This window comes from Bremerella cremea (genome assembly GCF_039541315.1).
GTDB classification, from domain to species: domain Bacteria; phylum Planctomycetota; class Planctomycetia; order Pirellulales; family Pirellulaceae; genus Bremerella; species Bremerella cremea.
On record NZ_BAABFZ010000003.1, the window covers coordinates 2,937,868 to 2,995,538 of the forward strand.

Below are 57,671 nucleotides of genomic sequence, written 5' to 3' on the forward strand. Positions count from 1 at the left end.
GGTATAAATTCCATAGCCTCCTTCGTGATCGGACGTGTAGGTGAACGCCGCAATTTCTGCGAAGGCCAGTGGATGCCCATTCACCACGACCCCACGCTCGCCCAGATACAGCGAGCGACGCGATGTCGCGACGAGATAGAGCGAATAGATGGTCAGCAAGGCGATCCCCAGGTACAAGGCAATCCGCTGATCGAATTTCAGCGCCGGCTGTGTCCCAAGGTGATAGCCTGCAAACAGAAGCATGCCAAGCGACGCGACCAGTGAAAAGAAGGAAACAACTTCCCAGCCGCCCCGTTGTGCTATGGTCCGGCCGATGATCGATTGGTTTTTCGTATTGCCCTGCGGTGCAGAAGAATCGAGAGGCATCCGGCATTTGCCTTTCGCGTGAGATACTCGAAGCTACTGCGGTAACTCGAAGACCTGGCCGTCTGCTTTGTTTCCCAACAGCTCGAAGAGTTGCTGCTGGATGGTGTAAGGAATGAACCGCACGCTACCGTCGACCAGCAGCGCGTTCAGCCCGCCATCGTGCGAGCTGCCGAAACGCATTTCACCATCGCCTGACCCGTGGGTGTCGGCCAGCGGGGCCAGGTCGGTCCGGCGGATCGTTTCGTGCGTCACCATCGAGTTGCTTTCCCAGCCCGACGTATAGCCGTAGATATCGCCAGGCTGACTGCCATTGCCGAGTCGGGCAACATTGATCCGCTTCTCACCGACCATCAATGTGTTGCTGGTGCCGTCGGTCACGTCGGCAAAGTCGTACAGCTTGCGTTTGGGATAGACGCTGCCGGACGAGGTGTTGCCACAAGTCCCGCTTAAATTGCGAGCCAGGACACCGGTATCTTCCTGCGTGCCGCCGGCGTAGTCGATCTGTGCCAATGGAACCCGATTGAGCTGCGTCCCGTTCTGGCCATCGTAGCTCCAGCAGAAGGGGGCATACGATCCAGGTTCGACGGTCGGCGAGCGACGGCTTGGGCAGAAGTATTGATCGATGGCGGTTCCCATGGCGAACTCGGCCGATTCTTTGTCGGTCCCACCAGGCTTTCCGGCGTGGACGTTGCCTTGCTCCAGGTAGGGCAGAATTTGAAAAGCCCAGCCAGCGGCTTGCTTGTCGAGCATCCCGGGGCGGCCATCTTTAAACGAGACGTAAACCTGCTGGGCATAGCCACCGGTCGGAAAGGCGTTGTAGGTATCGGTATGGTTGTGCCAGGCCAGCCCGACCTGCTTCAGCTGATTGACGCACTGCATGCGGCGAGCCGCTTCCCGGGCACGCTGCACCGCCGGTAGAAGCAGCCCAATCAGAATCCCGATGATCGCAATGACCACAAGCAGCTCGACCAGGGTGAACCCGGACGGCAAAGCGTTTCGCGATCGAGAGGGGCGGAGGGGCATTACAGGGGTACGGCTGTATCAGTAATAGCGATCTTGTTGCGGTGTAAACACATTTGAAGGTACCCCGCAGGGTGGTTTTAGGCAAACGATTTGTGCCTTACATGGAAGGAATTTACGTCGCTTGGCGAGGATGGGAAATCTGGGTCCAAGGGGAATTAGGTGACCTATATTTTCAGGATGCAGAATGAATCGAGGCGGATTCTGGATACCGAGACGAGACAAAGGACGAAATCTGTGGCAGGAGTACCTTCAGAAACAACCGGCGATCAAGAGACACTTGATCAGGGGACGGAGCTGCCGCACGACACCAGCCCAGTCGCCCAGATGGTGGCCCGGGCCCAGCAGCTCTATTCCTTGCCAACTGTTGCCATGGAAGTCTTGAAGCTGACCGCCAACGAGCATGCCACGGTCGTTCAGATCAAGGAATGCATCCAGCGCGACCCGGCAATGACCGTCAAGATTCTGAAGGTGGTCAACAGTCCGCTGTTCGGTCTTTCCGGCGAAGTCTCGGACCTCAATCAGGCCCTGGCATTGCTAGGCATCAAGCCTCTGAAATTGCTGGTGCTTGGCTTCAGTTTGCCGAAAGAGATGCTGCAAGGGATCGAAGCGGAAGTGCTCGCCCAGTATTGGCAGTTCGCGTTGACCAAAGCAGTCGCCGCGCGCGAGATCGCCAACATGCAGGGAAAGAACTATGGCGACGAAGCCTTCATCGCCGGGCTGCTTTCCGAGATCGGTGCCCTGGTCATGCTGCAAGACCTGGGTGATGCGTATGCCAACTTCGCCAACAAGGTCCTGCAGGAAGAAGCGGATCTGTCGGAGATGGAATGGGAAACGCTCGGTTTCGATCACAACATTCTCGGCTGTCGGCTGCTACAAAGCTGGAACCTGCCCGAGGCACTCGTGCAGGTCATTCGCGAAGGGCATCCTTCGTCCGGAATCGAGTTCGGTCGGCTCCGCGGCCAATCGGCCACGCTGCGTCTGGCTCATAACCTGGCAGAAGTGTTGTCGCATCATCGTTTGTACCTGATGCCGAAATTTCTGCAGCAACTAAAAGCGACGATTGACGACGCGGACGAGCAAGTCGAAACCTTGGTGGTCGACATTCAAGACAAACTCTATCAATTGGCCAACGTGCTTTCGGTCTCGCTTCCCGACGGGATGAATTACTGCGAGATCGTGAGTCAGGCTTATCTGCAGATCACGCAGTTGGCCGAGTCGGTCGCGGCTCCATTGGCGATTTCGGCGAATCCGAATCGAGACCTGGTGATCCGTGCTCCGGAAGCCCAAAGCCTGATCGATTCGGTGAAACGCCTGACCGAGAACGGTGGCATTCCGCCGGTGTTACCAAAGAAGAAAACAAAAGAAGAAGAGGCCGCCGAGGAAGGGCCAACCGAAGCGATCTTCGCCGATGCTCGCTTGCTCCGCGAGATTTCAATCGCGATGCAACATAGTCGCAGTCAACGCTGCGAGTTCTCGCTGGCCCTGGTGCAGATCAATCGCTTCGATCATTTTTTGGTGACCGCCGGCATCGACGAAGTCGAAGTGTGGCGTCAGTTGGTGGCGGCGATTGTGGATCGTTTGAGTGACGGTCTCGGACGCGTGATGCCCTGTGGTGACTCGAGCGTGGCGATCATGCTGGAAGATCACGATCGGCATCAAGCCGTGACGCTGGCCCGACAGGCGATTGACCTGGTGACCAACTGGTCGCAGCGTCGCGAGAGTCATCTCGGGGTCGACCTCACCCTGAGCGGTGGGGTCGCGTGTGCCTGTGTGCCACCGAAGAGTCTTCCGGCGGACGAAATCTATCAAGCGGCCAAACGCTGTATATTGGCCGCCGCCAAAGGGGGCGGCAACGCGATCAAGAGCATCGAAGTCCTCTAATAACCAAGGATTTACGCCGCTTTCGATTGGTCGCGGCGAGTTGATCCCGCCGTCTTTTAACGGTGCTTATCGGGACGGAACATGTGCCAGGCTGCAGTTACCTTTACCATTCGAGTCGACCGTTATAGGCTTTAGGGACTGACCACTCCAGCCTGGCCACCCGCTTGTCCGGCCTCCGCCACGTTGCGGACTCGTGTTACCTTTGCCGAAATGAACGAATCGATGGAATCTCGTGCCGACGAGCAAACGTCTCCGCCCGAAACGTCCTTGCAGGAAGGACGGCAGACGTCATGGGATTCGGATTCGGTCGAATTCTCTTCCGAAGCGACCCGCATGATCCAGCAGCAAACGCGGAAACGTCGCGTGCGATTGCCGATCATCTTGTTCATCGCCACCTGCCTTTCCTGTTTCTTCGCCGGAATGACCCACTGGGAGCCCGGAGAAGCGGCAATCAACCTCATGGCCTGGTCGAACCCGCAGTCGCTGGGCATTCCGCGTGAGTACGATCTCTATCTCTCGAATCCCGCAGCCGAGCTTCGCCGCGATCTGTTGAATTACGCTTCCGCGTGGCGGATCGGTTTTGTCTACATGGCTGCGATGCTGGGGATTTTGTTCGCCCACGAGATGGGGCACTTCCTGATGGCGGTACGTTACCGCGTGCATGCCAGCCTCCCCTACTTCATTCCCGTACCGATCTCGCCGATCGGAACCTTCGGGGCGGTGATCGGGATGGATGGGATGCGGGCGAATCGAAAGCAACTGTTCGATATCGGTCTCGCAGGGCCACTGGCAGGACTGGTCGTTGCCGTGCCGATCCTGTGGTATGGCATCACCCAAATGGACCTGACGACGCCGGGCGAAGGTTCGTTCAAGCTCGATCTGCCACTCGCCATGCAGTGGATGATGCAGTGGCTGCAGGTCCCTGGTTACAAGTCGGGACTCTATATTTACCAAAGCCAACTGAACCCCTACTTCATGGCGGGCTGGGTGGGCTTGCTGGTGACCGGGCTGAACATGATTCCGGTCAGCCAGTTAGATGGCGGCCATGTGACGTATACGCTGTTCGGCAAGAAGGCTCACTTGATTGCCCGAGCTTTCCTGGTATTCGCCGTGATTTTCATCATCACCATGGGGGCTTACAACTGGTTGTTGATGCTGTTTTTGGTGATCTTGATGCGGCCAGACCATCCGCCGACGAGTGACGACAGTGTGCCTATCGGCGCGTTTCGTTACGTGCTGGGAACGCTCTCGCTGAGCATTCCAATTCTATGCTTTCCACCGATGGCTTTTGTCACGACGTAAGACTCAGGCCGCCAATCGCTGGAGCACTTCAGTCGTGATTGGTCGCTTGGCATCCCAGAAGATCCAGGCGGAAAGAAACTCTTGTACTTCGTCACTTTGCAGGCGAGCCGCGGCTGCCTTTGCCTCTTTTCGCGAAGGAAACGAGAGGAAGTAGGTCGTGTCGTCGAGCATGACCGGGCGGCCATCCTGCGGGCCAATCACGCGGAACCGAAGATCTTTGTGCAAAGCCGAGATCGCGACCTTCCACGGCGCGAACGAATACTCGCCGATTCCAAAGATCGAAAACGGAGGCCGGCCGCGATAGATCGAACTCTTGCGAGCCGCTAAGCGTTCGGCATGCTTCTGCAAGTAAGCCCATGTCCGTGGGGCGATGGTGGCGATCTTCGAGGTGTCTTCACCAGTATGCGTTTGGGGAACCAGCACAAACTGCTCGGTGCTCTTGGTTTCGCCCCGATGGATCGCTCCGGCGGGCATCAAGGGAAAGAGGAAGTCGTCCTCCAGTTCAACTGCTTCACCGAGACCGTTGATCAGCGTCCAACCTTCTCGGCGCAGTTGCATCACGTCACGGCAGTCATGCTTCAGGCCGCTTCGCCAGCGTCGGGTTGGTTTGTCCGCCATTAGTTCGCGATGACGTTCGAAGGCTTCCCGGTCGGCCAGCAAGCTTCCCTCGTAGTAGCCAAGAATCGACGCCGGCCGGGGATCTTCGATTTCATGGAAGATCGCACATTGACGCGACGCGGCACCTGGTTGAACGTGGCAAATGAACAGGCACGCATCGACCGCGGCTTGAAAGTGGCGGCGCGAATCGATGCAGCGGATCGAGCAGTCTTTCAGCGAAAGACCCTGTTTCCAGGCATGCTGCAGCACCTTCCGGGCGACGGCCGTCTTGCAGAGCATGGCCAGCACGCCTCCCTGCTCGGGCATCGACTCCAGCAGGTGGGTGATCATCCACTGCGAGATATCGAAGTTCGCTTTGCCGGTCTTGGCGGCGATGCCCCGCTCGTTCTGAAAGTTCGATTTGGCCGGTAGGTTCGCGCTGTCAAGTGTTCCGAGTTGCGAGTTCGTGACCCACGGCGGATTGCCAAGAACGAGGAGGGGCCCTGGATGCTGCTCGAGCGTCGCTTTCCAGTCTTGCTGAAAGAAGTCGGCCTGGGCGATGTCGATCGACAGGTCGCAGGCTTCAAGTCGCGAGCGAGCCGTGTCGACGTAGGTGTCGTTCCACTCACGCCCCACCAACTGCTTCACTTGAGGAAATACGTCGGCGGCTGCCTTCAAGAAAAAGCCTTCGCCACAAGTCGGTTCCACAATGGAGGCAGGCGTAATCCCCTCCTGCCGCAGCAAGCGACAGACGGCGTCGGCAAGTTCCGGGGGTGTTTGAAAGTCGCCAAACTCAGTCTTTTGGCGACTCTTGGCACGAATCATGGCTCGGCAACAATCTGGAAACATCGTGGTTGGAATTTCACGTCAGTTTAGAACTTTCGCGAAATTCGAACCACGTCAGTTTTCCCAGGTTGCCATGATGCTTACGCGACGCGTGGCTTGCCGCTGGTCATCTGCGGCTCGATCAGGTCTTCTTTGGCGATCACCACCAGGCCGGAAGGTGTCACGGTGAAGCCTCGTTTGCGGTCGAGTTCCAGGTCGAAACCGATTTGCGTATCGGCAGGAATCGAGACCCCTTTGTCGATGATCGCTCGGTTGATCTGGCAATGTCGCCCGACCGTGACTCCCTCGAACAAGATCGAGTCATGCACCGACGAGAAGCTATTCACACGAACGCGTGGGCCGATGATGCTGCGTTCAACTTCGCCGCCAGAAATGATCGAGCCACCACAAACAACGCTGTCCATGGCATACCCGCGACGATCCGATACGCTTTCGCTGCCGAAGACGAACTTCGGTGGCGGGACATTCGGTTGGTAGGTTCGCAGCGGCCAGGCCTCGTCGTAGATGTTGAGCAGAGGATCGACCGAAACGAGATCCATGTTCGCTTCGTAATAGGCATCCAGCGTACCTACGTCTCGCCAGTAAGCATCCCGCTTGCGATTCTCGTCCCGGAATGGGAACGCATAGACGCGATGCGTGTCGATGATCGACGGAATGATGTTTCGGCCGAAGTCGTGGGCGCTCGTCCGATTGGTTGCGTCTTTGCAAAGCTGCTCGAAGAGGAACTTGGCGTTGAAGACATAGATACCCATCGAAGCGAGGCAGTGTTCTTCGTCGCCAGGAATGGTCTTCGGATTGGCTGGCTTCTCGTCGAACCCGAGGATCCGCTGCTCGCGGTCGATCTGCATCACGCCGAACGAACGTGCTTCTTCGATCGTGGTCTTTAGCGCCCCAATCGTCAGATCGGCTCCGTTTTCGATGTGGAAGTCGAGCATCGAAGCGTAGTTCATCTTGTAGATGTGATCGCCCGCCAGGACGACGACATACTCAGGACGATGCTTCTCGATCGCGTAGATGTTTTGATAAACCGCGTCCGCCGTGCCTTGATACCACTGCTCGTCGATACGTTGTTGCGGTGGCACGACATCGATGCATTCGCCCAGTTCGCGGCAGAAGAAACGCTGCCAGCCGACATTGATATGTCGGTCGAGGCTTTGTGCCTTGTATTGGGTCAGCAGTTGGATGTTGCGAAATCCACTGTTGAGACAGTTCGAGAGGGCGAAGTCGATGATGCGATAGACGCCGCCAAAGGGGACCGCCGGCTTGGCCCGGTCACGTGTTAACGGTTCCAGACGTGAACCCTTGCCGCCAGCAAGGATCACGGTGAGTACGTTCTCCATCCGATGCGTACCTCAGCTATGATTGGGTGTGGGAAGAGGCTGGGAAGCTGGGGGCGGGCCTCCGGGGTGACTGTCGCATTTTATCGGCTTTGCGCAATCGTCAAAAGAAAAAAAGAACAAGCAACGCTAGCGGAATTGCGCGGATGCGAAACTTGTCATGCCGAAGGTAGCGATTAGTTCGTCCGCGAACCGAACCCGCAATCAGGTTGTCTGATGAAACTGGATAATCCCATTGATCTTTGTAGGAGACTTCATGAGTTCAGCGAACAAGTCGACCGTCGAAGAAATTCGAGCCCGGTTCGACAACGATGTCGAGCGTTTTTCTAATCTCGAAACGGGGCAATCGGCCACGATGGATGCCCCGGTGGTGCTAGAGCTGATTACGCGTGTCGCCGCGGCGCAATGTCCCGACGCGACCGGCGTGCTCGACATCGGCTGCGGAGCCGGCAACTACACGCTGAAACTACTGGAACGTCTTCCCAAGCTCGATTGCACCTTGATCGATCTCAGCCAGCCGATGCTCGATCGCGCCCGGCAGCGGTTAGAAGCCAGTTCGGCCGGTAGTGTAACGACGCTTTGCGGCGATGTTCGCGACCTTGAGTTGCCCAAGGAAGCGTTTGATGTCGCAATGGCCGCCGCCGTGCTGCATCACCTTCGCGACGATGCCGACTGGAAGCAGGTCTTCACCAAGGTCTTTCAATCGCTGAAACCAGGCGGAATCTTTCTGGTCAGCGATCTGGTCGCTCAGGATGTGACGGCGGCCACCCAGGTGCAGTGGGAGCGTTATGGCGAGTATCTCCGCAATTTGAAGGACGACGCCTATCGGCAAACCGTGTTCGACTATATCGAAAAAGAGGACACCCCTCGGAGTGTCCTCTATCAAGTCGATCTCTGCCGCGAAGTTGGCTTTCAGCAGGCAGAAGTGCTGCATCTGAATGCCTGCTTCGGTTCGTTTGCAGCGGTGAAGGCGCGTTAGCTGCACCAGTTGGCTTGAGGCGAGGTATGAACTTTTGCCTCGGTTCCCTTCGTCAGACCGGCGATCTTCTCTTCGATCGCCGCGACACTGGCAGCATCGGGATGGAATTGCAGACCGAGGTCGATCTCGTAGGTCTGGCCTGGGGCAAGCTGCAGAACGCGACCATGCTTCTCTTCGAACGAACGTGGGTTCGGGAAGTTAGTCGCTGGTTCCAGGCCGGTGACGTAGCCATCGGCTTCGGCGGCCGTGTTCTTCCAGACGATGAAGTAGGGCAACTGCTGAATATTGAAATGAACTGAGACGCCTTGGTCGCCGGCGGCATTCTTCAGCAAGGCACAGGTCTGGCCTGCTTCGTCCGCGGCAAGTTGGAAGAAGAAGACTTGCTCTTGATAACCAGTCGTCGGTGCGTCGTAGGTCGACCAGTTCTCGATGCCAGCGGCCGCGACATCGGTGCGGGGGCAGATCTCGGTGGCAGGGCAAACGACCGAGGCACCTTCGCCCAGGATCGGAGCGCCCATATTGATGTGGTACAGCATCTGAGCCATGCTCGGCTGAGCCGAACGATTGACGATCTGATCGCGAATTCGGAATCCGTTCTCGCCTGCCTTGGTGCGGATCTCGGTCTTGAGGGCAACGTTGTAGCAAAGGAAGCGTGACTCACGGACTTCGCCCGAGATGCACATCTCGCCTGCGTCCGAAACGTCGACGACAACGTCTTCGGTCGGCTGATTCGCGATACGACCATGCAGGCCATATTTCAAGCGACCCGTCTCGGCGTCGAACTCTGGGGCACCGTTGCTTTCCAATCCGCAGCGCACGATCAGCTCGTCCATGCCATCGAGCCAACCGAGCCCGCTCGGATCGGACAGGGGAACAAACTGCGGATGAACCGGGCCTTCAATCGGCGAGTTCCAACCGATGCGTGTTTCGCCATACTTGGCCTGATGGATCCCCATGCCGCGTGTCGGAATGGTGGTGAACGAAAAGTCGCCGTTCTGCACCGTCAGCAGTTCCACGCCATCACGTCGCCCGCCGAACATCCGCGTGTGGGTGACGCTCAAGCCATGCTCTTTGGCAGTCTTTAGGAACTGCGCTGGCTGCTGAAATGGGGACTCGACATCGTATTCGCTCAGGATCCAGCGATTGCTCATCAGGGGCATTTCCGTATTAGGCGTTTCTGGACAGGATTTAGGCGCTAACGGACAAGAGTCCGCTAACATACGGTTGCTAGGTGTGAAATTCCAGCACAGAAGGGGTGAAAACGAAAGGCATTTACTTGTCAGGGCAACAAAAATTGTTAAAACAATCGCTTTCCCTTGACCGTCTTGAGGCTGCCTTGCGAGGCAGTAACTCGGCAGTCTGGTGCCCGATGGGGCACCGTCCACCGCATTATGCTACCACACCGAAGTGACGACCGAGATGATCGAGATCATCGTCCAACGGGATGGCATCGCCGAAGTCGTGGATGGTGTTTCCAACGCCAGCGACTCCCGCAACTAGTTATTCCTTCCGCTTCGTTGCTTCGTGCTCTGATTGCAATCTTCGATTGCCCAGGACAGCTTGGACTTCGAGCGAGACCACCACGCTCGCCGCTGCTTTCGATTCCGCAGCGGCATCTACTTATCCGCCATTCATCTCCCTTGGAGCCTCTTCATGAGCGAACATCCCAATGCAGCCCCCAAACTTCACAATGCCATGTGGCCTGGCCTGGTCGGTAAAGAGGAAGGCACCGACCATCCACCGATCAGCCTGGAACGGATGCTGGAGCTGACGGCGAACGCGGAAGTCGATGGAATCAAGTTCGACGGGATCGACTACTTCCTGTTTCACCCCCACACCGATCCCGATGCGTCTGACGACGAATTAAAGCGGATCGCCGACCTGGTGGCCTCGAAGAACCTGGCGATCGGTTCGCTGGTGGCTCCTGTTTGGCCAGGCACCGTCGGTGGCCCTGCGATGGGTACCGACGAAGAGCGAGCCAACTTCGTGCTGGCCGTGAAGAAAGCTTGCCGCATCGCGAAGATCTTCAACGAACATGGCGTTCGTCAATATGGCGTCATCCGAATTGACTCGGCTAGCGGTGTCGAACCTTGGTCGGCCGATCCCGCCGGCAACACCAAGCTGATTGCCGAAACGTTCAAAGAAGCGGGCAAAGTCGCTGCCGACCATGGCGAACGCTTGGCGGCGGAAGGCGAAATCTGCTGGGGCGGCATGCACTCGTGGAAGGACATGCTGAATCTGCTCGAAGCGGTCGGCATGCCAGAAACGGTTGGCTTCCAGGCCGACCTGGCACACACCTATCTGTACCTGATGGGTTACAACGCTCCGGAACATGCCTTGCTGAAGGATGGCTATTCGGACGAACAATTCTGGGCTGCTTATGCCGAAATGACCGGAGCCCTGAAGAAGTGGACCATCGACTTCCATGTTGCCCAGAACGATGGTTCGGTGCATGGAACTGGCTCGCACGATAAGACCGGCCGTCACTGCCCAGCCGACGATCCAAACGGCAAGCTCGACATCGTGAAGTGCAGCAAGTACTGGCTCGACGGAGCCCAGGATCGCGGAATCAAGCATATCTGCTGGGACGGCTGCATGTTCCCGAACGAGATGCTGGAGACGCAGGAAACGTGGAATACGATCCTCGACGTGATGATCAAAGTCCGCGATCAGTGCGGTTGGAACTAGTCCACCCTCGAACCTATCCCCTATCACCACCAACGCGGCATCTGGCCGCGTTTTCACTCTGGGAGACAATACATCATGGCAAAGAAACCTCTGCGCATTGGTTTGGTTGGATATGGCTTCATGGGCCGCACGCACACGAACGGCTATAAGCGTGTACCGGACTTCTTTCCGGAACTCGAATACCAACCGGTTTTGAAAGCCGTTTGTGGTCGAAGCGAAGAAAAGACCAAGGCCTTCGCCGAGCAATGGGGCTACGAGTCGTACGAAACCGACTGGGAAAAGATGATCGCTCGCGACGATATCGACGCCATCGATATCTGCACCCCGAACGATACGCACGCTCCGATCTCGATCGCGGCTGCCAAGGCCGGCAAGATGGTCCTCTGCGAAAAGCCCATCGGTCGTACGGCCGCCGAAGGCGAAGAGATGGTCAAAGCGGTCGAAGAAGCGGGCGTTGCCAACACCATCTGGTACAACTATCGCCGTCTGCCGGCCGTGACGCTGGCGAAGAAGATCATCGACAGCGGCAAGCTGGGACGCATCTTCCATTACCGTGCGAACTTCCTGCAAGACTGGACTATCAGTGCCGATCTGCCACAAGGTGGTGCAGGCCTGTGGCGTCTGGACGCGGCGGCTGCCGGTAGCGGCGTGACCGGCGACTTGCTGGCTCACTGCATCGATACGGCCCTGTGGCTGAACGGTTCGATCAAAGACGTCAACGCGATGACCGAGACGTTCATCAAAGAACGTACGCACACCGCGACCGGCGAAAAGCAGGCCGTCACGATCGACGACGCTTGTACCTTCTTCTGCCACTTCGAGAACGGTTCGCTCGGCTTGTTCGAGTCGACGCGTTACGCTCGTGGTCACAAGGCGCTGTACACCTTCGAGATCAACGGCGAAAACGCTTCGATCCGCTGGGACCTGCACGATTTGAACAAGCTGGAATACTTCGATCACAACGACGTGGGCGAAGTACGTGGCTGGCGAACGATCCACATCACCGATGGCGATCATCCCTACATGGATCATTGGTGGGTGCCAGGGCTCTGCATCGGTTACGAACACAGCTTCGTGCACCAGGTGGCGGACTTCCTGAAGTCGATCGAAGAAGGCAAGCCGTGCGAACCAACGTTCCGCAGCGCCCTTGAGACCGCCAAAGTCTGCGACGCCGTCCTGTCTAGTGCCGCCGAGAAGTGCTGGAAAGACGTCTAAGTCTCGACTGCCATCGTTCCGCAATGAGATTGTTTGCATGGCCCCTGTTCGAGTGGTATAACGAGCGGGGCCAAGGGGGAGCGAATCGCGTCGGCGAGAGGCCTCCTGGTGAGCACCCTTGCTTTGCCTTTCGGTAGGCAAGCCGGTCAGAATCTCACACTCAGGGAACGATCCATGATTTCCGTTCAGGTCTTGCGCGGTCGGTGGGCAGTTGGCGGTTGGGCTGCAATTCTCTTTCTTTGTCCCAGTCTCGCGTCGGCGCAGCTACTCGCGCCGGCTGAGGCATGGCTACGACCGGATGAAGTCGAGTTCTTTCAGGCCCTCGGGGTCGACGCAACTGTCGCTGGAAGACCACTGCAACGTTCGGCCAAAGTCGAATCGTTTGGCGAGATCGCGGAACGATCCGAGCCGCCACTTAAAGAGCATGTGCAAGGGATCGCGGATGCTTACCAGAAGATGACGGTAACACCAGAGGAGAAGCAGCAGTACGAATCGCTGATGAAAGACGTTCAAGAGGCGTCGAAAGCAGCAGTCGGCACTGCTGTGTTGAATGCCGTTTTGGGTGGCAATGATTTGGATGGAGCTGTCGAAGCAACCAATCAAATGATGAACACTCGCAATCGGGCCGTTCAAGAAGTCTGGAATCTCCAGACGAAATGGCAAACCCGAGGGCTCGCTGCGCGGCAAGAGGCTGATCAGCACTTGGCTGCGATCCTCGGAAATTTAGAAACCCGTGCCGGCGAGAAACGGGACGCCGAAGAACTGCCACTGAAGCTGATCTCTACCAAGGGGATGATTCAGCTGAGCGGAACGATTCCTGAATCGGCCGCGGATTTCGATTCTCCGGTAGTGCAGGTAACAATGCACAAGAAGCAATCGGGCGGGCAACTCCTCGGGGCGACATTAACCGGCAATGCGATTGTGCGTGGGCTAGGCGTGACCGGTATGGATGCTCAGTCGCAGACGGAAGCAGCGATGCTGGCGAGTGCTACGGAGGAATCGGCCAAGCTTCCTTACGTGACAACTTTTGTCTTGGATACCGCGTCCGCAGGCGACTCGCTGCGGGTGAACTTGCTCGTACCGACGATCGCTGCATCGCAGTTGGAAAAGATCGAAGTGAAAGCGTGGACTCCCGGCGGCGTCGTGCATATCGAAGAGGTACCGGGGCTCGACAATTGTGAAAAAGCCGCAGAAGCCGAGGCCAAGCGTCAACAGAAAGAAGAGCAGCTCAAGCAAATGCGATCTCAGCGCGCGCGACGTCGATAGTCGCGAGCACTTAGGGCTTGCCGAGGTCCTGAATTGCAGGAAACACCGAGGGAAAGGGTGCCGATGGCCCCCTTTCCCTTTTTCGTTGGTTGGCAATGATGAAGGCATGAACTATTTAGCCCACGGTCGCAGATTTTTGGACGAGCCTTACTTCCTGGCTGGCACGGCAGTGCCAGATTGGTTGAACGTGGTCGATCGCAAATGTCGGGCACGCTCCAAGAAAGCACTTCCATATTGTGAATCGGAAGATCCCTGCGAAGCCCTGATTGCGGCTGGTATCGTGCAGCATCATGCGGACGATGATTGGTTTCATCGAACCGAAGAATTTAACCGGCTGCAGTGGGATTTCACGAAGCGGATTCGCGATTTCCTGGGCAAAGACAGCGGCATGCGTCCCAGTTTTCTCGGGCACATCCTGGTCGAGTTGCTCCTCGATTCGGTCCTGATTGAAGACGATCCGGCCGAGCTAAACGCCTATTATGCAGCGATGAATGAGGTCGACGGCATGCTCGTGCAGCAAACTGTCGAACGCATTGCCGGGCGTCCGGCGGACCGCCTCGACTGGTTCATCGGTCGGTTTGTGGAGGTCCGTTTTCTCGAGGATTATCCCGATGACGAAAAACTTCTCTACCGGTTGAATCAGGTGATGCAACGAGTCAAACTACCAGCGTTGCCTGACACGTTTACTACCCTTCTGCCAGAGCTAAGGCAGGACGTTCGGACATCGTCGGCTCAATTGCTGCCGGCACACTCCAGCTAGAATCCCATCTGTTCTCTCTCGAAACCAACTCCAGGAGACCCCGTCGATGAAATTTGGCATGAACTTGTTGCTTTGGTCCGGCGATCCCGATGACAGCTTGCTGCCGGTGATCGAAGAATTGAAGAACATGGGTTACGACGGGGTCGAAGTTCCACTGTTCAACTTGGACGTCGACAAGTGGGCCAAGTATGGCGAGAAGATCAAGGCGCTGGATCTGAAGTGCACCGCCGTTACGGTTCGTAATCTGGAAGATAACCCGATCAGCGCCGACGCTGCCGTGCGTGCCAAAGGTGTCGAACTGAACAAGAAGACGCTCGACTGCTGTGCTGCCCTGGGGGCGGAAACTTTGGTTGGTCCATATCACTCGGCCATCGGTCACTTCAGTGGTGCTGGCCCAACCGCAGACGAATGGAAGTGGGGTGTCGATTCGATGCGTCAAGTTGCCGAGTACGCCGGCGACGTGAACGTCATGCTCGGCGTCGAAGCGCTCAACCGCTTTGAATGTTACCTGTTGAACGTGCACAAAGACTCGGCCCGGTTCGTGCGTGAAGTCGATCATCCCAACTGCAAGATGATGTACGACACGTTCCACTCGAACATCGAAGAAGGGGACATCGCTCAGGCCATTCGCGATTGCTCGGACGTACTGCACCACGTGCACATCTCTGAAAACAATCGTGCCACTCCAGGCACCGGGCATGTCGATTTCGACACGAACTTCGACACGCTGAAAGAAGTGGGCTACGACGGCTGGATGGTGGTCGAAGCATTTGGTCTCGCTTTGCCGGAAATCGCTGCCGCCACCAAGATCTGGCGCAAGATGTTCGATACCGAACTGCAACTGGCGAAGGATGGTCTAGAACTGATGAAGCGCGAAGTCGCCAAACGCTGGTAAGCGATTGGCCTGAATTTCAGGCGATAAGTAGTACATCGAAGGCCGCTCGTTCATCGGGCGGCCTTTTTGCTGCGTGGTAGGGGAAACAGCGACTTCGCCTTGAGCTTTGGGGGGCGGCATCGCTATAGTTCCGATATGACCGACGACGAGGACCAATTCGATCTCGCAGCGATGTTCGCGGAAGATGCCGACGACGGCGGGCTTTCGTTGGATGCGTTATCGGCCACCTATGCCGAAGCCCTCGGCAACCGCCCTGCTCCGTTTCAGGAGGAAAAAGAGGCGGAAGCGGAAGAGCCGCAAGAAGACGAATCGACAGCCGAAGCCCTTTCTCGCCTGGCCGATGAAGCGGAAGCGGACGATCCGTGCGAGCTTTCGCCGACGACGATTCTGGAAGCGATCTTGTTTGTCGGGAATCCGGCAAACGATAAGCTGACCGCCGAAAAAGCGGCATCGGTGATGCGTGGCGTGAAGCCAGACGAGATCGACGACCTGGTCGATCAGCTCAATCGAAAGTATCTGGCCGAAGGGTGCCCTTACGAAATCACGTCGGTTGGTGGCACGTATCGAATGGCCCTGCGAGACGAGTTCCGCCCGCTACGCGAGAAGTTCTATGGCAAGGTTCGCGAAGCCAAGTTGTCGCAGCCGGCAATCGATGTGCTGACGCTGGTTGCCTACAACCAAGGGGCGACACGCGAAGAAGTCGACGACATGCGGTCCAAGCCGAGCGGCCCAATTTTGAACCAACTCGTTCGCCGGCGTTTACTACGCGTGCAGCCCGATCCTGAAGACAAACGAACCAAACGCTATACGACGACCGAACGTTTTCTGCAGCTGTTCGGCCTGACGACGCTCGACGATTTACCGCAGCCACAGTCGTGGGACGACTAGCCAGCCGCGGTTGGTCCCAATAGCTCGCGGATCGTGCCAACTACCAATTTTAAGGGTTGTGAGGTGTCCTGCGGTAAAATGCACTGCGTCTAAGTGATGACCTGTAAGCAGGTTACCTCGATCTTAAACGTTAGCAGCTGACGAGCCCGATTCCGCGTGATACAATGCGACCCAATCGAATTTGAGGGGCTCTTGATGCCCCTAAATCCACTTCCGCAGCCTCTAGTGTTGGCTGCCTTGGCTCAAGCGATGTTGCTTGCTGCCGCCGAAGTGTTCATCCCCCCGACTCAAGGTCTGGCATGTCCCGTCGTTCGCATCTTGCACGACTTCGCCAACAAGCCCCAGTCATCTTGCCATCAGTGCTGTCGTCTGACTTTAGCGATATGCGCGGTGAGGTAGAGAAGCTGGAAGCTGCTGGCGTGCAAGCACTTCATTTGGACGTGATGGACGGAAATTTCGTCCCCAATTTGACTTACGGAATGCCCATTGTTGCTGCGTTTCGCAAGTTGACAGAACTTCCGCTCGATGTCCATTTGATGATCGAGAATCCGGAACGATATATCCGACAGTTCTACGAGGCGGGCGCGGATATTATTACGATTCATGAGGAAGCTGCTGGCAGCGATACCGGCAAGATTCTCGAAGAGATCAAAAGCCTGGGATGTGGTGCTGGGGTGACCATCAACCCCGATATCCCGGTCGAGAGAGTTCTGCCTTTCGTTGACAAGGCAGACTTGATACTAATCATGAGTGTGAACGCAGGGTTCGGCGGGCAGGCGTTTAACCCTGTGGCCTTAGAGAAGCTTAAAACCTTGCGAGAAGTGGCCCCACCGGAACTCCTGTTGGAGGTAGATGGCGGCGTGAACCTGGAAACCGTTCAGGCTTGTACCGAAGCAGGGGCCGATCTTCTAGTAATAGGATCAGCGATTTTCAATCAATCGGATTATGGTGCTGCGATCGACGAGCTCTATCGCACTGCCCAAGTTTCGAACTAATTGAGAACAGCTTGCCATGTTGCGTATAGTGCTCGTTCGTCCTGGCCAAACTGAATACGACTTCCAAGGTCGTATTCGTAGTCGTTTGGCGGTTCCTTTGACCGAAGAAGGAACCCGTCAGGCTTCGGAGATGGTAGAGCAGCTCCAGGCCATTCAAATCGAAGCGATCTATTGTGGGCCCTGTCAGGCCTGCATGCAGACGGCGGAAGCGTTTGCCAAGACGCTGGGTAAGAAAGTACGCCAGATGGACTCTCTGGCGAATCTGAATGCCGGTCTCTGGCAGGGAAAGCTGATCACCGAGGTCAAGCAAAACCAGCCGACGGTCTATCGACTGTGGCAGGAAAACCCAGAGGCGGTCTGTCCCCCCCAAGGGGAGACTTTGGGCGAGGTGCGCTTGCGTGTCCAGAACGCCTTAGACAAGATATGGAAAAAGCATCAAAAAGGCCACGGCACCGTGATCGTCGTTGCCCCAGAACCTCTGGCATCCATCATTCGCAGCGAGATCCTGCAAACCGACTTCGGTGATTTGTGGCAGGCCGAACGTCGATGTGGATGGTGGGAATTGATCCAGTATGAAAAAAACGCAGTCGTCTCCAAAGTCTAAGCAGGGCAAGAACGCAGCGAAGACCGAGGAAGCAACCTCTCCGACTACTCCCCTCGTCGAGGACCCGAATATGGCATCCGTATCACCGGATCTCGTTTCTCAAGCCGATGAATCTGGTAAGCCAAAGAAACGTGGTGTGCCCGAAGGCCTATGGCAACGATGCCCCGGCTGTCAGGCCGTGATCTTCCGCAAGCAGGCCGAGCAAATGCTCAGCGTCTGCCCTGAATGCGATTATCACTGGACCATCTCGGCCCAGCAGCGTCTGGAGCAGGTCCTCGATACCGGCACCTTCGAAGAATGGGATGCCAATCTCACTTCGCTCGATCCGCTCGGCTTTAAAGACAAAAAAGCTTACGCCGAACGCATTGTCTCGGAACAGCGCCGGACCGGGCTTCGCGATGCCGCCATCACCGGCTGCGGCATGATTCGTGCCCGCCGCGTGGCAATCGGTGTGACCGACAGTGCCTTCATCATGGGTAGCATGGGAAGCGTTGTCGGCGAGAAGCTAACTCGACTGATCGAACGAGCCACGGCCCAGGATCTGCCACTGATCATCATCAGTGGTTCCGGCGGTGGTGCTCGTATGCACGAAGGGATTTACTCCCTGATGCAGATGGCCAAGACGACCGCGGCTCTGGCAAAGTTCCACGAAGCAGGCGGCTTGTTCATCTCCGTGCTCACCAATCCAACCATGGGTGGCGTTGCGGCCAGCTTTGCTTCCCTGGGTGACTTGATCTTCGCCGAACCGCAGGCCCTGGTTGGCTTTGCCGGTCCTCGTACAATCAAGGCGACCATCCGCATCGACTTGCCAGACGGCTTCCAGACCAGCGAGTTCCTGCAGGAACATGGTTTCGTGGATCGCATTGTTCCACGTAACAAGCTGAAGCTCGAAATCGCCCGCTCGATCGACTATTGCGGTAAATAGTTGCTGTTTCTTCTGCCTCCGCCAGCGGCTCTTCCAGCGAGAGCCGCTTGTCTCGACTTGCATGCCAGCTTAAAGTGGGGGGTAGAGGCACCGGAACAGACAACCTAAAAATCATCCCTTCGGCAACGAAATCGGCTCCCCGTGCGCTGATTTCGCAGGCGGGATCCGTTCAGGGGCCTAAATTTGAAATACCTGTTCAAGTTTGCCCCTCACGCGTGAGTCCCCCTCTCTCATGAACCTGCTTAAGAAGTTCACCTCTCTCTTCGCCAGCCAGGCCAAGCTGGATATTGCTTCTCGTTTCGAGATCCTGAAAGAGGCGGTCTCCGGCACGATGAGCGAGTTCTACAAGGTTCGCGAGCACTCGACCGGTCGCACGCTTGGTTTGAAGCTGCTCGATCTCGAGAAGCAGCAGTTCTTTGATTCCCGTTTTGCTGGGCTAACTCGCCCGAAAGAAGGGGAAATCGCGATGTCACTCACCCATCCCTGTATCGTCCGAACGATCGAGCATGGGCTGGTAACCACCGGGCAGCAGTACGTTCTGATGGAGTACCTGGATGGCAAAGGGCTCAATTCGCTGATCGTCGACCGCGATCCGATGCTGGAAGGGAAGCAACTCGTTCTTTTGCGGCAAATGGCGGATGCCCTGGCATGTGTGCACGAAGCGGGTTATATCCACCGCGATATTTGCCCTCGCAACTTCATCGCAGCCCCCGACTGTCGCTCGTGCAAGCTGATCGACTTCGGTTTAACGCTGCCTGCCAAGCCCGAGTTCATGGCCCCTGGCAATCGCACCGGGACCCCTAACTACATGGCCCCCGAGATCGTCCGGCGTCGCCCGACCGATCAACGGGTCGATATCTTCTCGTTGGGCGTAACTGGTTATCGTTTAATTGCTTACGAGCTTCCCTGGGCCATGGTGGAAGGGACCGGCCGCGATGCCTTGTCGCATGATACGGTCCCACCCACCGACATCTTCCAACTTCGCCCGAAGCTAAATCCCGACTTGGGGGCTCTGATCATGCAGTGCATCGATCGCGAGCCTCGCAACCGTCCGCAGAACGCGCGAGAGCTCGTCGACGCTCTGCAGCGAATCAAGCGTCTAGACGCTTAGAAACGGCCCATTGGGCGGGATTGTTACGGCTTGACGCTTGTGGGGGCTCTGGTATCATGGTGCGTTTCCCCTCGGTAGAAAACGATCGTTAAAGCGATTTACCACTCGGCGGAGTCCATGTTGGCCGCCAGATACGCATAAATCAGGAGAGTTTCCGTGACCATCGATAAGAGCCTGAAAGTGAAGCGGGGCGGTATCTCGACCCGCAGTGTGTTGAAGCGGTCGGAACGTATCGCCCAGATGAAGGCTAAGGGAACCTTCGACGAAGAATCGACTTCGCCGATCGGTCTGCCGAAGACCCGCGTCATCAAGATCTCGATGAAGAAGAAGAAGAAGGTCAAAGAAGAAGACGGCAAGAAGTAGTCGTCTCTCACGAGCCTTCGCTCACGTACAAGAAAAAAGCCCTGGCCAACCGGTCAGGGCTTTTTTTGTGGCCTGGCTCGATCTACAGCAGTTTCTTTTGCTGCTGCAGGACCATCATCAGTCGCGATCGGGTCAACACGCCGATCACATCGCTGGCGGTTGAAGCGGTCGGGTTTCGCGAGACCAATGCAATGTCGGAGTCGGCGGTATCCATCGCGTGCAGGACGGTCGGCAGGTCATCTCGCTCGCAGATCGTGATGTAACGCGTCGTCTCTGGCGACTGTCCTGGCTCCACCTGCGAGGCTGGTTGATAGATATCGACGACCTGGCCATCTTTCTCGACCAGGATCGTTTGCGTGATTCCCTTGGGCACCGTGGCGCCTTCGCCTTGAACTGTAAAGTTCCAAGCCATGACATCGCCCGCCCAACGCATTCCCAGGAATGGCGATTGAAGGCCTTCGGTCACGATGTGCCCGCGGTGAATCAGTTTCATCGTGTAGACGCTTTCGCGCATCACCCCCCGCCGAACGGCACTGGCAACCGAGACCGCCAAAATCAGCGGCAGCACGACGGTCGAGTCCTGAGTCATCTCCGAGATCATGATGATTCCGGTCAGCATCGCCCCGGTCGATCCAGCAATCGACGCCGCCATACCAGCGATCGCGAACGTGGCCAGGTCGATTTCCAAACCAGGAAACATCGCCATGCAGAGGTGACCGAAGGCAGCCCCGCCGGTGGCACCCACAAACAAGGCAGGCGAGAACACACCGCCCGATGCCCCAGATCCAAGGCTGAGGCTCGTCGCCAACAGCTTCAGCACGAGCAGCAAAAGGAGCAGCGAAGGATTGGTGAGCACGCCTTGCAGCACATCCATAATCGACGCGTAGCCGACCCCTTGGATGTAATAGTGCCCGGTCGTTCGCAGCAGGATGTACATCATCACACCGACGCAGATCATGCCGAGGGCATGTCGCGTGTAGTAGTTGCCAGGGATGCGTTCAAAGATGTCTTCCATCCCGTAGATCCCTCGGATGAACACCACCGACAAGAAGCCGACGATCACACCCAGCGGAATGAACAGCAGCAAGACTTCCGGTCGATCGAGCTGAAAGACCGGTTGTTCAAGTGCAGGAATATTGAAGCTCGGATCGACGCCAATCAGCCGCTGCGAGATATACGTGGCGGTCACCGTCGCGGCGGAAACAACCATCAGCGTTCGCGCGGAAATGGCGGTCAGCAAAAGTTCGATCGCGAACACCACGCCACCAAGCGGAGCGTTAAAGGTAGCCGCGATGCCAGCGCCAGAGCCTGCGGCGATCAACGTGATGCGGTCGTGCGACGACATGCGGATCAATTGACCCACGGTCGAGCCGAATGCCGAGCCGATTTGAATGATCGGTCCTTCGCGACCCACTGCGGCACCACTGCCGATCGAAAAGGCCGATGCCAACGCTTTCACGGCGGCGACTCGCGGACGAATGATGCCGTCGTGATAGTAGATCGCGTCCATCACTTCTGGCACACCATGCCCCTTCGCTTCGGGAGCGAAGTTTCCGACGAGCCACGCAACGATCAGCGCCCCGATGACCGGGACGAAAATGATCGCCCAGCCCCAAGGGCTGGGGGCTGTATGAAGGTTTGCGTCGTATTCAAAGGCGAACTGTCCCAAGAACAGAACGTTGTGAACGAGGCCGATCACCATACGGAAGCCCCAGGCACCCACGCCGGCGATCACGCCCGTGAAGACACCCAGCACAGCCAGAAGCCAAAGGTTCAGCGGCTTTTCATCGGTCGTGCTTGGCTGGGCATCGGCTGCCATCAGTTCCATTCCTTTACTTGGGGGACGTTCAACATGCGATTTCGCTGGGAGGCTTCTCGAGCTTCGCCGCGAGAATCGGCCCGAAAACGTAGCTCATACAGCGTTGATCGGAAGCGAGGAGGCTGGGCATCGAGTCGGATCGCCAAAAAGAGAGCGAACCAAAGTGGGATGTCCGCGAACCAGTGAATCCGAATGCTTCGATTGTGCGGGAATTAACGGCAAATCCCCCCTTTCAGAAGACATCCTTCGCAGGAGGTAGGGCGTCGATCGGGTTTGCGTTGGGCAGTACGATCCGCCTTCGTTCTGAAGTTCAAGCGAACCGGCGAGCGTTTCTGCAAACGGGGCAAACTCGTGAATGATCCCCCCTGCTCTAGGATTGGGATCGATTCGTGGCGGGCTTATGATGGGTATACACTAGGTTGCGGTCACCATGCGTTGCCGTTGTCGACCGCCCCTCCCCTTCCCGCCTCACTCAACCTTACTGACCCTGGTAGATGCCTGCGATGCGATTTGCTTTCTGTAGTGCGTTGACTGGTATGTTCGTCTGGAGCTGTCTGGCGATGGCCGAGCAGCCGAATGCAGAGCCTTTCCCGGTTACGCCCAATAAGAAGGGGCTTCAGGTGCAGATGATCGAAGACGCAGTCGCGCTCGGCGTTCAACACGCGGCGCTCAATGTCGACCTGACGCGGTTGATCGATCCGACTGGCAAAGAAGGTGGTCCGACCTGGGAAGTAAACGGCCAACGGTATGCTTTCTCGCCAGGCCAGGTCGCCGGGATCGATGCTCGAGTCAAGCCGCTCAGCGATCGTAACATTGTCGTCACGCTGATCCTGCTGACATACGCCTCAGGCGATGTCGAGCGTGATCGTTTGATGCTGCATCCCGATTACGCCGCAAGCCAGCCGACCACAGGGCCGATCGGCATGTTCCAGATGACGACCGACGAAGGGAAAGAAGCCCTTCAGGCCTGCATCGAGTTCTTGGCGAACCGCTACAGTAGTGACTCAGGCCACGGGCGAGTCTGGGGGTATATCTGCGGTAACGAAGTGAACAGCCACTGGTTCTGGGCTAACATGGGTAAGGCCGAACCAGAAGCGGTGATCGATCAGTATCAGCAAGCGGTACGCATCATCCATGAAGCAGTCCGGAAGTTTTCGGAGCATGCTCGCGTTTACATTTCGATGGATCATTGCTGGAACCTTCGATATGCGGCGGGTAGTCCGCAGCAGTGCATGGCAGGCCGAGAGTTCCTCGATCGCTTCGCTGCCGCCGCACGACAGCAAGGTGACTTCGACTGGCATGTCGCCTATCATCCGTACCCGGAACCGCTGCCCAATCCTCGGTTCTGGTTGGATACCCGGCATTCCCTGCACCACGCCGAAACTCCGGTGATTACCTTTCGCAATCTGCAGGTCCTGACCGACTACTTGCAGCGAGAGCCACTGCAGTGGGAAGGCCAGCCGCGCCGCGTGATCTTGTCGGAGCAGGGTTTTCACTGCGATCTTTCGCGCCCCGAGGGCGAACTGGAGCAAGCGGCGGCTTATGCCTTGGCGTATAAAAAGGTGGATGGCTTGCCCGGGATCGACGCCTTCATGCTGCATCGCCATACCGACCATGCCGAAGAAGGTGGATTGAACCTCGGGCTGTGGACCAACAAGCCGGGTCACATTTGCACGCCTGATCGGAAGCGCAAGATGTACGAAGTGTTTCAGGCGGCTGGCACAGCAGGCGAAGACGAAGCGTTTCAGTTCGCCTTGCCGGTGATCGGTGCGGAGAACTGGGAAGAGGCCCTCGGGAATCTCATGCAACCACAGAATTAGCGATGGCCAGGTCGGCCGAAGATCCTTTCACCAAGGCGAAAAGGTAGAGACATGATTCGCAGGCCGCATCGAGAACTGCATCGCTCCGAACATATCGGTTGGCTGCGAGCCGCCGTCTTGGGGGCCAACGACGGTATCCTCTCGGTCGGAAGCCTGATCGTGGGCGTTGCCGCGGCCGACGCAGGCTACTCGCAGATTGTCTTGGCCGGGCTGGCCGGTCTGACTTCAGGGGCCATGTCGATGGCGGCGGGCGAATACGTTTCGGTCAGTTCCCAGGCCGACACCGAAGAGGCCGATACCGAACTCGAAACGGCCGAGTTGGCCAGCGATCCAGAAGGGGAGCTCGACGAACTGACGGGAATCTATGTGGAACGAGGCCTCGAACCGGAACTTGCCCGTCAGGTCGCTTCGCAGTTGATGGAGAAAGACGCGTTGAAGGCTCATCTGCGTGATGAACTGGGGATCACCGAGCAGTTCGTCGCCCGACCGCTTCAGGCTGCCTGGGCTTCGGCCTTGTCGTTTAGTATCGGGGCAGCTTTGCCCGTGGCCGTTGCCGCGCTGGCTCCCCGATCGCTGAGTGTGATCCTGGTTTCCATCACCACGGTGCTCAGTCTGACCGGTCTCGGGGCGATGTCGGCCGCGGTGGGCGGGGCTTCGATGCTGAAGGGATCTGTCCGCGTCGCGTTCTGGGGAATCGTCGCCTTGGTAGCGACTTCGCTTATCGGTTGGGTATTTGGTGTGTCGGTCAGTTAGCTGGCTGGCACAAACAACCATTCCATCCGACACCAGTCGTTCATCTCAATTAGCAGATCGTCGGTGTCTTCGTAGTCGCGATCAGGCACCAGATAGCCGCCGACAGCGACGTGCAGATGGTCGGTGTTCCATGGCCATGGATCGACCTGCATGGTATCTTCCGGCTGCGGTGTGACGGTCAGCGGTAGGTGCGCCGGTGTTTCCTCGAAGGTATGCGGCTCCGTGCGTTCATCCAGACAAAGCCACAAGCTGAACCAGTCGAAGAACCGAAGCTGCTCGATCGCTAGTTTCACTTCCTGATCGTTACACAGCGGGTGCCGCGATTCCCAGTTGTCGCGCCAAGTATCGCACAGCTCTTCGTACTTGTGGACGAATCTCTGGCCGGCCGGTGTATCGGCGGCGTGGCTATGCTCTCGCAGCGACATAAAGTGTTCGGCAATCAAGTACTGCGCGAACGGACTGATGCGTGCCGCTCCTTCGATCGATTTCGTCCAGATCTCGTGGGCAAGTTCGGTCGGCGTATCGAGGAACGAAAGCGGTCGCTTCGTTTCGGGATCGATCGGTGGCGAGCGGTCGGTCACAATCCAGCCATTGTCATGATGAAAAATGGCTGGCCAGACAACTTCTGGGTGAATCAGAGAAGGCACCGAGCCGTTACCCCAATGCGATGCCAGGTCGCCCGAGAGGGCGGCATGGATCGACTGGGGAATCAGAAACAGCATCGATTCCCCGGTGGGTGACCGATAGGGGCGTACAATCACAGCTAGGCCTTTATCATCGATGAGCAGTCAAAGCAGGGCTGCTCCAATTGTACGCAATTGAGCCGCAGGTCAACGCTGCTCGGCAGGGCTCGCGTCGGCTTGGATCAACTGCGGTGCGTCATCTTCGTCCGCATCTTCCGTAGCGGCAACCGTTGGCTGCTTGGTTTCAATCAGGTCGAAGCCGCTCATGAACGAGCGATCGGCCTGACCAAACTTCTCGGCCAGTTGGGTCTCGAAGGTGAAGACGGTCGAGTAGCGATTGCCAGCGTCGTCCGAAACGAGGTAGTAGATCCAAGTGATCGGCATTGCGTTGGCTGTGCCGACGGCGGTGACTCGCAGTTCGCGAAGGCCTTGCGAGTTGACGGTCTGCGAAGCATCGACGACCTGGCCAAGACGTTCCTTCAGGGCCTTCTTCACTTCCGCTTCAAAGCCTTCCAGCGTCATCTGCTCGCCTGCCTTCAGGTTCGTCAGACGGTTGACGTTCGCCTGGGCGATCAGCTCGCCATCACCCACCATGCGGAAGACGGTTTGTTTGGCGGTTTCGGCCATGGCGAACCAGTCGCGAGGATGCAGCACGCGGAAGCCCGCTTCTTCGCCATCGAACGAAAGCATCTCGTTGCCATCGTTGGCGGCAAGTTGTAGCTTGCCAATCGATGCTTCGTTCAGCTGCGACACGGGTTCGGCGTTTTCGATCTGGGTGCGGATAACCGCAGTGGTCTCGAAACCCGGGATTGCGTGACCGATGCTGCGGTCTTCCTGGATCGACGCCGCGAACCAGGTGATGGCCTTGTGGCGGGTATCGAGGTTCAGCCGGCCCTTCAGTTCGATTTCCGTCGCGACGCCTTGGATCGCACCGGAGACTTTGCCGGACAGCGAGATCTTAGCCAGGCCGTTTCCATCAACTTCGGTGAGGGTTGCCGCGACTTCGTGGCTATTCACAGCATCGATACCCAGGACTTGGGCTAAAGTCTGGTTGTCAGGCGACCACGATTGGTTGATTTTGACCGGCAATGCTGGCAGCAGCTTGGACAGCACGGCAGGATTGCCTGGAACGTTGATCAAGTCGAGTTCCGTCCGGCTGAGGGTATATTCCGGATTGAACAGAATCGGCTGATCTCCCGTCGTATCGACAGCGATCAGGCGTTTGACGGTTGGCAACGTGTCGGTAATCGGCTTTTTGTTAGCGGTCGATTCGGCAGTGGCCTCTTCGTAGTAACGAACCGCCGTAGTGGGGCTGAGTACCCGCTCGACGGCGACATACTTTCCATTGAGTGACATAGGGTATTGGCGGACCTTTTTTCCGTCGGGATTGATCCGCATCGTGCCTTCGACCTTCAACTCAGTCTTGATTCGCCGAGTTTTTCCCTCCATCTGCTCGGTCAACTGCCAGCTATCGGCAGCCCAGCTCGGTGAAGTAGCCCACAGCGACAAAAGCATCGTTCCGACTACGATCCAGCTGCGGGAAGTCAAGTTTTCGCCGTTCTTCGTAACGAAGAATGCCCGGGTAGCATCGAAAAACATGTGTCGGCCTGGGTATTGAGGTCTCTCGTAACAAAGCGAAATCGCTATATACGGAAGAATCGTCAATCCCGGAAAGCATGTTGAACGAAACTTGCCCCTGCGGTTTTGGTTGGGCCAGAAAGGAATTTGACATTCCTGGAAGAAGTGCCTACGAGATCGTGGTTATCCTCTTTCTTTGGCACGCTATTCGCAATCAGTTCTAGGGTAATAACTTACGACGACCTAGAACCCGCCTTTAGGGCCCCCACTACGGTGGATTTTTAAAAAAGCATGAACAAATGAGCAACCAACGGGGTCATTTCCACGTATAAGGTCTATAGAGAAGGTTGGTTCGCAAGCTAATAGTTGATCTTTCATCCGATTGGATTTGCGACCGCTAGACTTTTCAAGCATCTGACAGAAAGAGGCGCTTGTCTTCGGACAGGTAGCTGTCCCGTTGCTTGAGTGAAGGTTTCCCGGGACGGGATACCCTCTCCAAGTTAGACATCGTCTGGGCGATCGGAACTCGCAGGGAAAACCGGACGGATGTTGTTGATCACTGAGTGAGGGACAACATGAACAAGGGATATCAAAACGTTGCGCTGCGACAGTTGCGCGACCAGCAAATTAAATATGCTCCACGGGACCGTAAACTGGACCAGGCGAATCGTGCGGAGAAACTGATCTCCGAGATTGAACCTGGGAAGCAGTACCCGGTGGACTACATTTACTACCGGTTGACTGATTTTCGACCCGAACAGCCGAACGTTGGCTCGCTTTTGCCAGGCAAGTCGGCAGCGGAAGATCTCCGCTTGATGGTCGAAGATCTTTCCGACGCGGCCGATGTCTCGGTCGACTCGGTGCCGGAAGAAGTGTTAACCGTCGAGCAGTTGAGCGATCGCTTCAATGTCTCGACTAAAACGATTTCGCGTTGGCGTAAGCAGGGGCTCGTTAGCCGCAAGTTCCTGTTCGACGGCCGTAAACGCGTTGGTTTCCTTCGCAGCAGCGTCGAACGCTTCGTGAAGGACAACCCAGATCGTATCGAACGAGGCCGACACTTCAGCCAGCTTACCGAAGCCGAAAAGCTGGAAATCATCGACCGGGCTCGCCGACTGGCAAACGCCGGCGGTACACCTTCGGAAGTTGCCAAGCGTGTGGCTGCCAAGATGGGACGAAGCGTGGAAACGATTCGTTACACCTTGAAGCATCACGATGACGAGCAACCGAAGGAAGCTGTCTTCCCTCGTGGTACCGGCCCGCTGACCGAATCGGCCAAGCAGATCATCTACGGCGAATACCGTCACGGTGTCTCGGTCGACCGATTGGCTGAAAAGCATGGTCGTACCCGAGCTTCGATCTACCGTGTGATTAACGAAATCCGTTATCGGCACATCGAAGAACTGCCGCTGGATTGCATCTACAACGACGACTTTGAAAAGCCGGAGTTGGAAGAAGAGATCCTCGGCTCGATGCCAGAGCACGAAAAGCCAGCCCGAAAGGTTCGCGTTCCATCTGGTCTGCCGACCTACTTGGCTTCGCTGTACGAAATGCCTCTGTTGACTCGCGAGCAGGAATATCACCTGTTCCGTAAGTTCAACTTCCTGAAGTTCAAGGCATTGAAAATTCGTGAAGTGCTCGATCCGCAGCGTCCAAAGTCGAGTGATATGGATGCGATCGAACAGCTTTATGATCAAGCCAGCGATGTGAAGAACTTGATCGTTCAATCGAATTTGCGACTGGTCGTTTCGATCGCGAAACGTCACGTCGGGGCCACTGAAGACTTCTTCGAGTTGGTTTCGGACGGGAACATGTCGCTGATTCGTGCCGCCGAGAAGTTCGACTACTCGCGTGGTAACAAGTTCAGCACTTACTGTAGCTGGGCGATCATGAAGAACTTTGCCCGAACCATTCCGGTCGAATTCCGTCATCGCGATCGTTATCGTACGAGTTTGGATGAATACTTCACCACGCGAGTCGACGAACGTAGCGATCAGTACGAACAGGAAATGGCTCAGCAGCAGCGTGAACGCCAGATCGATAAGATCTTGCATCGCCTGGACGAACGCGAGCAGAAGATCATCATTCGTCGCTTCGGCCTGGATCACTCGCGTGAGCCACAGACCTTAAAAGAAGTTGGTGAAGAACTGGGTGTGACCAAGGAACGCATCCGCCAGATCGAAGCCCGAGCCCTCAACAAGTTGAAGACGGCCGCTCGAGACTACAACTTTGATCTGCCTGAGACCAATTGAGCCAAGCCTCACTCCTGGGGATAGCCCCCGTCATGCAGAAAGCCAGAGACCTCGGTCTCTGGCTTTTTTTGTATCAATTCGGATTGTAGACCAGGATAATTTCTCGCCAACACTTCTCGCATTTCGTAGGTAAAGTGATTTTCGTCAGCCGTCACGTTTGCTGCCAATGGGCTGGTTTGTGGTGAGAGAAATTGGCGGGCAAGCGTGCTTCGCGGTCGAGCTTCTTTGTTCCTCCCTTCTGGGGCAGGATCGCCTGGCGCTGGTTGCAGCGTGATCGTGTAGTTTCCGACTGCTACTCCTTTCAGGTCCAGGCAGCCCTCGGGATCAAGCGTGCCTCCATATGCCTCACCAGTCTGGCGATCGATGAAGTCAATTAAGACGCCACTCAGCGGTTGGTCATCCTGGGTAACCTTAGCGGTCACATTGACCCGCTGCAAATGTCCGCGTGGTTGTTGGCTGCAGCCGATGACGATGCTTAGAAGTATTGAAAGCATCGGAAAAAGTGCAAGTTTTCGCAAAGATGGCAGATCGATTGGCATCGAAGCCCCTCGGCATTAGAGCACTAGTAGTGGGCGAAGAATCACAAGGGAACGCTAGTTCGTCAGGCCGGCAATCACCAGGCCATCGTCAACGGTGAATGCCCGCCGAAGCGGCTCCATCTCGGCTGTTTCTGGGACAAAGCGGACCGAGCCATCGCCCACCAACATCTCGATTCCCCCCCGGGTGATAAGAATTGAGAATTGTGTTGACGTCAGACCAGGAGTTCGCGCCCGAAGGAGCACCCGAAAACCACGAGCTGTTGATCGGATAGCGGAAGGTGGCGGTGCCTTGGGTGTATCCTCTGCTGTAGGTGATTTCGCTGATCGGCGTCGATTCGTTCCAGACATTCGAGCCGGAGCTGGTCGTCACCGTATTTGTACGAAGTCCGCACCTTCCTCCGAGGGTGTTGGCGCTCTTCTCGATGCCATCGACCTGCCCCGATTGCTCTGCAACAACGAACATGTTTGAGGTGCCATCGGTCAGGTGCGCGAGGCGTCGGCTTTTGAAGTTGATGAAGGTTCCGTTCTCGCAGTGCGTGCCTGCTTGAACTGCGTTTACCGCCGTGCAGACGCTGTTTCTCGCTTGCGGGTCAGGGTAGGCGCCTGAGATACCGACGTAGTCATGGACTTGCGACCAGTCGGGACTGGTGCCGGAGTAGGTCATCGCGGGATTGCGATCGGGGAAAGGGCTCGAAGGGCAGGCCAAGCCTGAAACGCTTACCTGGTAGAGGATTTGGTTCGTCGGAAAGTAACGGCCATCGAAGCTTTGGCTGCTGCCGCTCAGGTCGAGTTGATCGTAGGCGATGCTTTGCTCGACGAAGGGCAGAATTCGCACCTTCCAGTTGAAGTGGGCATTATTGCCCATCGGCAGTTCGTTGTAGGTGCTGTGGAAGTTGTGAAGTGCGAGGCCGAGTTGCTTCAAGTTGTTCGAGCATTGCATCCGCCGCGCTGCTTCGCGTGCCTGTTGGACGGCGGGCAATAGCAATGCGATCAGAACACCAATAATCGCGATCACAACCAGTAGCTCCATGAGCGTGAAGCCAAGGCGTCGACGGGCAGCCTCGTTTCTCATGGCAAGTTCCTGAATCCTTAGGTGGACGGCATGCGGAAGGGGCCGGCCTGATTGGCCGGGCGAAAACCTGGAGCGAGCAAGTTGACGTTGCTGCTCGACCGACGCAAAGAAGGCGCCGACCGCATGGCCTAAGTTTGGCCAGGGTCATTCAAGCCTTTGGCTGCAAGCCGCTTGGTGACCAAGGCTTTTTTCTGATGTCACGAAAAATCACGCCAGCCACTCGTTCAGCGGCATCGATTCCCTGAATAAGAGGCAGATCCACCAGGCGGCAGCCCCGTGCCTGTGCGGGCGCAAAGTTGGCCTAAATTGTCAGTCTTTGAGGTTCTGCGAGGAAAAGACCGGACAGCCCATGGACGTGGTGCCCACAATGTACGAGAATCCCACGAATCTGCGTTACCAATTGACCATCATTAAGGTTGTCACACGCAGTCTGTAACGGGCCCAAAAACAGCCGCGGTATTCCCGCGAACATGCTGTTTTCCTCGGTGTCTGGAACCATGTCTGGGATTTTGGTCGATTTTTGTCCTTGCCCAGGCCATCCTGGCTTGCGGGGAAGCTCGGACTCGTTATAGTTATTGGTTTTCCATAAAGCCCAGGTAGTGGGCTAGCGTAGCTCAATTGGCAGAGCAGCTGATTTGTAATCAGCAGGTTGTGGGTTCAATTCCCTCCGCTAGCTTGTTCAGCATGGTTTTGGGCTGAATTTGGATTGACGATTTGCCGGATTCAACGACTTTCCCAGCCACGGCTCGGCGGTCACGAAGTCGGATATGTTGGGGGGTTTCCCGAGCGGTCAAAGGGGACAGACTGTAAATCTGTTGGCATTGCCTTCACAGGTTCGAATCCTGTACCCCCCACTGAATTGAAATCCTGGGCTTTATTGGAAGAAAAGACAGCAAGGCCTAGGAAGGTTGCGGGTGTAGCTCAATGGTAGAGCAACAGCCTTCCAAGCTGAAGACGAGGGTTCGATTCCCTTCACCCGCTTCGCAGCGATCACCGAAATCCGGGATCAACGCGAAGCATCCGATCGAATCGAACCGATTCGAGTAGGTTTTGTGTTTCGGAAATCTGGGTTGTCCGTTTGGGCGGCTCGGAAGCGAGTAGCCGGCAAAAAAGATACAGAAGCAGACTCCCCATTCGTGCTTCTACGGTTTTTCGGCTGCTGTAGCTCAGTGGTAGAGCACTTCCTTGGTAAGGAAGAGGTCATGGGTTCAAGTCCCATCAGCAGCTCTTCACGGCACCTTGATTTTCGTTTTAAACAGATCCCAATTTTTCACGGTTTAACTGGGGTAAGAAAGACATAGAAAATGGCCAAGGACGTATTTGAACGATCTAAACCTCACGTCAACGTTGGCACCATCGGTCACATCGACCACGGTAAAACGACCACCACCGGTGCGATCCTCGCAGTTCAAGCTGCCAAGGGTCTGGCCAAGATGAAGGCGTACTCCGAAATCGCCAAGGGTGGTACCGTTCGTGACGAAACGAAGACCGTTACCATCGCTGTGGCTCACGTCGAGTACGAATCGCCGATTCGTCACTATGCACACATTGACTGCCCCGGTCACGCTGACTTTGTGAAGAACATGATCACCGGTGCCGCCCAGATGGACGGTGCAATTCTGGTGGTTTCGGCTGCTGACGGTCCAATGCCACAGACCAAGGAACACGTGCTGCTGGCTCGCCAGGTCGGTGTGCCTTACGTCGTGGTTTACCTGAACAAGTGCGACTTGGTTGACGACGAAGAGTTGCTGGACCTGGTTGAATTGGAAGTTCGCGAACTGCTGAGCAAGAACGACTTCCCTGGCGACGATTGCCCAGTCGTTCGTGGCAACTCGCTGGCCGCTTACAACAATCCAGCCGACCCAGAGGCTTCGAAGTGCATCACCGAGCTGGTGGAAGCTCTCGATAGCTACATCCCGGAACCAACTCGTGAAACCGACAAGCCATTCCTGATGGCTATCGAAGACGTGTTCTCGATCGAAGGTCGTGGTACCGTGGCGACTGGCCGTATCGAACGCGGCGTTGTGAAGGTTGGTGAAGAAGTCGAAATTCTCGGTCTGACCGAAAAGCCGACCAAGACCACCGTCACCGGCGTTGAAATGTTCAACAAGGTCATGCAGGAAGGCTACGCTGGCGACAACGTCGGTTGCCTCCTCCGTGGTGTTAAGCGTGAAGACATCTCGCGTGGTCAGGTTCTGGCCAAGCCAGGTTCGGTTAACCCGCACACCAAGTTCGAGGCAGAAATCTACTGCTTGAGCAAGGAAGAAGGCGGTCGTCATACGCCGTTCTTCAGCGGTTACCGTCCACAGTTCTACTTCCGAACGACCGACGTCACCGGTACCGCCAACCTGGTTGGTGCTGAAATGTGCATGCCGGGCGACAACGTCAAGATCGAAGTCGAACTTCACAAGCCAATCGCCATGTTTGAAGGCGTTCGCTTCGCTATCCGTGAAGGTGGTAAGACCGTCGGTTCCGGCGTTGTTACCAAGATCACCGCGTAAGCATTGTTGATATTCAAGCTTCGCCGGGCCAGGCTTCCTGTGTCCGGCGATGCTGCTAGGGGCGTAGCTCAATTGGCAGAGCGCTGGATTCCAAATCCAGATGTTGAGAGTTCGATTCCCTCCGCCCCTGCTTTTTCGTTGGTGTTACCAAACTTGTTGGGCGAGTCGCACCGGTAAAGTCATCCTGGAAGATAAACACCAGCGACGTCGCCGCGGCAGGAACGCCAAAGACTGAGAGTGACCATGGCCAAGGAGAAGACCGCTAGTTCCCCTTCCCTGCTCAGTGAGATGGTGCAGACGGGACGGTTCAAGCGGAATCAAGGCAGAATTGCCCGCCAGGCTACCCTGATTGCGATTTGGGTGCTCATTGCGATCGCTGCTTACCAGCTTTATCAATGGCTCGGTTCGTATGCTGATCTGACTGCGATGAAGTTGCACTGGGTTATCCCAGCGGCAGTTGGCGCCATTGGCTTTTGGATCGCTTACCGACTGATTAACTGGCCGACGTTTGCCAATTTTTTGATTAACGTCGAAGCCGAAATGACTAAGGTTACTTGGCCTTCCAAGGCTGAGCTGTGGCGAAGTGTCATCGTGGTTATCTCGTTGATCTTCATCCTGGCTGTGTTGCTGTTTGCTTTTGACCTGGCGTGGATCACGCTGTTCAAAACGATCCGACTGATTCCGCCAGATCCAGGAACCGTCGGTACCTAGTTGGTCGTTGGCCAGATGAAGCACCGCACAAATTTTGCGGTGCACGTCACTTTCGATGGTCCAGTCTTCGGGCTGGTTAAGGTTAAGTTTCGTGGCAAATGCTCCTGACAACTCGTTCGATCCCGAAAAGGACCCTGAAGAAGGGGCCCATGTGGACGCAGAAGCTCAATCGGAGGAAGTAACGACTCCGGAGGAAGCTGTCGAAGAATCTGCGCCGTTCGAGGAAGAGTCGTCGGAGGAAGTCACTTCCGAGGCTGAAGAGCCTTCTGCGGAAGAGGAACCGGCTGAGGAAAAGCCAGCTCCCGTCGCCAGAAAGACAGGCAAGAATCGCGGCCCGATCGAAGAAGTAACCGAAGAAGAAATCGAGCCCGCGGACGAGGCTCAGAAGGAATGGTACATCCTCAAGGTTCAGAGCAATCGCGAAAAGTCGATTTGCACGAACCTGATTCGGCGCGTCAAAATGGCCGGACTCGAGGGGTACTTTGGCGAGATTCTTGTGCCCACCGAGGACCTGGTGGAATACAAGAACGGCAAGAAGAAAGTCACCAAGCAGAAGCTCTACCCAGGCTATATCGTCGTGCACATGGCAATCAACGACGAAACGTGGTTCCTGGTTCGCGAGACCGGCGGCATTGGTGATTTCACCGGAGCAGGCGGCAAGCCCGTTCCCATGTTGCCGCACGAAGTGGATCGCATCGTCAAGAAGACGCGCAAGCCTGATGAAGGTGAGCAGGAAGAAGTCAAGACGAACATTCGCTTCAAGATTGGCGACCATGTTCGCATCACCGAAGGAACCTTCGAGAACTTCGAAGGGGATGTCGAGGTGATCGACAACACCAATGGCCGAGTCACGGTCATGATTAATATTTTCGGCCGCACAACGCCTGTGGAGATGGAACACTGGCAAATGGAGCCAGTTTAGTCCACGCCACGCGTTGCACCGGTGGTCGATTCTTCTAACTCCCCTTCGCCGGCGGAAGACAGAGAACGAGCCTCGGGGCCTTTGTTTTATAAGCAGACAGTTTTCACAGCATTCGGTGGCAGTTGGTTCTAGCAATCAACTGCGGCACGGGAAACAGCAAAATGGCACGGGAACAAGTAGGTCAAGCGAAGTTTCAGGTCCCCGGCGGTCAGGCCACTCCGGCTCCTCCGGTTGGTACCTCGTTGGGTCGTTACGGTGTGAACCTCGGTCAGTTCGTTCAGCAGTTCAACGACAAGACTCGCGAATTCAACGGCATGCCGATTCCGGTTGTCGTCACCGTTTACAGCGACCGTACCTTCGAGTTCATCTGCAAGAGCCCACCGGCCGCTGCACTGCTGAAGAAGGCTGCTGGCCTGGCCAAGGGAAGTGGCACGCCGAACACGAAAAAGGTTGGCAAGGTTACCAAGGAGCAGATCGACGACATCTGCAATCAGAAGATGGCGGACCTGAATGCCCGCGATCTGGATCATGCTCGCCGTATGATTGAAGGTACGGCTCGCAGCATGGGTCTGGAAGTCGCGGAATAGGTTTCCGATCTGTCTAACCCGAACATTATCTCCCTACAAATTGGCGATTGACGATGCCTACACAATCCAAACGATATCGAGCCCTTCTCGAAAAGGTTCCAGCAGACGCTTTGACCCTCAAAGACGCAATCGTGCTGCTGAAGTCGTTCAACACCACCAAGTTTGACCAGACGGTCGAAATTGCCATGCGTTTGGGTATCGACCCGAAGCAGGCGGATCAGCTGGTTCGTGGTGCTCTGGTTCTGCCGCACGGTATTGGCAAGATCCAGCGAGTCATCGTCTTCGCAAAGGGTGACAACGTCGCAACTGCCAAAGAGGCCGGTGCAGACGAAGTGGGTGCCGAAGATCTCGCTAAGAAGATCAAAGATGGCTGGCTCGACTTCGACGTCTGTATCGCGACTCCAGACATGATGGGCCTGGTTGGTCCTCTGGGGCGCGTCCTCGGTCCGCGTGGTTTGATGCCATCGCCACGTGCAGGTACGGTCACGCCAGACGTTGCTCGCGTCGTTAAAGAATATAAGGCTGGTAAAGTCGAGTTCCGCAACGACCCAACGGGCATCGTGCACGCGGTCGTCGGTCGCCTCGGCTTTGAAGCCGATAAGCTCGAAGACAACATTCGCGCTTTTGTGGATCACATCAATGGCCTCAAGCCGCAAGCGGCGAAGGGCACCTATGTTCGTAGCGTCAATCTGAGTGCCACGATGAGCCCTGGGGTTCAAGTCGCTCTCTAATTGGTCCTGACATCAAGCGTTACGCAAACACACATAACTAAAGCCCAGAGCCATGAGTAAGTATCTGAAAAACCTGGTGATCTCCGATCTGTCGAAACGACTGGAAGGGGTGAACGACCTTCTGGTAGTCGACGTGGTGGGGATGAATGCGGACAAGACCTTTCTGGTTCGCAAGCAGCTCCGCGAAAAGGGTCTGAGCCTGTTGGTCGTGCGTCGCACGCTGGCAGCCAAGGCCTGCGAAGGCACGTCTCTCGCTCCGGCCTTCGAATCCATGGAAGGGAGCACGGCGATCGTTTGGGGTGATGGTGACTTCGTCGACCTGGCGAAAGAAATCATCAAGCTGAATGACGACGACAAGTTCCCGGGCTTCACCGCCAAGGGTGGTGTCATGGATGGTGAATCCCTGACGCCCGACACTGTCAAGGCAATCAGCAAATGGCCCAATCGAGCTGAACAGCTCTCGCTTCTGGTGGGTCAGATTCTGGGGCCTGGACGTACCCTGGGTGCCCAGATCAAGGGTCCAGGTGCCAAGTTGGCCTCGCAGGTCAAGCAGGTTGGCGAAAATCAAGAAGGCTAAGCTCCTTCACTTGGCAAACGTCGAACGGCTTTTGCCGATCGATTGTTTCCTTAACTAACAAAACATCCGTATTCCCTGGCGCAGGCGGATCCCTCCCCTGCAAATCGTGTTGAAAGGATAAGATCCGAAATGTCCGAAGAAGCAACTGCAACCGTTGAAGTGTCCGAAGAAATCAAGGGTTTGGGCGATCAGATCGCTGGTTTGACCCTGAAGCAAGCCGTTGAGCTGGGTGATTACCTGAAGGACGCTCACGGTATCGAAGCCGCCGCTGGTGGTGGTGTCATGGTGGCCGCTGCCGGTGACGGTGGTGGTGCCGCTGCCGCTGTTGAGCAGACCGAATTCGACGTCGTCATGACCGACTTCGGTGCTCAGAAGATCGGCGTGATCAAGGTTGTTCGTGGCATCACCGGTCTGGGCTTGAAGGAAGCCAAGGACATGGTTGAAGGTGTCCCGAGCAAGATCAAGGAAGGCGTCTCGAAGGAAGATGCCGAGAAGGTCAAGAAGGAATTGGAAGAAGCTGGTGCTGTCGTCGAAATCAAGTAAGACGTCGGTATTTCGCTGATTTCCTGTTTTCACTTCGGCGTTGCCTCCCCTATACTGAAGAGGCAACGTCGCGAGGTGTGATTTTGAAGTCTTCTGGATCTTCTTTTTCTTTTGACAGCATGGATGGGAATCAGGTGAGAGTGCGCGCCCGCAACAGCGGGCGTGCTAGCTTGCTGCGGGCAAGCTGCGCGCACCGGCTAGCGCACTCGATCTTGAGCCTCTACTGTCCGCCCGTATCGCTCATGCTTTCTCGCCTTCTTTCTCGGACCGTTTGCTAGAACCCTGGTATCGGATCCGCGTCGTTTCGGCGTGAGAGTATGTTATTTTGATTTGCCGCCCAAGGAGTCGCGTCGCCTATGGCTACCTCGTCGCAACGACGGCTGGAACCAACTGAAGTTCGTCGGTTCGGAAGTCAATCGATTTATATGGCTCCGCCGGATCTGACGAAAATTCAGACCCTGAGCTACAAAAACTTCCTGCAAGCGGAGGTGGAAGCGGAAGAGCGAGATCAAGAGTTGGGCATTGAAAGTGTCCTGCGTGAGATCTTCCCGATCCAGAGCTACGACGGACAGAATCAACTTGATTACGTCCGTTATGAACTGGGCAAGCCGCGCTACACGCCAGAGGAATGCAAGCAGCTGCGGTTGACCTATGGTCGCCCATTTCGCATTTGGCTTCGCTTGAATAAAGAAGAGCCAATCGAGGAAGAAGTCTACCTGGGCGATCTGCCCGTCATGCTCGGTGGTGGTGAGTTCATCATCAACGGTGCCGAGCGTGTGGTCGTTAGCCAGCTGCATCGCAGCCCTGGTGTCGACTTCGTGCTGGAACAAGACACCACGTCCGACAAGAAGCTGCCAAGCTGTCGTGTCATTCCGGAACGTGGTAGCTGGATCGAAGTGAACGTGTCGAAGAAGGATTCGCTCACGGTTCGTATCGACCAGAGTGGTAAGTTCGCCGCCACGACGCTACTCCGTGCCATGTCGCCGGAATACAGTAGCGACGCCGACGTGATCCGCGCCTTCTACGAATCGACCATCGAGTCGGTCAAAGATGGCCGCAGCGTCTCGAAGATCGAGAACAAGATCGCTGTCGACGACATTATCTACCCAAGCAGCAGCGACCGCGCTGGCGAAATCATTCTGGAAGCAGGCCAGAAGATCAGCCGCAACATCGCCGAGTTGATCTGCTCCGCCGGGATCGATGAAGTCGAAGTGATGGAACCGCCCAAGACGCCGTTGATTTTCAACGCGCTCGGCGAAGACAACACTTCGAGTCATGAAGAAGCGCTGCTTCGCATCTACCAGCGTCTGCGACCAGGTAATCCTCCGCAGCTGGAAAAGGCGAAGACTCTGTTTGCTGAAAAGTTCTACGACGAAAACCGCTACCGTCTCGGTCGCGTGGGTCGTTTCCGTATGAACCGAAAGCTAGGCCTGGACGTCGAAGAAGGTCAACAGACCCTCCGCCCAGAAGACTTGATCGCAGCGATTCGTTACATCCTGAACTTGTCGTCCGGTGACAAGCGTGCTCGTATCGACGATATCGACCACCTTGGCAATCGTCGTCTGCGGACGATCGACGAGCTGGCTTGCGACGAAATGCGAAAGGGTTTCCTGAAGCTGCGTCGTACGGTTCAGGAACGAATGAGCCTGAAGGATGCCGAGGACATGACTCCTCGCAACCTGGTCAATCCAAAGAGCATTTCGGCCGCCATCGAATATTTCTTCGGTCGTGGCGAACTGTCGCAAGTGGTCGACCAGACCAACCCGCTCTCGATGCTCACGCACGAACGTCGCCTGTCGGCTCTCGGCCCAGGCGGTTTGAATCGTAAGCGTGCTGGCTTCGAGGTCCGCGACGTTCACATCTCTCACTACGGTCGTATTTGCCCGATTGAGACGCCGGAAGGTACGAACATCGGTTTGATCAGCAGCCTGGCTCTCTACTCTTCGGTGGACGAATACGGCTTCTTGATCACCCCATATCGGAAGGTGACCAGCGGTAAAGTTGCCAAGGGTTTCGTTTGGCTTCGCGCTGACGAAGAATCGGACGCCCTGGTGGCTCCGGCCGATACCCCGACCGATGATGAAGACGCCCTGTTGGGTGACCTGATCATCGCTCGCTATCGCAGCGACTTCGAATTGGTTGCTCCGACGGAAGTGGAATACATCGACGTGGCTCCTTGCCAGATGGTGGGTGTTTCCGCAGCGTTGATTCCGTTCCTCGAACATGACGACGCGAACCGCGCTCTCATGGGTTCCAACATGCAGCGTCAAGCTGTGCCACTGTTGGTCGCCGAACCGCCGATCGTCGGCACCGGTGTCGAACGTGACGTGGCGATGAACTCGAGCATGATCATTCGCGCCAAGTACGACGGTGTTGTGAAATACGTCGACGCGTTGAAGGTGATCGTCGAACGGAGCGGTGCCGCCGAACATGCCGAAGACGTTTACAATCTGCGTAAGTTTGTCGGCTTGAACGAACGTACCTGCTTGAACCAGCATCCTGTCGTCAAGATGGGCCAGAAGATTACTGCTGGTGACGTGCTGGCCGATGGTGCCGCGACCCATGGTGGTCAATTGGCCCTGGGCCGTAACGTGTTGGTCGGCTTTATGTCTTTCGACGGTTACAACTATGAAGACGCGATCATCATCAGCGAAGAACTGGTGAAGCAGGACGTTTATACCTCGATTCACATCGAAGAGTTCGACGTTGAAATTCGCGAAACCAAGCTGGGCCGCGAAGACTTCACCCGGGACATCCCGAATGTCTCGGAAAAGATGCTCCGCAACCTCGACGAGAACGGTATCGTTCAAGTCGGTACCTACGTGAAGCCAGGTGACATTCTGGTTGGTAAGGTCTCGCCGAAGAGCAAGACCGAACTGACGCCGGAAGAAAAGCTGCTGCACGCGATCTTTGGTCGTGCCGGTGAAGACGTGAAGAACGACTCGCTGGAAGTGCCATCGGGTATCGAAGGTATCGTCGTTCAGGCCGAGAAGTTTGCTCGCCGCATGAGCCTCTCAGACGACGAACGAAAGGCATTCGAGAAGACCCTGAAGGACGCCGAAAGCGAAGGCAACGCCGCGATCAGCGAACTGTTCGCCGAGTTCATTGGCGAGATCGAAAAGATCCTCGGTAAGACGGTCACCGACGAAGATGGCACTCCGATCACTCGCGATCAGGATGCCAAGTTCATCGCCGAACAGGCTCAGCAGTTCCGTCTCTACAAGGTTCTGGAACCACTCAAGAGCGAAGAGCGTGTCGCCAGCATTCGTCAGCTTTACGCTGCGAAGTGGCCAGCGATCGAACTCGCCATCGACCAACGTGACCGCAAGCTGAACAGCATGAAGCGAGGTGATGAACTTCGCAGTGGTGTTCTGCAGATGGTCAAGGTTTACATTGCCACCAAGCGGGTGATCTCGGTCGGTGACAAGATGGCCGGTCGCCACGGTAACAAGGGTGTGATCGCCAAGATCCTCCCGGTGGAAGACATGCCGTTTTTGCCAGACGGTACGCCAATCCAGATCATGCTCAATCCGCTGGGCGTGCCTTCGCGTATGAACGTGGGGCAGATTCTGGAAACCCACCTGGGTTGGGCCGGGGCCAAACTTGGCTTCCAGGCCATCACTCCGGTGTTCGACGGTGCTTCCGAAGAGATCATCAACGACTGCCTGGAAGAAGCTGGTCTGCCTCGTCATGGTAAGGCTCGCCTGCAAGACGGCCGAACCGGCGAATCGTTGAACCAGGAAACGACCGTTGGTTACATCTACATGCTGAAACTGCATCACCTGGTTGATGACAAGGTGCATGCTCGTAGCACTGGTCCTTACTCGCTTATTACTCAGCAACCTCTGGGTGGTAAGGCTCGATTCGGTGGCCAGCGATTTGGGGAAATGGAAGTGTGGGCTCTGGAAGCCTACGGTGCTGCCTACATCCTCCAAGAGCTGCTCACTGTGAAGAGTGACGACGTCGAAGGACGTACGAAGATCTACGAATCGATGGTCAAAGGTGAAAACACGCTGGAAGCCGGTACGCCCGCCAGCTTTGACGTGTTGACCAACGAAATCCGAGGGCTTGGGTTGAACATGCAGCTCGAAAAGCGTCGCCTGTAACAGGCGACTTCGGCTGCGGCTGGCAGGGCTCATCTAAGGAAGCCCTGCTGGCATGGAACGACCCGCGGCTGGTTCCGACGCCACGCGACCGGCTGCATCTTCACCATACCGACCATCCAAGTGGATAGAAATAAGGAGCACGGGCCATGAGTATTCTCGAAAGCTCTTACGACCGAATCAACGATTACACCGCGGTCAAGATCAGCCTAGCACGGCCTCACGACATTCGGAGCTGGTCGTTCGGTGAAGTCAAGAAGCCGGAAACGATCAACTACCGAACGTATCGCCCAGAAAAGGACGGCCTTTTCTGCGAACGTATCTTCGGTCCTGAGAAGGACTGGGAGTGTGCGTGCGGTAAGTATCGCGGCATGAAATACAAAGGCATGATCTGCGATCGCTGTGGGGTGAAGATCACTCACAGCCGCGTTCGCCGTAAGCGAATGGGCCACATCGAACTGGCCGCGCCGATTGTCCACATCTGGTTCTTCAAGGCAATGCCAAGCCGACTGGGCAACCTGTTGGCCATGAAGACCTCGAGCCTGGAAAAGGTGATCTACTTCCAGGATTACGTCGTCGTCGATCCAGGTAGCACCGATCTGGAAAAGTTCCAGACGCTGACCGAGGAAGAATACCGTGGCGCCGTCGAACAGTTCGGTAGCGGTTCGTTTGAAGCGGACATGGGTGCCGAAGCGGTTCGTAAGTTGCTGCAAGGTCTCGACCTGGTGCAGTTGTCGATCGACCTCCGCAAGGACCTGCAGGAAACTGGTTCGAAGCAGAAGCGAAAAGACTACATCAATCGCTTGAAGATCGTCGAAGCGATCCGTGACAGCGACAACAAGCCAGAGTGGATGATCATGGACGTGATCCCGGTTATTCCACCGGATCTGCGTCCGCTCGTTCTGTTGGACTCGGGCAACTTTGCCACCTCCGACTTGAACGACCTCTACCGTCGTATCATCAACCGCAACAACCGTCTGCGTAAGTTGGTCGACCTAAACGCTCCTGAAGTCATCATCCGCAACGAAAAGCGTATGTTGCAGCAGTCGGTCGACGCTCTGTTCGACAACAACCGCTGCAAGCGTCCGGTTCTGGGTAGCAGCAACCGTCCGCTCAAATCGTTGACCGATATGATCAAGGGTAAGCAGGGTCGTTTCCGCGAAAACCTGCTGGGTAAGCGAGTTGACTACTCAGCTCGTAGCGTGATCGTGGTCGGTCCGCGTATGAAGCTGCATCAGTGCGGTCTGCCAAAGAAGATCGCCCTGGAACTGTACCAACCCTTCATCATCCGCAAGCTGAAGGTGCTCGGTCATGCCGACACCATCAAGAGCGCCAAAAAGATGCTCGAACGCAAGGATGAAGAAGTCTGGGACATCTTGGAATCGGTGATTCAGAATCACCCGGTCCTGTTGAATCGTGCTCCGACGCTTCACCGTATGGGTATCCAGGCCTTCGAGCCCACCCTGGTGGAAGGCAACGCGATTCACTTGCACCCACTGGTGTGCAAAGGCTTCAACGCCGACTTCGACGGTGACCAGATGGCGGTTCACTTGCCGCTCTCGATCGAAGCCCAGGTCGAAGCCCATACCCTGATGCTGGCGACGAACAACATCTTCGCCCCATCCAATGGTAAGCCGATCATGAGCCCGTCGCAGGACGTGGTGATGGGTTGTAACTTCATCACCATCAGCCTGCCGAACCGTCCGGGTGAAGGGATGACCTTCGCTTCGATGGAAGAAGCGGACTATGCCTTCGCTCAGGGGATCATCGATCTGCACGCTCTCGTGAAGGTTCGACTTCCTGAAGGCCGCAGCCTCAAGGGCGAGGACGACGAACAGACCTCCAGCCGAATTGTTGAAACCACCTTCGGTCGCGTTTTGTTCAACGAAATGCTGCCTGCAGGCATGGACTACTACAACTTCTCGATGGGTAGTAGCGAATTGTCGAAGGTGATTTCGGACTGCTATCAGCGTCTGGGTCGCCGTGCGACGATCAACCTGCTGGACGATATGAATCAGCTCGGCTTCCGCGAATCGACCCGCAGCGGTCTCTCCTTCGCGACCGACGACCTTGTGACTCCAGACTCGAAGCACAAGATCATTGGTGAAGCTGAAAAGAAGGTGATCAAGTTCAAGAAACTGTACGAACGTGGTGTGATCACGGACAAAGAACGTGTGAACCAGGTTCTCGATGCTTGGACTCATGCTCGTGAGCAGATTACTGCCGAGATGATGACCGAGATGAAGAACGACGACCGTGGTGGTCACGGCTACGTGAACCCGGTGTACCTGATGGCCGACTCTGGTGCTCGTGGTGGTACCGAACAGATTCGTCAGCTGGCCGGTATGCGTGGTCTGATGGCCAAGCCGAGTGGTGAAATCATCGAAACACCAATTAAGTCGAACTTCCGCGAAGGTTTGACGGTGCTCGAGTACTTCTCCTCGACGCACGGTGCCCGTAAGGGTCTGGCGGATACGGCTTTAAAGACGGCTGACTCGGGTTACCTGACTCGTAAGCTGGCCGACGTTGCTCAGAACGTGGTGATCACGGCTGAAGATTGCGGTACGACCCAGGGTATTACTAAGGGGGTCATCTACCGTGGTGAAAAGGTCGAAGTCTCACTGGCAGACGCGATCAAGGGTCGTGTGAGCCGTCAGAGCATCGTGAATCCGATCACCGACGAAGTGATCGTTCGCGAAAACGAAATGATCACCCCAGACACCGCTCGCAAGATCGAGAAGATGGGTCTGGAACGCATTCAAGTTCGTAGCCCAATGACCTGCGACAATGGTCTGGGTTGCTGCAAGGCTTGCTACGGTATGGACATGTCGACCGGCGATCAGGTCGAAGAAGGCATGGCCGTCGGTATCATCGCCGCCCAGAGTATTGGTGAACCTGGTACTCAGCTGACGATGCGTACGTTCCACATCGGTGGTGTGGCCGTTACCGATACCGAAGAACACGAAAAGAAGACCAAGCGTGGTGGTTTCGTCAAGTTCACGCGCATGCGGACTGCGACGAACGACGAAGGCAAAAACATCGTGCTCACCCGTAATGGTGAAATCACGATCGTCGACGCCAAGGGTCGTGAAATCGAAAGCTACGACGTGCCAACTGGTGCGATCCTGGAAGTCAAAGAAAACGAAGAGGTGAAGACCGGTCAGGTCCTCTGCTCTTGGAATCCTTACTCGATTCCGATCGTCGCTGAAGTCGGTGGTCGCGTCCGCTACGAGGACGTGGTCGAAGGCGAAACGATGATGATCGAGCACGACTCCACCGGTCACCAACGTCGCATGATCACCGAGCACAAGGGTGACTTCCATCCGCAGCTCGTGATCGAAGACGAAGACGGCAAGCCGCTCGACGTTTATTACCTGCCAGAAAAGGCGATCATCGACGCCGACGAAGGTACCAAGGTTTCGGCCGGTACCACGGTGGCCAGCACCCCGCGTGAATCGGGCGGTGTTAAGGACATCACCGGTGGTCTGCCGCGAGTCACGGAAATCTTCGAAGCTCGTAAGCCGAAGGATCCAGCTGTGATGGCTGAGATCGACGGTGTCGTCGAGATTCTCTCGGAGAAGAAGCGTGGCAAGCGAACGATTATCGTCCGCAACGAGTCGGGTATCGAACGCGAGCACCTGGTGCCACACGGTAAGCGATTCCTGGTTCATACCGGTGACTACGTCCGGGCTGGTCAGTCGCTGATCGACGGTCCACTGGTTCCTCACGACATTCTGCGGATCTCCGGTGAAGAAGCCGTTCAGCAGTACCTGCTGCACGAAATTCAGGGTGTGTATCGCAGCCAGCGTGTGGAAATCAACGATAAGCACATCGAAATCATCGTCGCTCGCATGCTGCGAAAGGTGATGGTTGACTCGGCTGGCGACACGAGCCTGTTGCCTGGCCTGGTGATGGACAAGTTCGACTTCCGTCGTGCCAACGACCAGTTGTCGCGTTGTTTGAAGATCTCGGGTCCTGGCGATTCGCAGCAGTTCAGCGAAGGCATGATCGTTCCGAAGGAAGCTTTGGAGCAGGAAAATGGCCAGATCGAATCGCTGGGTGGAACGCCTGCCAAGGGTGTGAAGCCAGCCGCAGCAAGTGCTTCGACGCAGTTGTTGGGTATCACCAAGGCTGCCGTTCAGAGCTCCAGCTTTATCTCGGCGGCGTCCTTCCAGGAAACGACGAAGGTTCTCACCGAGGCTGCCCTGGCAGGTAAGGTCGACGAACTGATCGGTCTGAAGGAAAACGTGATCCTGGGTCACTTGATCCCAGCGGGTACCGGTTTCCGCACCTTCCAGGATTCGGAAGTCCGAATCAATCCAGAAGCCCTGGCCGAACTTGCTTCGCGAACTCGCGAACGCACGCTGGAAGACAGCTTCCCGCTGCTGCAAGACAACGGCGATGGCCAGGGCCCTGCCGCGATCTCGGAAATGGCACCAGCCCCAGGGCTGGAAAGCCTGCTCGGTGGTGGCGGACCGATTCCGGCAACCGAAGGCCCGACCTATGGTCAGCCACAGCCTCCTCAGCAGCCTCCAATGCCTCCGCAAGGTGGTGAAGGCTTCGAGCCAGGCGACGACGAATTGTAAAACAGAAGCGGCTGGGCAGCTTGGTTTGCCCGGCTCGTTGGAAAATCGGAAGCCATGGTCACGCAAAAGTGGCCATGCTTCTTTTTTCTAAACCAGCAAAAGCGAAGGATGCTTTTGCGGCACCCAAGGTGCTGAAAAGTAGCTCGCAGTGCCAGAAAGCAGGATTCAGCTCGAGAAATCGCCTAGCCGTTTTCGCGCGGGGCGTCCATTACGGGTTGACAGTTTTCGGCAATCGGATAATTTAAAGGGCTTCCCATTGTCCGTGGGAAGCGACAGTAAGCAAACAGAAATTCGGTCGACTGGACAGCAACCAGTCGGCGTAGCTTAGAAGTAACGGCGACTCCATGCCCACCATCAATCAGCTCGTTCGCAAGCCACGAAAGAAAAAGCGTAAGTTCAGCAAGTCTCCAGTTTTGGAGAAGTGCCCGCAGAAGCGTGGTGTCTGTTTGCAGGTCCGCACGATGACCCCGAAGAAGCCGAACTCGGCTCTTCGTAAGATCGCTCGTGTGCGTCTGTCGAACCAGAAGGAAGTCACCGTGTACATCCCAGGCGAAGGTCACAGCCTGCAGGAACACTCGATCGTGCTGGTTCGCGGCGGTCGTGTTCGCGACCTTCCGGGTGTGCGTTACCAGGTGGTCCGTGGTGCTCTCGATGCTCTCGGCGTGAATGGCCGTAAGCAGTCGCGTAGCCGTTACGGTGCCAAGAAGAGCTAAGCTTGACGTCGCTTGGGCCGGTTCGCTGGTCGCCGCGTCTCGTCATTGAATACATTCCAATACTGAATCAATAGCGAATAGTTAGTTACCAACGATGGGTAAGATCACCGCCAGCCGCGAAACGTTGAAGCCAGATCCTCGCTACAAGTCGATCCTGGCCAGCAAGTTCATCAACTGTCTGATGCAGGATGGCAAGAAGACGACCGCTCAGGAAGTTTTCTACGGTGCCATGGACGAGCTGAAAAAGCGTCTGCCAGAAGAGCAGCCGATTGACGTCTTCACTCAGGCTGTCGAGAACGTGAAGCCGCACATCGAAGTTCGCTCGAAGCGCGTCGGTGGTGCTGCTTACCAGGTTCCTATGCAGGTCAATCGTACCCGTCAGCAGTCGCTCGCCATCCGTTGGTTGCTGGGCGCTGTTCGCGACAAGAAGGGTCGTCCGACCCACCTGAAGTTGGCTGACGAATTGTTTGCCGCTTACAACCGCGAAGGTACCGCCTACACCAAGCGTGAAAACGTTCACCGTATGGCGGACGCGAATAAGGCATTCGCTCACTTCGCCTGGTAAGACCGCTCAAAGAAAGCCGTGCTTCCCAAAAGTGCGGCTTTTTTTATGCGCCGACGGAAGCCTTGTGCCGCGTCGGGGTGTGTTGAGATCGCTCGAGACAAGGCTGTCGCGGGTGCAATTAATCAGTTGCCCGCCATAGTCTTACGGTGCAGAAGCCGCCAAAATATCAGTTCACGTTTGCCGTTCATTGAGAAGCAGGAAAGGTCCGGCCGCTGGAGGCTGGCAAGAGAGTCATGGCTCGTAAACTTGAAGACATCCGAAACATCGGGGTGATTGCCCATATCGACGCCGGGAAAACCACGGTGACCGAGCGTATGCTGTTCTACAGTGGTGCCTCGCACAAGGTGGGTGAGGTTGATAAAGGGACCACGACGACTGACTTCGATGAAGAAGAGGCGGAGCGTGGGATCACGATTTACTCGGCGTGTGTAACGTTCCCTTGGAAGGAATGCACGGTCAACTTGATCGACACCCCTGGCCACGTCGATTTCACGGCGGAGGTGGAACGATGCCTGCGTGTGCTCGACGGCGGTGTGGTCGTATTCAGTGCCCGCGAAGGTGTGGAAGCCCAGAGTGAAACGGTTTGGCGTCAGGCCGATCGATACAAGGTGCCGCGGATCGCGTTCATCAACAAGATGGACCGCGAAGGTGCCGACTTCTATCCGGTGCTGCAGGAAATCGAGCGTCGCTTGAAGGCGAATCCAGTTCCGATTCAGATTCCTGTTGGGGCTGGCCCGCCGCATCTGGCCGATGCGTTTCGAGGGGTGATCGATCTGATCGAGATGAAGATGCTGACCTTCGGCGAAGGGGATCAGGATCGCACGATTGACGTGCAGGAGATTCCAGAAGACTACGTCGAGAAGGCCCAGCAGTGGCGAACGAATCTGCTCGAGAAGCTGTACGACCACAGCGACGAGCTGATGGAGATGAGCCTCGGTGACGAGCCAATTCCAACGGCACTCATTCGCAAGGTTCTCCGCGGAGCAACTCTCGCTCGTGAGATCCAGCCGGTGCTCTGCGGCTCTGCTCTCGACGGCATTGGTGTGCAGCCGATTCTGGACGCGGTCACCTACTTCCTGCCGAGTCCCAAAGATGTTCCGCCCGTCGTGGGGACGAACCCTGCCAAGAAGAATCAAACGGAAACGCGGACGACCGATCCGGATGAACCTTTCTGTGGTTTGGTGTTCAAGGTGTTGCCTGCAAAGCATGGCGATATGACTTGGGTGCGGGTCTATTCCGGTGAGCTTAAGCCGAATAGTCGCTTGCTCAACCCAGGTCGTGATGTCAAAGAGAACTGTGCTCAGCTTTGGCACATTCAGGCTTCGCGAAAAGACCAGGTCGATCACGTCGGTACGGGCGACATCGTCGGCATCATCGGGCTGCGTCATTCGGTCACGGGAGACACGCTTTGTGATACGCGAAGCCCGATTTTGCTTGAGTCAATTAACTTCCCAGAGACGGTCATTGGGATGGCGATCGAACCGGAATCTTCGGCCGATCGCGACAAGCTTTCCGATACGCTGGCCATGATGCGTCGGCAAGACCCGACCTTCGCCGCGAACGAAAATAAAGACACCGGGCAGACAATTATCAGCGGGATGGGCGAGTTACATCTCGAGGTCATTCGTCACCGCTTGCTCCGGGATTTCAAGCTTAACGTCAAGGTGCATAAGCCGCGCGTGAGTTATCGCGAAACGGTCGGCAAGTCGGCGAAGGTGACCGGCGAATGCCATCGCGTGATTCAGGGGACGCAGTTGTTCGCGAAGCTCACGATCCAGGTCGAACATATCCCGAATCAAACGCCTTCGGTGCTGGTGATCTCGAAGTGCCCTCCAGATGACGTGCCGTTCGAGTTGATCGAAGCCGCTATGGAAGAGCTTCGTAGCCGCGCCGCGGGCGGCGGCATCATCGGTGGCTTCCCGTTGGCGGATTTGAAGATCACGATCCTGGGTGGCGAGATTGCCGAAGTCGGTTCGACAGATACCGCCTTCGCCATTGCCGCCGGTGATGCGTTTGAGAAGGGGCTTGAAGCCGCTGTTCCCACGTTGCTCGAGCCGATCATGAAGCTCACGATCACGACCCCAGATGATTACATGGGGGATTTCGTGGGCGACATCATGAAGCGTCGTGGCGAAATCGCAAAGACAGAGAATCGCTCAGGCGACGTCGTGATCGAGGCACATGCCCCGCTGGCCGAGCTGTTCGGGTACTCGAGCGCGATGCGAAGTCTCAGTCAGGGGCGGGCATCCAGCAGCATGGAGCCGCTGAAATATGCTCCGGCACCCGCAGAGATTGCCAAACAGTTTATGTAAATTGCGGAAAGTGGGGCCTCTGGCGACTTCCGGGCCTAGCGTTCGACGTGATTCTCTGGACAATGATGCCCTTCCGCTGATCGAGTTGATCGTCTTCTCCACCACGACCAGGCAAGAGTCAGGCCATGGAGGAGGTAGAAGCCCACGGTGATCAGCAAAACGAGCACTGCCAAGAAGTGCTCCAGATGAACGCCGACCAGGCGAGCTAGTCCGAGGCCAGTAGCAACAACGGTCATCAGGATGAAAAGCCCAGCCAATCCCAGTTGCCACTTCACGGCAGAAGGGCGGGTCGGCGTTTCCGAAATCGGGTAAATGATCGATTTCGACGTGGGTGCTGGCCTGGAATTGCTTTCCGGTTCGTTCCGGTAAGGTGATTCGGGCGAAGAATGCGACACGTTTTCCCCTTTTGCTGTCATCGCGGTGACCCGCGTGTGAGGCGATTTTACTCGGGAAAACACCAGTTTTCATCAGAACTGAGTCGCACCTTTGAAAAAGGTTCGAAATAAGAACCGGCGCCCATTGACGAAATCGGCCACGATTTTTAATATCATCTGTTTCCCGTCTAGCTCAAAGAGCCAGTAGGGAGCGAAAAGAAATTTACCAGCCCGGTACGCCGGGAAGCAGTTAATAGGGATCAGAAGCGTGGCGAAAGAAATTATTCGCATTCGGATGGAAGCTTACGATCACTCGATCTTGGATCAGAGTGCTCTCGATATCGTCGATACGGCGAAGCGTACCCATTCGGAAGTTCATGGTCCCATTCCGTTGCCGACTCGTATTGAACGTTACACCGTTCTGTCGGGTCCGCATATCGACAAGAAGGCTCGTCAGCAGTTTGAAGTGCGGACGCACAAGCGTCTGATCGACATCGTTCAGGCTACCGCCAAGACGATCGAATCGCTCAACAAGCTGAATCTGCCAGCTGGTGTCGATATCAAGATCAAGGCAACGACTCGATAGTTTTATTTCACAGCTCGTTTTAAAGAGTCTTTGGATGGCTGGAAGCTTCGGGTGGTAATTGGCCGACTTGGCTAATCCATCGAAGCGAGCAACGGACTACAAGGCGACGAATCATGGCAAAAGGCATACTCGGCCGTAAGGTTGGGATGACCCAGATCTATACTGAGTCTGGCGAAGTTATCCCGGTTACGGTTGTACAAGCAGGTCCCTGTCACGTGCTTCAGGTGCGAACCCTGGAGCGTGATGGCTACGAGGCAGTTCAGCTCGGATACGACGACAAGCCTCGCCGATTGGCGATTCGTAGCGAACGTGGTCACGTTGCTCCTCTCTCGAGCAAGCGAGCCAAGAAGCTGGCCGCCGCTGGTGCAGAAGCTGCACCCAAGGCTGGCTGCGAACCAAAGAAGTTCGTTCGTGAACTTCGTGGTTCGGTCGAAGGTGCTGAAGTCGGTCAAGAGATCGGCATTGGCGTTCTGGCAGAAACGGCCCGTGTCGACGTCATCGGTACTAGCCGCGGTCGCGGTTACGCTGGTGTGATGAAGCGACACAACTTCGCCGGTCAGCGAGCCACTCACGGTGTGAAGAAGGTTCACCGTCACACCGGTGGTACTGGCTGCAGTGCCTACCCAAGCCGCACCTTCAAAGGCCTTCGCATGAGCGGCCAATACGGTAACGCCAAGGTTACCAGTCGTAACCTGAAGGTTATCAAGGTTGACGAAGAAAACGGCGTGATTCTGCTCAACGGTGCCGTGCCTGGCCCGAACGGCGGTTACGTGATCGTTCGTGAAACCAACATGGTCCGCTAACGGATTTCCTCTGGAAACAAATCGCGCCTCGCGTGAAAGAATTATCCCATGGTGAGTTTGCCCATTTTTGACAAGAGCGGAAAGGAAGTCGGCAAGTACGAACTTGACCCGGCTGAAATCGCTCCGTCGATCAACAAGCAATTGCTTCACGATGCCGTCGTGATGTACCAAGCCAACCTTCGTCAGGGTACGCACCGTACCAAGACCCGTGCTGAAGTTGCCGGTTCGACGAAGAAGATGTATCGCCAGAAGGGCACCGGTAACGCACGTGCTGGTTCCAAGCGTAGTGGCGTTCGTCGTGGTGGTGGTCACATTTTTGCGATCCGCCCTCGTGACTACTCGTACCGCCTGAACAAGAAGGCCCTGAAGATCGCGACTCGCATGGCGATCGCCAGCAAGATCCAGGGCGAGCAGGTTGTTGTTGTCGACGACTTCGCTCAAGACGAAATCAAGACCAAGAATGTCGCTGGTGCTCTGAAGGCACTCGGTATTTACGGTCAAAAGGTTGCGATCGCCTTGGAAAAGTACGATCCGATCTTCTACCGCAGTGCACGGAACATCGAAGGTGTTTCGGTCAGCCCAGTCGCTGAACTGAATGCCTACTCGGTTCTGCGTCCGCGGAAGTTGGTGATCACCAAGGCTGCCCTCGATTCCTTGCGGAAAGAAGGCAAGAGCGAGTAATCGCTTTTGGTCGATTGGCTTGGCAGTAAATCAATTCAACCTGACTTAGCGACAGAGGTGCCAAAATGGCACGGCCCTATTATAAACCGAGTGAAGACACCCCGACCCGTACGCTGGAATCGCACCAGGTGATTCTGCGTCCTCTGGTCACCGAAAAGGGTGTTCAGGTCTCGGAAGAACTGAATCAATACACGTTCGAGATCGCTCCGGTAGCCACCAAGTTGGATGTCCGCCGGGCGATTGAAGAGTTGTTCGACGTCAAAGTCGCCAGCGTGAAAACGCAGACTCGGAAGGGTAAGGCCCGCCGATATCGTTTCCGCAACGGCAAGACCCGTAACTGGAAGAAGGCCATCGTCACGTTGGCCGACGATCAAAAGATCGACTTCTATTAATAGACGCTGGTCCCACCGAAAACCGCAGCGACACGAAATAGACTACGAGACGAACCATGGGTATCCGAAAATACAAGCCGACTTCCGCTGGGCGTCGTAACGCCTCGGTCAGCGACTTCAAGGAGTTGACCAAGGGTGCATCGCCGGAAAAGGCCCTGCTTCGCAAGATCACCAAGACCGGTGGTCGTAACAATCAAGGTAAGATCACTGCCCGTCACCGTGGTGGCGGTCACAAGCGTCGTTACCGCGTGATTGACTTCCGTCGTGCCAAAGACGGTGTGCCAGCAGTGGTCGATTCGATCCAGTACGATCCAAACCGCAGTGCTCGTATTGCCTTGCTGAACTACGCCGACGGTGAAAAGCGATACATCCTCGCTCCCGATGGCTTGAAGGCTGGCGACAAGGTTCAAAGCGGTTCGGAAGCTTCGCCATCCGTTGGCAACTGCATGCCGTTGAAGAATATTCCGGCTGGTACCACGGTTCACAACATTGAAATGGTTCCAGGCCGCGGTGGTGCGATGTGTCGCAGTGCCGGCAGCTCGGCAACCTTGATGGCTTGCGAAGCTGACTGGGCTCAGTTGTCGCTGCCAAGTGGCGAAATTCGCCGTGTTTCGAGCCGTTGCCGTGCGACTATCGGTCGTGTCAGTAACCCGGATCACGAGAAGGTTCAGTTGGGTAAGGCGGGTCGTAGTCGTTGGCTCGGTCGCCGTCCTCACGTTCGTGGTACCGCGATGAACCCGATCGACCACCCGCACGGTGGTGGTGAAGGTCGTACCAAGGGTGGCCGTCACCCGGTTACGCCGCAAGGCAAGCCGACCAAGGGTGGTGCAACCCGTCACCGTAAGAAGGCCTCCAACCGCTCGATCGTTCGCCGTCGCCGTTCGCGTCGCTACGGTCTGCTGAAGGTGTTGAAGTAAGAGCCCACTTAGATAGGCAAGCCCAGCCACCTGGCTGCGATCCTAAAGGTTATCGAGAATGAGCCGATCCCTGAAAAAAGGGCCGTACGTCGACCCGAACGTTTACAAGAAGGTTGCCCTGCAAGAAGAAGCGGGCACCAAGGACCCGATCAAGACCTGGGCGCGTGCTTGCACGATCATCCCGGAATTTGTCGGTCACACCTTCATGGTCCACAACGGCAAGGCCCACTTGAAGGTTTATGTCACTGAAGACATGGTCGGGCACAAGCTCGGCGAATTCTCACCGACGCGAACCTTCCGTGGTCACGGTGCGGACAAGAAAAAGAAGTAACCCAGCGAAATAACGCATACCGATTGGCAAATGCAGCTTGGCTGCCCACAGCCCCGAAGGGAAGTTTCCCTGGCTTGTGGTTCGAGGAGTTGATCAACCATGTTCAAAGCGACCCACCGACTGGCACGCATCAGCCCGCGAAAGGTGCGCCCGCTGGCCGATTTGGTGCGTGGCAAGCTGGCCGACGAAGCACTCGACATCCTGCGGTTCCAACCGCATCGTGGTGCCCGCCTGCTGGAAGAAGTCATCAAGAGTGCCATCGGCAACTCGCAAGATTCCGAACAGAACCAAGGGCGTGCTGCCAACCAGCAAGCGTTGGTCGTCGCGGAAGCTCGCGTCGATGGCGGCCCGATCATTAAGCGATTCCGCCCACGAGCTCGTGGAAGCGCGTTCCCGATTTTGAAGCGGACCTGTCACATCCACGTCACCCTGGAGGAGCTCCAAGGCTAAGGTTTGCCGCCAGGCAGGCCCCCGTCTTCGAGTCGAGAGACAAGCATGGGACAAAAAGTTAATCCAATTGCGTTTCGTACCGGCGTCATGATCGGGTGGAAGAGCAAATGGTTTGCGTCGAAGCGTGATTTCCCAGCCCTATTGCTGGAAGATAAGAAGATCCGTGACTTCATCCTGAAGCACCCTGATCAACGCATTCGTCAGAAGTACCGTAATGCAGGTATCGACAAAGTTGAAATCGAACGGACCCGTGACGAAGTTCGCGTGACTCTGTTCGTTGCCCGACCAGGTCTGATCATTGGTCAGAAGGGTCAGGAAGTCGAGAAGCTGCAGGAAGAACTGCAAAACCTGGTTGGCCGTCGCATCAATCTGAAGGTTGAAGAAGTCGGTCGCCCAGAACTGCGAGCCCAGTTGGTCGCCGAGGATATCGCCGATCAGTTGGCCAAGCGTGCCAGCTTCCGCCGCACGATGAAACGTGCGATCGAAAGCACCATGGAGGCCGGTGCCCGTGGCATCAAAATCCAAATGGCCGGTCGTCTTGGTGGTGCGGAAATGGCTCGCCGCGAAAAGGCTATTGAAGGATCGATTCCGTTGAGCACCCTGCGGGCGAAGATCGATTACGGCTTCACTGAAGCTCGTACGCCTCAAGGTCACATCGGGGTCCAGGTCTGGATTAATAACGGTTTTTACGAAGGGGACGACTCCGATGGCTATGATGCCCAGACGAGTGAAGCACCGAAAAAGCCAAAGAAGACGTATAAAAGGTAACGCCACTCGTGGCAATACCGTCGTCCTCGGCGATTTTGGACTTCAATCCACACAGGCGGGTCACATTACCGCCCAAACGATCGAAGCGGGTCGTATCGCTGCACAGCAGTACGTCCGTGGTATCGGTAAGTTGTACATCCGGATCTTCCCCCACAAGTCGGTAACGGCACGCCCGTTGGAGACTCGTATGGGTAAAGGTAAGGGTGAACCTGATCGATGGGTCGCCACGGTTAAGCCTGGCACCGTCATGTACGAACTCAAGGGTGTCACCGAGCAACAGGCTAAAATCTGCTTTGCTCGTTTGGCCCACAAGATGCCGGTTCGATGCCGCTTCGTGCGTCGTCGCCCGGACCTGGAAACAACTGAAGCCTAGTTCTTTGGAACCAGGCTGAGATGGTCGGCGGCTAATCACCCGCGAATAGAACGTGGATAGGCGATAAAGCGATGAAAGCAAGCGAACTGCGAGAACTGAGCGACGAACAGCTCGAGGCGAACCTTACGAACGCCATGGAAACGCTGTTCCGTCTGCGAGTTCAATCCCAGACGGAACGTTTGGACGCCCCTAGCGAGTTGGCTAAGAACCGCAAGCTGGTGGCCCGTATCAAGACGATCCAAGGCGAGCGAGCAGCCGCCGCGGCCAGCACCTAATTCAAGCGAAGTATTTAGAGAGATTCGGCAATGCCTAAGAAAGTATTGGTCGGTCGCGTGACGGGCGACAAGCAAGAAAAGACGCGACGCGTCGAAATCGCCCGCCGAATTCGCCATCCGCTGTACGGCAAGTACTACTCTCGCCGCATGGTTTGCCACGTCCACGACGAAACCAACGAGTCGGGACTGGGTGACCTGGTCGAGATCATCGAAAGCCGTCCTCGCAGCAAGACCAAACGCTGGGAACTGGTGCGAGTTGTGGAGAAGAGCACGGAAGTCGACGTGGCCGCCCTGAAGGCTGCCCGCGAAGCCGCCGCTCATCTGCAAGAACAACAAGAAGGTTAGGCACCCCGTATTTAGCCCCTGTACACCGCCAAGGCCAACTGGCTGCGGCATAGGGTTGGATTTAAGAAGCGATGATTCAACAAGAAACAAGACTGGCCGTCGCCGACAACACCGGTGCGAAGGAAGTCATGTGCATCAAGGTTCTGGGTGGAACGCGTAAGCGTACCGCTGGCCTGGGTGACGTGATTATCTGCTCGGTGAAAGAAGTTGTGGCGGGTGCGGACGTGAAGAAGAAGGCAGTCGTTCGGGCTGTCATCGTTCGCTGCAAAAAGCCAACTCGTCGACCTGACGGGAGCTATATCCGCTTCGATCGCAACGCAGTGGTGCTGATCGACAAAGACAACAACCCGCGTGGCACGCGTATCTTCGGTGCAGTTGCACGAGAGCTGCGAGATCGCAAGTTCATGAAGATCGTCAGTTTGGCGAATGAGGTGGTCTAATGCATATCAAAGTTGACGACACCGTCGAAATCATCACTGGCGGCGACGCCGCTGGCAACCTCCGGGGCAAAGTCCTGAAGGTGTTCCCAGACAACGGCAAGATCCTCGTGGAAGGCGCCGCTAAGGTCTATAAGCACGTCAAGCCAAGCCAACGCAACCCCAAGGGTGGCAAGCTGTCGAAGGAAATGCCAATTGACATTTCCAACGTCATGCTGGTTTGCACCGAGTGCAAGCAACGCACCAAGACCGGTGCCAAGATCAAAGAGGACGGCAGCAAGGTTCGCTACTGCAAGTCGTGCGGTGCCGAAATCGGTTCGCTGAGTCCCGCCAAGTAATCACTGCTTGACGCAGTTTCCAAAACAAGGCGTGAGCCGGTAAATCGTTCGAGATAAGCCATGAGCAAACCACGACTCCAAGAACAATACGAAAAAGAAGTGCTTCCAGCACTGGCAGAAAAGCTGGGTCGTAAGAACCCAATGAACCTGCCACGTCTGCGTAAGATCGTCGTCAACATGGGCGTCGGTACCGCAGTCACGGAAAAGAAGCACGTCGATGAAGCTGCCGAAGCGATGAGCGAGTTCACCGGCCAACGCCCGATGATCTGCCGTGCTCGTAAGAGCGTCGCATCGTTTAAGCTGCGTGAAGGCATGCCGATCGGTGTGAAGGTCACCCTTCGCCGTCAACGGATGTACGAGTTCCTGGACCGATTGGTCAGCCTGGCACTGCCACAGGTACGCGACTTCCGCGGTGTGAACCCGAAGAGCTTTGATGGCAATGGCAATTACACGATGGGCCTTTCCGAGCAGATGGTGTTCCCGGAATTGAATCCGGACAAGTACACCCGTCAGCAAGGGATGGACATCACCTTCGTCACCACCGGTGCAACCGACGACGAAGCTCGCGAGCTGCTCGCCCTGTTGGGTATGCCGTTCCAGCGAGAAGAACCTAAGAAGCAGAAAACCGCCTAAGCCTTTGTGCTTGAGCGGACCCGTATATAACGTTTGTTACCCAGTCGATTCGTTTTCCAGGTAGGAAATCCTCGTGGCAAGCAAGTCAAAAATCGCCAAGGCCAATCGCGAGCCGAAGTTTTCGTCTCGGCGTGAGCGCCGCTGCACTATGTGTGGCCGTCCGCGTGCCGTGTATCGGAAGTTTGGTGTCTGCCGTATTTGCATTCGCAACTTGGCGGATCGAGGGCTAGTTCCAGGTTTACGCAAGGCGAGTTGGTAAGGGGACCCGAAGTATTATGATGACCGACCCTATCGCCGACATGTTGACCCGCATTCGCAATGCGGTTCGCGTCGAGCACCCACACGTTGAGATGCCTTCGTCCAAGGTCAAACGCGGTTTGGCCGATGTGCTGAAGCGTGAAGGCTATATCTGGGACTGGGCAGAAATCGAAGCCGAGCCTGTGAAGCAGATTCGCTTGGAACTGAAGTACGGTCCCAGTGGGGAACGTGTGATTCAGCACATCAAGCGTGTCAGTAAGCCTGGCCGTCGAATTTACTCGAAGTCGAACGAGCTGCGTCCAATC

Annotated in this window: 55 protein-coding genes and 5 tRNA genes (2 of these 60 only partly in view); 50 read left to right on the forward strand and 10 right to left on the reverse strand. The window is 56.2% G+C overall.

What is annotated here, in order from left to right; all coding sequences use genetic code 11:
• Together ABD890_RS14285 and ABD890_RS14290 are read right to left on the reverse strand one after the other, a co-directional pair.
• Nucleotides 1-366 carry the 5' portion of a hypothetical protein gene (locus tag ABD890_RS14285; protein ID WP_345090598.1) on the reverse strand. 423 nt of this gene lie to the left of the window's left edge, so only the first 366 of its 789 coding nucleotides appear in the window; it begins with the start codon at nt 364-366; the stop codon falls past the left edge of the window.
• Nucleotides 367-399: 33 nt separating this feature from the next.
• Nucleotides 400-1,389, reverse strand: coding sequence for a DUF1559 domain-containing protein (locus tag ABD890_RS14290; RefSeq protein WP_345090601.1), 990 nt, complete (start codon nt 1,387-1,389; stop codon nt 400-402).
• Nucleotides 1,390-1,623: 234 nt separating this feature from the next.
• Here ABD890_RS14290 and ABD890_RS14295 point away from each other — a divergent pair, with 234 nt between their 5' ends.
• Nucleotides 1,624-3,270 carry an HDOD domain-containing protein gene (locus ABD890_RS14295; protein ID WP_345090603.1) on the forward strand — a complete coding sequence of 549 codons (1,647 nt, stop codon included), beginning with the start codon at nt 1,624-1,626 and terminating at the stop codon, nt 3,268-3,270.
• A gap of 222 nt (nt 3,271-3,492) precedes the next feature.
• On the forward strand, nt 3,493-4,572 hold the full coding sequence (locus ABD890_RS14300; protein ID WP_345090606.1) for a site-2 protease family protein: 1,080 nt from the start codon (nt 3,493-3,495) through the stop codon (nt 4,570-4,572).
• A 3-nt stretch (nt 4,573-4,575) separates the two neighbouring features.
• Here the strand turns inward: ABD890_RS14300 and ABD890_RS14305 are convergent, their stop codons facing one another.
• Both ABD890_RS14305 and glgC read right to left on the reverse strand, forming a co-directional pair.
• A complete protein-coding gene (locus tag ABD890_RS14305) occupies nt 4,576-5,994 on the reverse strand; it encodes a hypothetical protein (RefSeq protein ID WP_345090609.1) in 1,419 nt (472 codons plus the stop codon).
• Between the two features lie 101 nt (nt 5,995-6,095).
• Complete coding sequence (gene glgC / locus ABD890_RS14310) at nt 6,096-7,355, reverse strand: glucose-1-phosphate adenylyltransferase (RefSeq protein ID WP_345090612.1); 1,260 nt, start codon at nt 7,353-7,355, stop codon at nt 6,096-6,098.
• Nucleotides 7,356-7,608: 253 nt separating this feature from the next.
• On the opposite strand from glgC, the gene ABD890_RS14315 reads away from it, so the two are divergent.
• On the forward strand, nt 7,609-8,331 hold the full coding sequence (locus ABD890_RS14315; RefSeq protein WP_345090615.1) for a class I SAM-dependent methyltransferase: 723 nt from the start codon (nt 7,609-7,611) through the stop codon (nt 8,329-8,331).
• Here ABD890_RS14315 and ABD890_RS14320 read toward each other — a convergent pair.
• A complete protein-coding gene (locus ABD890_RS14320; protein WP_345090618.1) occupies nt 8,328-9,482 on the reverse strand; it encodes an aldose 1-epimerase family protein in 1,155 nt (384 codons plus the stop codon). The two genes, ABD890_RS14315 and ABD890_RS14320, sit on opposite strands and share 4 nt — an antisense overlap.
• A gap of 382 nt (nt 9,483-9,864) precedes the next feature.
• Between ABD890_RS14320 and ABD890_RS14325 the strand changes: the two genes are divergently transcribed.
• From ABD890_RS14325 to ABD890_RS14375, 11 genes are all read left to right on the forward strand, one after another.
• Complete coding sequence (locus ABD890_RS14325; RefSeq protein WP_345090621.1) at nt 9,865-11,019, forward strand: sugar phosphate isomerase/epimerase family protein; 1,155 nt, start codon at nt 9,865-9,867, stop codon at nt 11,017-11,019.
• 75 nt (nt 11,020-11,094) lie between these two features.
• On the forward strand, nt 11,095-12,234 hold the full coding sequence (locus ABD890_RS14330; RefSeq protein WP_345090624.1) for a Gfo/Idh/MocA family protein: 1,140 nt from the start codon (nt 11,095-11,097) through the stop codon (nt 12,232-12,234).
• A gap of 174 nt (nt 12,235-12,408) precedes the next feature.
• Entirely contained in the window at nt 12,409-13,500 is a 1,092-nt protein-coding gene (locus tag ABD890_RS14335; protein WP_345090627.1) for a hypothetical protein, read from the forward strand.
• A 106-nt stretch (nt 13,501-13,606) separates the two neighbouring features.
• Entirely contained in the window at nt 13,607-14,260 is a 654-nt protein-coding gene (locus ABD890_RS14340; protein ID WP_345090630.1) for a hypothetical protein, read from the forward strand.
• Between the two features lie 46 nt (nt 14,261-14,306).
• Nucleotides 14,307-15,155 carry a sugar phosphate isomerase/epimerase family protein gene (locus tag ABD890_RS14345; protein WP_345090633.1) on the forward strand — a complete coding sequence of 283 codons (849 nt, stop codon included), beginning with the start codon at nt 14,307-14,309 and terminating at the stop codon, nt 15,153-15,155.
• A gap of 135 nt (nt 15,156-15,290) precedes the next feature.
• Complete coding sequence (gene scpB / locus ABD890_RS14350) at nt 15,291-16,043, forward strand: SMC-Scp complex subunit ScpB (protein WP_345090636.1); 753 nt, start codon at nt 15,291-15,293, stop codon at nt 16,041-16,043.
• 299 nt (nt 16,044-16,342) lie between these two features.
• Entirely contained in the window at nt 16,343-17,038 is a 696-nt protein-coding gene (gene rpe / locus ABD890_RS14355) for a ribulose-phosphate 3-epimerase (protein WP_345090639.1), read from the forward strand.
• Between the two features lie 16 nt (nt 17,039-17,054).
• Nucleotides 17,055-17,642, forward strand: coding sequence for a histidine phosphatase family protein (locus tag ABD890_RS14360; protein ID WP_345090642.1), 588 nt, complete (start codon nt 17,055-17,057; stop codon nt 17,640-17,642).
• The gene (gene accD, locus ABD890_RS14365) at nt 17,611-18,567 is read left to right on the forward strand and encodes an acetyl-CoA carboxylase, carboxyltransferase subunit beta (protein ID WP_373355515.1); all 957 of its coding nucleotides are present in this window, start codon (nt 17,611-17,613) and stop codon (nt 18,565-18,567) included. Before ABD890_RS14360 ends, accD begins: the two co-directional genes overlap by 32 nt.
• A 232-nt stretch (nt 18,568-18,799) precedes the next feature.
• Nucleotides 18,800-19,678, forward strand: a complete 879-nt coding sequence (locus tag ABD890_RS14370) for a serine/threonine protein kinase (RefSeq protein ID WP_345090648.1) — start codon at nt 18,800-18,802, stop codon at nt 19,676-19,678.
• A gap of 156 nt (nt 19,679-19,834) precedes the next feature.
• Nucleotides 19,835-20,041 (forward strand): small basic protein, encoded by a 207-nt coding sequence (locus tag ABD890_RS14375; protein WP_345090651.1) that lies wholly within the window; start codon nt 19,835-19,837, stop codon nt 20,039-20,041.
• Between the two features lie 82 nt (nt 20,042-20,123).
• On the opposite strand, the gene ABD890_RS14380 is transcribed toward ABD890_RS14375, so the two are convergent.
• Nucleotides 20,124-21,860, reverse strand: a complete 1,737-nt coding sequence (locus tag ABD890_RS14380) for a chloride channel protein (RefSeq protein WP_345090654.1) — start codon at nt 21,858-21,860, stop codon at nt 20,124-20,126.
• A 503-nt stretch (nt 21,861-22,363) separates the two neighbouring features.
• Here ABD890_RS14380 and ABD890_RS14385 point away from each other — a divergent pair.
• Nucleotides 22,364-23,680: a DUF5722 domain-containing protein gene (locus ABD890_RS14385; protein WP_345090657.1), complete on the forward strand. Its 1,317-nt coding sequence runs from the start codon at nt 22,364-22,366 to the stop codon at nt 23,678-23,680.
• Between the two features lie 51 nt (nt 23,681-23,731).
• Nucleotides 23,732-24,433, forward strand: coding sequence for a VIT1/CCC1 transporter family protein (locus tag ABD890_RS14390; RefSeq protein ID WP_345090660.1), 702 nt, complete (start codon nt 23,732-23,734; stop codon nt 24,431-24,433).
• Here the strand turns inward: ABD890_RS14390 and ABD890_RS14395 are convergent.
• Nucleotides 24,430-25,155 carry a DUF3891 family protein gene (locus ABD890_RS14395; protein WP_345090663.1) on the reverse strand — a complete coding sequence of 242 codons (726 nt, stop codon included), beginning with the start codon at nt 25,153-25,155 and terminating at the stop codon, nt 24,430-24,432. The genes ABD890_RS14390 and ABD890_RS14395 overlap by 4 nt on opposite strands.
• Nucleotides 25,156-25,263: 108 nt before the next feature.
• Nucleotides 25,264-26,715: a hypothetical protein gene (locus ABD890_RS14400; RefSeq protein WP_345090666.1), complete on the reverse strand. Its 1,452-nt coding sequence runs from the start codon at nt 26,713-26,715 to the stop codon at nt 25,264-25,266.
• A 554-nt stretch (nt 26,716-27,269) separates the two neighbouring features.
• Between ABD890_RS14400 and ABD890_RS14405 the strand changes: the two genes are divergently transcribed.
• Nucleotides 27,270-28,943 (forward strand): sigma-70 family RNA polymerase sigma factor, encoded by a 1,674-nt coding sequence (locus tag ABD890_RS14405; protein ID WP_345090669.1) that lies wholly within the window; start codon nt 27,270-27,272, stop codon nt 28,941-28,943.
• Between the two features lie 8 nt (nt 28,944-28,951).
• Here ABD890_RS14405 and ABD890_RS14410 read toward each other — a convergent pair whose 3' ends face one another.
• Both ABD890_RS14410 and ABD890_RS14415 read right to left on the reverse strand, forming a co-directional pair.
• Entirely contained in the window at nt 28,952-29,437 is a 486-nt protein-coding gene (locus tag ABD890_RS14410) for a hypothetical protein (protein ID WP_345090672.1), read from the reverse strand.
• A 133-nt stretch (nt 29,438-29,570) separates the two neighbouring features.
• Entirely contained in the window at nt 29,571-30,554 is a 984-nt protein-coding gene (locus ABD890_RS14415; RefSeq protein WP_345090675.1) for a DUF1559 family PulG-like putative transporter, read from the reverse strand.
• Nucleotides 30,555-31,157: 603 nt separating this feature from the next.
• Here ABD890_RS14415 and ABD890_RS14420 point away from each other — a divergent pair.
• The 33 genes from ABD890_RS14420 to rpsH all read left to right on the forward strand — a co-directional run.
• A tRNA-Thr gene (locus tag ABD890_RS14420) sits at nt 31,158-31,230 on the forward strand.
• Between the two features lie 96 nt (nt 31,231-31,326).
• Nucleotides 31,327-31,408: transfer RNA gene (locus ABD890_RS14425), tRNA-Tyr, on the forward strand.
• Nucleotides 31,409-31,464: 56 nt separating this feature from the next.
• Nucleotides 31,465-31,535 (forward strand) — tRNA-Gly (locus tag ABD890_RS14430).
• Nucleotides 31,536-31,709: 174 nt separating this feature from the next.
• Nucleotides 31,710-31,781: transfer RNA gene (locus ABD890_RS14435), tRNA-Thr, on the forward strand.
• Between the two features lie 77 nt (nt 31,782-31,858).
• Entirely contained in the window at nt 31,859-33,055 is a 1,197-nt protein-coding gene (gene tuf / locus ABD890_RS14440) for an elongation factor Tu (protein WP_345090678.1), read from the forward strand.
• Between the two features lie 57 nt (nt 33,056-33,112).
• Nucleotides 33,113-33,185: transfer RNA gene (locus tag ABD890_RS14445), tRNA-Trp, on the forward strand.
• Nucleotides 33,186-33,298: 113 nt separating this feature from the next.
• Nucleotides 33,299-33,766, forward strand: coding sequence for a preprotein translocase subunit SecE (gene secE / locus ABD890_RS14450; protein ID WP_345090680.1), 468 nt, complete (start codon nt 33,299-33,301; stop codon nt 33,764-33,766).
• Between the two features lie 91 nt (nt 33,767-33,857).
• Nucleotides 33,858-34,688: a transcription termination/antitermination protein NusG gene (gene nusG, locus ABD890_RS14455; protein WP_345090683.1), complete on the forward strand. Its 831-nt coding sequence runs from the start codon at nt 33,858-33,860 to the stop codon at nt 34,686-34,688.
• Between the two features lie 161 nt (nt 34,689-34,849).
• On the forward strand, nt 34,850-35,275 hold the full coding sequence (gene rplK / locus ABD890_RS14460) for a 50S ribosomal protein L11 (protein WP_345090686.1): 426 nt from the start codon (nt 34,850-34,852) through the stop codon (nt 35,273-35,275).
• Between the two features lie 53 nt (nt 35,276-35,328).
• Nucleotides 35,329-36,006, forward strand: coding sequence for a 50S ribosomal protein L1 (rplA, locus tag ABD890_RS14465; RefSeq protein ID WP_345090689.1), 678 nt, complete (start codon nt 35,329-35,331; stop codon nt 36,004-36,006).
• Nucleotides 36,007-36,058: 52 nt separating this feature from the next.
• On the forward strand, nt 36,059-36,583 hold the full coding sequence (gene rplJ, locus ABD890_RS14470) for a 50S ribosomal protein L10 (RefSeq protein ID WP_345090692.1): 525 nt from the start codon (nt 36,059-36,061) through the stop codon (nt 36,581-36,583).
• A 129-nt stretch (nt 36,584-36,712) separates the two neighbouring features.
• Complete coding sequence (rplL, locus tag ABD890_RS14475; RefSeq protein ID WP_345090695.1) at nt 36,713-37,126, forward strand: 50S ribosomal protein L7/L12; 414 nt, start codon at nt 36,713-36,715, stop codon at nt 37,124-37,126.
• A 356-nt stretch (nt 37,127-37,482) separates the two neighbouring features.
• On the forward strand, nt 37,483-41,232 hold the full coding sequence (gene rpoB, locus ABD890_RS14480) for a DNA-directed RNA polymerase subunit beta (protein ID WP_345090698.1): 3,750 nt from the start codon (nt 37,483-37,485) through the stop codon (nt 41,230-41,232).
• A 146-nt stretch (nt 41,233-41,378) separates the two neighbouring features.
• Nucleotides 41,379-45,815 (forward strand): DNA-directed RNA polymerase subunit beta', encoded by a 4,437-nt coding sequence (gene rpoC, locus ABD890_RS14485; RefSeq protein ID WP_345090701.1) that lies wholly within the window; start codon nt 41,379-41,381, stop codon nt 45,813-45,815.
• Between the two features lie 344 nt (nt 45,816-46,159).
• Nucleotides 46,160-46,528, forward strand: a complete 369-nt coding sequence (gene rpsL, locus ABD890_RS14490) for a 30S ribosomal protein S12 (protein ID WP_105351948.1) — start codon at nt 46,160-46,162, stop codon at nt 46,526-46,528.
• A 94-nt stretch (nt 46,529-46,622) separates the two neighbouring features.
• Nucleotides 46,623-47,093 (forward strand): 30S ribosomal protein S7, encoded by a 471-nt coding sequence (rpsG, locus tag ABD890_RS14495; RefSeq protein ID WP_345090708.1) that lies wholly within the window; start codon nt 46,623-46,625, stop codon nt 47,091-47,093.
• A gap of 233 nt (nt 47,094-47,326) precedes the next feature.
• Nucleotides 47,327-49,405: an elongation factor G gene (gene fusA, locus ABD890_RS14500; protein ID WP_345090711.1), complete on the forward strand. Its 2,079-nt coding sequence runs from the start codon at nt 47,327-47,329 to the stop codon at nt 49,403-49,405.
• Nucleotides 49,406-50,047: 642 nt separating this feature from the next.
• Entirely contained in the window at nt 50,048-50,365 is a 318-nt protein-coding gene (gene rpsJ / locus ABD890_RS14505) for a 30S ribosomal protein S10 (protein ID WP_105351940.1), read from the forward strand.
• A 146-nt stretch (nt 50,366-50,511) separates the two neighbouring features.
• Nucleotides 50,512-51,168 (forward strand): 50S ribosomal protein L3, encoded by a 657-nt coding sequence (gene rplC, locus ABD890_RS14510; protein ID WP_425548480.1) that lies wholly within the window; start codon nt 50,512-50,514, stop codon nt 51,166-51,168.
• A 48-nt stretch (nt 51,169-51,216) separates the two neighbouring features.
• Nucleotides 51,217-51,849 carry a 50S ribosomal protein L4 gene (gene rplD, locus ABD890_RS14515; protein ID WP_345090722.1) on the forward strand — a complete coding sequence of 211 codons (633 nt, stop codon included), beginning with the start codon at nt 51,217-51,219 and terminating at the stop codon, nt 51,847-51,849.
• Nucleotides 51,850-51,914: 65 nt separating this feature from the next.
• Nucleotides 51,915-52,241: a 50S ribosomal protein L23 gene (gene rplW / locus ABD890_RS14520; RefSeq protein ID WP_345090725.1), complete on the forward strand. Its 327-nt coding sequence runs from the start codon at nt 51,915-51,917 to the stop codon at nt 52,239-52,241.
• A 56-nt stretch (nt 52,242-52,297) separates the two neighbouring features.
• Entirely contained in the window at nt 52,298-53,158 is an 861-nt protein-coding gene (gene rplB / locus ABD890_RS14525; protein WP_345090728.1) for a 50S ribosomal protein L2, read from the forward strand.
• A 58-nt stretch (nt 53,159-53,216) separates the two neighbouring features.
• Nucleotides 53,217-53,489, forward strand: coding sequence for a 30S ribosomal protein S19 (gene rpsS / locus ABD890_RS14530; RefSeq protein WP_345090731.1), 273 nt, complete (start codon nt 53,217-53,219; stop codon nt 53,487-53,489).
• A gap of 99 nt (nt 53,490-53,588) precedes the next feature.
• A complete protein-coding gene (rplV, locus tag ABD890_RS14535; RefSeq protein ID WP_345090734.1) occupies nt 53,589-53,939 on the forward strand; it encodes a 50S ribosomal protein L22 in 351 nt (116 codons plus the stop codon).
• Between the two features lie 45 nt (nt 53,940-53,984).
• Entirely contained in the window at nt 53,985-54,707 is a 723-nt protein-coding gene (gene rpsC, locus ABD890_RS14540) for a 30S ribosomal protein S3 (RefSeq protein WP_345090737.1), read from the forward strand.
• Nucleotides 54,655-55,080, forward strand: coding sequence for a 50S ribosomal protein L16 (rplP, locus tag ABD890_RS14545; protein WP_345090912.1), 426 nt, complete (start codon nt 54,655-54,657; stop codon nt 55,078-55,080). Before rpsC ends, rplP begins: the two co-directional genes overlap by 53 nt.
• Nucleotides 55,081-55,151: 71 nt before the next feature.
• The gene (gene rpmC, locus ABD890_RS14550; protein ID WP_345090740.1) at nt 55,152-55,355 is read left to right on the forward strand and encodes a 50S ribosomal protein L29; all 204 of its coding nucleotides are present in this window, start codon (nt 55,152-55,154) and stop codon (nt 55,353-55,355) included.
• Nucleotides 55,356-55,385: 30 nt separating this feature from the next.
• On the forward strand, nt 55,386-55,700 hold the full coding sequence (gene rpsQ / locus ABD890_RS14555) for a 30S ribosomal protein S17 (RefSeq protein WP_345090743.1): 315 nt from the start codon (nt 55,386-55,388) through the stop codon (nt 55,698-55,700).
• A 71-nt stretch (nt 55,701-55,771) separates the two neighbouring features.
• Nucleotides 55,772-56,140, forward strand: a complete 369-nt coding sequence (gene rplN, locus ABD890_RS14560) for a 50S ribosomal protein L14 (protein WP_345090746.1) — start codon at nt 55,772-55,774, stop codon at nt 56,138-56,140.
• Complete coding sequence (rplX, locus tag ABD890_RS14565; RefSeq protein ID WP_345090749.1) at nt 56,140-56,475, forward strand: 50S ribosomal protein L24; 336 nt, start codon at nt 56,140-56,142, stop codon at nt 56,473-56,475. Before rplN ends, rplX begins: the two co-directional genes overlap by 1 nt.
• A gap of 60 nt (nt 56,476-56,535) precedes the next feature.
• Complete coding sequence (gene rplE / locus ABD890_RS14570) at nt 56,536-57,108, forward strand: 50S ribosomal protein L5 (protein ID WP_345090752.1); 573 nt, start codon at nt 56,536-56,538, stop codon at nt 57,106-57,108.
• Nucleotides 57,109-57,181: 73 nt separating this feature from the next.
• Nucleotides 57,182-57,367, forward strand: coding sequence for a type Z 30S ribosomal protein S14 (locus ABD890_RS14575; RefSeq protein WP_345090754.1), 186 nt, complete (start codon nt 57,182-57,184; stop codon nt 57,365-57,367).
• A 16-nt stretch (nt 57,368-57,383) separates the two neighbouring features.
• On the forward strand, nt 57,384-57,671 hold the 5' portion of the coding sequence (rpsH, locus tag ABD890_RS14580) for a 30S ribosomal protein S8 (RefSeq protein WP_425548476.1). 108 nt of this gene lie beyond the right edge of the window; only the first 288 of its 396 coding nucleotides appear in the window; it begins with the start codon at nt 57,384-57,386; its stop codon lies beyond the right edge, outside the window.

Coding starts and splice junctions, on each gene's coding strand:
- rplK (WP_345090686.1), top strand. CDS start 34,850: ATGGCACGGGAACAAGTAGGTCAAGCGAAGTTTCAGGTCCCCGGCGGT.
- ABD890_RS14305 (WP_345090609.1), bottom strand. CDS start 5,994: ATGATTCGTGCCAAGAGTCGCCAAAAGACTGAGTTTGGCGACTTTCAA.
- rplB (WP_345090728.1), top strand. CDS start 52,298: ATGGGTATCCGAAAATACAAGCCGACTTCCGCTGGGCGTCGTAACGCC.
- ABD890_RS14335 (WP_345090627.1), top strand. CDS start 12,409: ATGATTTCCGTTCAGGTCTTGCGCGGTCGGTGGGCAGTTGGCGGTTGG.
- rpmC (WP_345090740.1), top strand. CDS start 55,152: ATGAAAGCAAGCGAACTGCGAGAACTGAGCGACGAACAGCTCGAGGCG.
- ABD890_RS14320 (WP_345090618.1), bottom strand. CDS start 9,482: ATGAGCAATCGCTGGATCCTGAGCGAATACGATGTCGAGTCCCCATTT.
- scpB (WP_345090636.1), top strand. CDS start 15,291: ATGACCGACGACGAGGACCAATTCGATCTCGCAGCGATGTTCGCGGAA.
- rpe (WP_345090639.1), top strand. CDS start 16,343: ATGTCCCGTCGTTCGCATCTTGCACGACTTCGCCAACAAGCCCCAGTC.
- ABD890_RS14385 (WP_345090657.1), top strand. CDS start 22,364: ATGCGATTTGCTTTCTGTAGTGCGTTGACTGGTATGTTCGTCTGGAGC.
- rplV (WP_345090734.1), top strand. CDS start 53,589: ATGTTCAAAGCGACCCACCGACTGGCACGCATCAGCCCGCGAAAGGTG.
- rplD (WP_345090722.1), top strand. CDS start 51,217: ATGGTGAGTTTGCCCATTTTTGACAAGAGCGGAAAGGAAGTCGGCAAG.
- accD (WP_373355515.1), top strand. CDS start 17,611: ATGAAAAAAACGCAGTCGTCTCCAAAGTCTAAGCAGGGCAAGAACGCA.
- rpsL (WP_105351948.1), top strand. CDS start 46,160: ATGCCCACCATCAATCAGCTCGTTCGCAAGCCACGAAAGAAAAAGCGT.
- ABD890_RS14340 (WP_345090630.1), top strand. CDS start 13,607: ATGAACTATTTAGCCCACGGTCGCAGATTTTTGGACGAGCCTTACTTC.
- rpsS (WP_345090731.1), top strand. CDS start 53,217: ATGAGCCGATCCCTGAAAAAAGGGCCGTACGTCGACCCGAACGTTTAC.
- ABD890_RS14300 (WP_345090606.1), top strand. CDS start 3,493: ATGGAATCTCGTGCCGACGAGCAAACGTCTCCGCCCGAAACGTCCTTG.
- fusA (WP_345090711.1), top strand. CDS start 47,327: ATGGCTCGTAAACTTGAAGACATCCGAAACATCGGGGTGATTGCCCAT.
- rplA (WP_345090689.1), top strand. CDS start 35,329: ATGCCTACACAATCCAAACGATATCGAGCCCTTCTCGAAAAGGTTCCA.
- tuf (WP_345090678.1), top strand. CDS start 31,859: ATGGCCAAGGACGTATTTGAACGATCTAAACCTCACGTCAACGTTGGC.
- rplP (WP_345090912.1), top strand. CDS start 54,655: ATGCCCAGACGAGTGAAGCACCGAAAAAGCCAAAGAAGACGTATAAAA.
- rplL (WP_345090695.1), top strand. CDS start 36,713: ATGTCCGAAGAAGCAACTGCAACCGTTGAAGTGTCCGAAGAAATCAAG.
- ABD890_RS14410 (WP_345090672.1), bottom strand. CDS start 29,437: ATGCTTTCAATACTTCTAAGCATCGTCATCGGCTGCAGCCAACAACCA.
- rpsQ (WP_345090743.1), top strand. CDS start 55,386: ATGCCTAAGAAAGTATTGGTCGGTCGCGTGACGGGCGACAAGCAAGAA.
- ABD890_RS14395 (WP_345090663.1), bottom strand. CDS start 25,155: ATGCTGTTTCTGATTCCCCAGTCGATCCATGCCGCCCTCTCGGGCGAC.
- rplN (WP_345090746.1), top strand. CDS start 55,772: ATGATTCAACAAGAAACAAGACTGGCCGTCGCCGACAACACCGGTGCG.
- ABD890_RS14370 (WP_345090648.1), top strand. CDS start 18,800: ATGAACCTGCTTAAGAAGTTCACCTCTCTCTTCGCCAGCCAGGCCAAG.
- rpoC (WP_345090701.1), top strand. CDS start 41,379: ATGAGTATTCTCGAAAGCTCTTACGACCGAATCAACGATTACACCGCG.
- rplX (WP_345090749.1), top strand. CDS start 56,140: ATGCATATCAAAGTTGACGACACCGTCGAAATCATCACTGGCGGCGAC.
- ABD890_RS14405 (WP_345090669.1), top strand. CDS start 27,270: ATGAACAAGGGATATCAAAACGTTGCGCTGCGACAGTTGCGCGACCAG.
- rplC (WP_425548480.1), top strand. CDS start 50,512: ATGACCCAGATCTATACTGAGTCTGGCGAAGTTATCCCGGTTACGGTT.
- rpsG (WP_345090708.1), top strand. CDS start 46,623: ATGGGTAAGATCACCGCCAGCCGCGAAACGTTGAAGCCAGATCCTCGC.
- rplJ (WP_345090692.1), top strand. CDS start 36,059: ATGAGTAAGTATCTGAAAAACCTGGTGATCTCCGATCTGTCGAAACGA.
- rplW (WP_345090725.1), top strand. CDS start 51,915: ATGGCACGGCCCTATTATAAACCGAGTGAAGACACCCCGACCCGTACG.
- rpsC (WP_345090737.1), top strand. CDS start 53,985: ATGGGACAAAAAGTTAATCCAATTGCGTTTCGTACCGGCGTCATGATC.
- secE (WP_345090680.1), top strand. CDS start 33,299: ATGGCCAAGGAGAAGACCGCTAGTTCCCCTTCCCTGCTCAGTGAGATG.
- ABD890_RS14290 (WP_345090601.1), bottom strand. CDS start 1,389: ATGCCCCTCCGCCCCTCTCGATCGCGAAACGCTTTGCCGTCCGGGTTC.
- ABD890_RS14390 (WP_345090660.1), top strand. CDS start 23,732: ATGATTCGCAGGCCGCATCGAGAACTGCATCGCTCCGAACATATCGGT.
- ABD890_RS14415 (WP_345090675.1), bottom strand. CDS start 30,554: ATGAGAAACGAGGCTGCCCGTCGACGCCTTGGCTTCACGCTCATGGAG.
- ABD890_RS14315 (WP_345090615.1), top strand. CDS start 7,609: ATGAGTTCAGCGAACAAGTCGACCGTCGAAGAAATTCGAGCCCGGTTC.
- ABD890_RS14400 (WP_345090666.1), bottom strand. CDS start 26,715: ATGTTTTTCGATGCTACCCGGGCATTCTTCGTTACGAAGAACGGCGAA.
- glgC (WP_345090612.1), bottom strand. CDS start 7,355: ATGGAGAACGTACTCACCGTGATCCTTGCTGGCGGCAAGGGTTCACGT.
- ABD890_RS14345 (WP_345090633.1), top strand. CDS start 14,307: ATGAAATTTGGCATGAACTTGTTGCTTTGGTCCGGCGATCCCGATGAC.
- ABD890_RS14360 (WP_345090642.1), top strand. CDS start 17,055: ATGTTGCGTATAGTGCTCGTTCGTCCTGGCCAAACTGAATACGACTTC.
- rpoB (WP_345090698.1), top strand. CDS start 37,483: ATGGCTACCTCGTCGCAACGACGGCTGGAACCAACTGAAGTTCGTCGG.
- ABD890_RS14330 (WP_345090624.1), top strand. CDS start 11,095: ATGGCAAAGAAACCTCTGCGCATTGGTTTGGTTGGATATGGCTTCATG.
- rplE (WP_345090752.1), top strand. CDS start 56,536: ATGAGCAAACCACGACTCCAAGAACAATACGAAAAAGAAGTGCTTCCA.
- ABD890_RS14380 (WP_345090654.1), bottom strand. CDS start 21,860: ATGGCAGCCGATGCCCAGCCAAGCACGACCGATGAAAAGCCGCTGAAC.